This is a genomic window from Phycicoccus ginsengisoli (genome assembly GCF_054779295.1).
Genome location: NZ_BAAGYN010000011.1, coordinates 1 through 56,263 on the forward strand (window position 1 = coordinate 1; position 56,263 = coordinate 56,263).

The 56,263-nt window shown below is 70.1% G+C and carries 56 protein-coding genes and 2 pseudogenes (1 of these 58 cut by a window edge); 51 read left to right on the forward strand and 7 right to left on the reverse strand.

Going from position 1 to position 56,263, the window contains the following annotated elements; genetic code table 11:
• The 14 genes from ACYVDO_RS16730 to tuf form a co-directional block, all read left to right on the forward strand.
• Positions 1-695: MCE family protein (locus ACYVDO_RS16730; protein ID WP_460937981.1), on the forward strand; the 695-nt coding region annotated here is incomplete at its 5' end.
• Positions 692-1,738, forward strand: a complete 1,047-nt coding sequence (locus tag ACYVDO_RS16735; RefSeq protein ID WP_460937983.1) for an MCE family protein — start codon at positions 692-694, stop codon at positions 1,736-1,738. The genes ACYVDO_RS16730 and ACYVDO_RS16735, both read left to right, overlap by 4 nt.
• A complete protein-coding gene (locus ACYVDO_RS16740; protein WP_460937985.1) occupies positions 1,735-2,712 on the forward strand; it encodes an MCE family protein in 978 nt (325 codons plus the stop codon). The genes ACYVDO_RS16735 and ACYVDO_RS16740 overlap by 4 nt, the downstream gene beginning before the upstream one ends.
• Positions 2,712-3,974 (forward strand): MCE family protein, encoded by a 1,263-nt coding sequence (locus ACYVDO_RS16745; RefSeq protein ID WP_460937987.1) that lies wholly within the window; start codon positions 2,712-2,714, stop codon positions 3,972-3,974. Before ACYVDO_RS16740 ends, ACYVDO_RS16745 begins: the two co-directional genes overlap by 1 nt.
• Positions 3,971-5,164 (forward strand): MCE family protein, encoded by a 1,194-nt coding sequence (locus tag ACYVDO_RS16750; protein ID WP_460937989.1) that lies wholly within the window; start codon positions 3,971-3,973, stop codon positions 5,162-5,164. The genes ACYVDO_RS16745 and ACYVDO_RS16750 overlap by 4 nt, the downstream gene beginning before the upstream one ends.
• A complete protein-coding gene (locus tag ACYVDO_RS16755; protein ID WP_460937990.1) occupies positions 5,161-6,432 on the forward strand; it encodes an MCE family protein in 1,272 nt (423 codons plus the stop codon). The genes ACYVDO_RS16750 and ACYVDO_RS16755 overlap by 4 nt, the downstream gene beginning before the upstream one ends.
• Positions 6,429-7,019 carry a hypothetical protein gene (locus ACYVDO_RS16760; protein ID WP_460937992.1) on the forward strand — a complete coding sequence of 197 codons (591 nt, stop codon included), beginning with the start codon at positions 6,429-6,431 and terminating at the stop codon, positions 7,017-7,019. The genes ACYVDO_RS16755 and ACYVDO_RS16760 overlap by 4 nt, the downstream gene beginning before the upstream one ends.
• A 292-nt stretch (positions 7,020-7,311) precedes the next feature.
• On the forward strand, positions 7,312-7,773 hold the full coding sequence (locus ACYVDO_RS16765; protein WP_460937994.1) for a hypothetical protein: 462 nt from the start codon (positions 7,312-7,314) through the stop codon (positions 7,771-7,773).
• A gap of 393 nt (positions 7,774-8,166) precedes the next feature.
• Positions 8,167-11,643 carry a DNA-directed RNA polymerase subunit beta gene (rpoB, locus tag ACYVDO_RS16770; RefSeq protein WP_460937996.1) on the forward strand — a complete coding sequence of 1,159 codons (3,477 nt, stop codon included), beginning with the start codon at positions 8,167-8,169 and terminating at the stop codon, positions 11,641-11,643.
• A gap of 96 nt (positions 11,644-11,739) precedes the next feature.
• Complete coding sequence (locus ACYVDO_RS16775) at positions 11,740-15,618, forward strand: DNA-directed RNA polymerase subunit beta' (RefSeq protein ID WP_460937998.1); 3,879 nt, start codon at positions 11,740-11,742, stop codon at positions 15,616-15,618.
• Between the two features lie 565 nt (positions 15,619-16,183).
• The gene (rpsL, locus tag ACYVDO_RS16780) at positions 16,184-16,558 is read left to right on the forward strand and encodes a 30S ribosomal protein S12 (protein WP_310154129.1); all 375 of its coding nucleotides are present in this window, start codon (positions 16,184-16,186) and stop codon (positions 16,556-16,558) included.
• Positions 16,558-17,028 carry a 30S ribosomal protein S7 gene (gene rpsG / locus ACYVDO_RS16785; protein WP_460938000.1) on the forward strand — a complete coding sequence of 157 codons (471 nt, stop codon included), beginning with the start codon at positions 16,558-16,560 and terminating at the stop codon, positions 17,026-17,028. Before rpsL ends, rpsG begins: the two co-directional genes overlap by 1 nt.
• 117 nt (positions 17,029-17,145) lie before the next feature.
• Positions 17,146-19,263 carry an elongation factor G gene (fusA, locus tag ACYVDO_RS16790; protein WP_460938002.1) on the forward strand — a complete coding sequence of 706 codons (2,118 nt, stop codon included), beginning with the start codon at positions 17,146-17,148 and terminating at the stop codon, positions 19,261-19,263.
• 136 nt (positions 19,264-19,399) lie between these two features.
• Entirely contained in the window at positions 19,400-20,596 is a 1,197-nt protein-coding gene (gene tuf, locus ACYVDO_RS16795; RefSeq protein ID WP_460938004.1) for an elongation factor Tu, read from the forward strand.
• A gap of 118 nt (positions 20,597-20,714) precedes the next feature.
• Here the strand turns inward: tuf and ACYVDO_RS16800 are convergent, their stop codons facing one another.
• Entirely contained in the window at positions 20,715-22,007 is a 1,293-nt protein-coding gene (locus ACYVDO_RS16800) for a lactate 2-monooxygenase (RefSeq protein WP_460938006.1), read from the reverse strand.
• Between the two features lie 112 nt (positions 22,008-22,119).
• On the opposite strand from ACYVDO_RS16800, the gene ACYVDO_RS16805 reads away from it, so the two are divergent.
• The 33 genes and pseudogenes from ACYVDO_RS16805 to rplQ all read left to right on the forward strand — a co-directional run bounded on the left by ACYVDO_RS16805 (position 22,120) and on the right by rplQ (position 41,388).
• On the forward strand, positions 22,120-23,193 hold the full coding sequence (locus ACYVDO_RS16805; RefSeq protein ID WP_460938008.1) for a YihY/virulence factor BrkB family protein: 1,074 nt from the start codon (positions 22,120-22,122) through the stop codon (positions 23,191-23,193).
• 124 nt (positions 23,194-23,317) lie between these two features.
• Positions 23,318-23,890 (forward strand): hypothetical protein, encoded by a 573-nt coding sequence (locus ACYVDO_RS16810; protein ID WP_460938009.1) that lies wholly within the window; start codon positions 23,318-23,320, stop codon positions 23,888-23,890.
• Positions 23,891-24,344: 454 nt separating this feature from the next.
• Positions 24,345-24,653 carry a 30S ribosomal protein S10 gene (gene rpsJ / locus ACYVDO_RS16815; protein ID WP_009775966.1) on the forward strand — a complete coding sequence of 103 codons (309 nt, stop codon included), beginning with the start codon at positions 24,345-24,347 and terminating at the stop codon, positions 24,651-24,653.
• A gap of 10 nt (positions 24,654-24,663) precedes the next feature.
• Positions 24,664-25,320 (forward strand): 50S ribosomal protein L3, encoded by a 657-nt coding sequence (gene rplC / locus ACYVDO_RS16820; RefSeq protein ID WP_460938011.1) that lies wholly within the window; start codon positions 24,664-24,666, stop codon positions 25,318-25,320.
• A 7-nt stretch (positions 25,321-25,327) separates the two neighbouring features.
• Positions 25,328-26,011, forward strand: a pseudogene (rplD, locus tag ACYVDO_RS16825) (50S ribosomal protein L4); the annotation flags it as partial.
• Positions 26,012-26,094: 83 nt separating this feature from the next.
• Positions 26,095-26,400, forward strand: a complete 306-nt coding sequence (gene rplW, locus ACYVDO_RS16830) for a 50S ribosomal protein L23 (protein WP_460938013.1) — start codon at positions 26,095-26,097, stop codon at positions 26,398-26,400.
• Positions 26,401-26,435: 35 nt separating this feature from the next.
• The gene (rplB, locus tag ACYVDO_RS16835; RefSeq protein WP_460938015.1) at positions 26,436-27,272 is read left to right on the forward strand and encodes a 50S ribosomal protein L2; all 837 of its coding nucleotides are present in this window, start codon (positions 26,436-26,438) and stop codon (positions 27,270-27,272) included.
• A gap of 15 nt (positions 27,273-27,287) precedes the next feature.
• A complete protein-coding gene (rpsS, locus tag ACYVDO_RS16840) occupies positions 27,288-27,569 on the forward strand; it encodes a 30S ribosomal protein S19 (RefSeq protein ID WP_460938017.1) in 282 nt (93 codons plus the stop codon).
• Between the two features lie 32 nt (positions 27,570-27,601).
• On the forward strand, positions 27,602-27,970 hold the full coding sequence (gene rplV, locus ACYVDO_RS16845) for a 50S ribosomal protein L22 (protein ID WP_460938224.1): 369 nt from the start codon (positions 27,602-27,604) through the stop codon (positions 27,968-27,970).
• Positions 27,970-28,791 carry a 30S ribosomal protein S3 gene (gene rpsC / locus ACYVDO_RS16850; protein ID WP_460938019.1) on the forward strand — a complete coding sequence of 274 codons (822 nt, stop codon included), beginning with the start codon at positions 27,970-27,972 and terminating at the stop codon, positions 28,789-28,791. Before rplV ends, rpsC begins: the two co-directional genes overlap by 1 nt.
• 5 nt (positions 28,792-28,796) lie before the next feature.
• Positions 28,797-29,216 carry a 50S ribosomal protein L16 gene (rplP, locus tag ACYVDO_RS16855; protein WP_056883301.1) on the forward strand — a complete coding sequence of 140 codons (420 nt, stop codon included), beginning with the start codon at positions 28,797-28,799 and terminating at the stop codon, positions 29,214-29,216.
• Complete coding sequence (gene rpmC, locus ACYVDO_RS16860) at positions 29,216-29,464, forward strand: 50S ribosomal protein L29 (protein ID WP_310154220.1); 249 nt, start codon at positions 29,216-29,218, stop codon at positions 29,462-29,464. Before rplP ends, rpmC begins: the two co-directional genes overlap by 1 nt.
• A complete protein-coding gene (rpsQ, locus tag ACYVDO_RS16865) occupies positions 29,461-29,751 on the forward strand; it encodes a 30S ribosomal protein S17 (RefSeq protein ID WP_460938022.1) in 291 nt (96 codons plus the stop codon). Before rpmC ends, rpsQ begins: the two co-directional genes overlap by 4 nt.
• A 139-nt stretch (positions 29,752-29,890) precedes the next feature.
• Positions 29,891-30,259 (forward strand): 50S ribosomal protein L14, encoded by a 369-nt coding sequence (rplN, locus tag ACYVDO_RS16870; RefSeq protein ID WP_154684475.1) that lies wholly within the window; start codon positions 29,891-29,893, stop codon positions 30,257-30,259.
• Positions 30,260-30,262: 3 nt separating this feature from the next.
• Positions 30,263-30,613: a 50S ribosomal protein L24 gene (gene rplX, locus ACYVDO_RS16875; protein ID WP_460938024.1), complete on the forward strand. Its 351-nt coding sequence runs from the start codon at positions 30,263-30,265 to the stop codon at positions 30,611-30,613.
• Positions 30,614-30,618: 5 nt separating this feature from the next.
• Positions 30,619-31,188, forward strand: a complete 570-nt coding sequence (gene rplE, locus ACYVDO_RS16880; RefSeq protein ID WP_460938026.1) for a 50S ribosomal protein L5 — start codon at positions 30,619-30,621, stop codon at positions 31,186-31,188.
• A 1-nt stretch (position 31,189) separates the two neighbouring features.
• A complete protein-coding gene (locus ACYVDO_RS16885) occupies positions 31,190-31,375 on the forward strand; it encodes a type Z 30S ribosomal protein S14 (protein ID WP_035902511.1) in 186 nt (61 codons plus the stop codon).
• Between the two features lie 89 nt (positions 31,376-31,464).
• On the forward strand, positions 31,465-31,863 hold the full coding sequence (gene rpsH, locus ACYVDO_RS16890; RefSeq protein ID WP_310154238.1) for a 30S ribosomal protein S8: 399 nt from the start codon (positions 31,465-31,467) through the stop codon (positions 31,861-31,863).
• Positions 31,864-31,874: 11 nt separating this feature from the next.
• Complete coding sequence (gene rplF, locus ACYVDO_RS16895; protein WP_460938029.1) at positions 31,875-32,411, forward strand: 50S ribosomal protein L6; 537 nt, start codon at positions 31,875-31,877, stop codon at positions 32,409-32,411.
• Between the two features lie 3 nt (positions 32,412-32,414).
• Positions 32,415-32,789: a 50S ribosomal protein L18 gene (rplR, locus tag ACYVDO_RS16900; protein WP_460938031.1), complete on the forward strand. Its 375-nt coding sequence runs from the start codon at positions 32,415-32,417 to the stop codon at positions 32,787-32,789.
• A 40-nt stretch (positions 32,790-32,829) separates the two neighbouring features.
• A complete protein-coding gene (gene rpsE, locus ACYVDO_RS16905) occupies positions 32,830-33,480 on the forward strand; it encodes a 30S ribosomal protein S5 (protein WP_310154247.1) in 651 nt (216 codons plus the stop codon).
• Positions 33,480-33,662: a 50S ribosomal protein L30 gene (gene rpmD / locus ACYVDO_RS16910; protein ID WP_020143226.1), complete on the forward strand. Its 183-nt coding sequence runs from the start codon at positions 33,480-33,482 to the stop codon at positions 33,660-33,662. Before rpsE ends, rpmD begins: the two co-directional genes overlap by 1 nt.
• Before the next feature lie 2 nt (positions 33,663-33,664).
• Entirely contained in the window at positions 33,665-34,180 is a 516-nt protein-coding gene (gene rplO, locus ACYVDO_RS16915; protein WP_460938034.1) for a 50S ribosomal protein L15, read from the forward strand.
• Between the two features lie 235 nt (positions 34,181-34,415).
• Entirely contained in the window at positions 34,416-35,729 is a 1,314-nt protein-coding gene (gene secY, locus ACYVDO_RS16920; protein WP_325104821.1) for a preprotein translocase subunit SecY, read from the forward strand.
• Complete coding sequence (locus tag ACYVDO_RS16925) at positions 35,730-36,305, forward strand: adenylate kinase (RefSeq protein WP_325104820.1); 576 nt, start codon at positions 35,730-35,732, stop codon at positions 36,303-36,305.
• On the forward strand, positions 36,305-37,147 hold the full coding sequence (gene map, locus ACYVDO_RS16930) for a type I methionyl aminopeptidase (protein WP_460938037.1): 843 nt from the start codon (positions 36,305-36,307) through the stop codon (positions 37,145-37,147). Before ACYVDO_RS16925 ends, map begins: the two co-directional genes overlap by 1 nt.
• A gap of 204 nt (positions 37,148-37,351) precedes the next feature.
• The gene (infA, locus tag ACYVDO_RS16935; RefSeq protein ID WP_006946284.1) at positions 37,352-37,573 is read left to right on the forward strand and encodes a translation initiation factor IF-1; all 222 of its coding nucleotides are present in this window, start codon (positions 37,352-37,354) and stop codon (positions 37,571-37,573) included.
• A 59-nt stretch (positions 37,574-37,632) separates the two neighbouring features.
• On the forward strand, positions 37,633-37,746 hold the full coding sequence (gene rpmJ, locus ACYVDO_RS16940; protein ID WP_010148647.1) for a 50S ribosomal protein L36: 114 nt from the start codon (positions 37,633-37,635) through the stop codon (positions 37,744-37,746).
• A gap of 233 nt (positions 37,747-37,979) precedes the next feature.
• The gene (gene rpsM, locus ACYVDO_RS16945) at positions 37,980-38,357 is read left to right on the forward strand and encodes a 30S ribosomal protein S13 (RefSeq protein WP_460938039.1); all 378 of its coding nucleotides are present in this window, start codon (positions 37,980-37,982) and stop codon (positions 38,355-38,357) included.
• Positions 38,357-38,761: a 30S ribosomal protein S11 gene (rpsK, locus tag ACYVDO_RS16950; protein WP_310154356.1), complete on the forward strand. Its 405-nt coding sequence runs from the start codon at positions 38,357-38,359 to the stop codon at positions 38,759-38,761. The genes rpsM and rpsK overlap by 1 nt, the downstream gene beginning before the upstream one ends.
• A gap of 28 nt (positions 38,762-38,789) precedes the next feature.
• A complete protein-coding gene (gene rpsD, locus ACYVDO_RS16955; protein WP_460938042.1) occupies positions 38,790-39,398 on the forward strand; it encodes a 30S ribosomal protein S4 in 609 nt (202 codons plus the stop codon).
• Positions 39,399-39,550: 152 nt separating this feature from the next.
• Positions 39,551-40,585, forward strand: coding sequence for a DNA-directed RNA polymerase subunit alpha (locus tag ACYVDO_RS16960; protein ID WP_460938044.1), 1,035 nt, complete (start codon positions 39,551-39,553; stop codon positions 40,583-40,585).
• Positions 40,586-40,656: 71 nt separating this feature from the next.
• A complete protein-coding gene (gene rplQ / locus ACYVDO_RS16965; protein ID WP_460938046.1) occupies positions 40,657-41,388 on the forward strand; it encodes a 50S ribosomal protein L17, sunset domain variant in 732 nt (243 codons plus the stop codon).
• Between the two features lie 64 nt (positions 41,389-41,452).
• Here the strand turns inward: rplQ and ACYVDO_RS16970 are convergent, their stop codons facing one another.
• Positions 41,453-42,619 carry an MFS transporter gene (locus ACYVDO_RS16970; protein WP_460938048.1) on the reverse strand — a complete coding sequence of 389 codons (1,167 nt, stop codon included), beginning with the start codon at positions 42,617-42,619 and terminating at the stop codon, positions 41,453-41,455.
• 48 nt (positions 42,620-42,667) lie between these two features.
• On the opposite strand from ACYVDO_RS16970, the gene truA reads away from it, so the two are divergent.
• Positions 42,668-43,522, forward strand: a complete 855-nt coding sequence (gene truA, locus ACYVDO_RS16975; protein ID WP_460938050.1) for a tRNA pseudouridine(38-40) synthase TruA — start codon at positions 42,668-42,670, stop codon at positions 43,520-43,522.
• Between the two features lie 19 nt (positions 43,523-43,541).
• Here the strand turns inward: truA and ACYVDO_RS16980 are convergent, their stop codons facing one another.
• Positions 43,542-44,435, reverse strand: a complete 894-nt coding sequence (locus ACYVDO_RS16980; protein WP_460938052.1) for a hypothetical protein — start codon at positions 44,433-44,435, stop codon at positions 43,542-43,544.
• A 201-nt stretch (positions 44,436-44,636) separates the two neighbouring features.
• On the opposite strand from ACYVDO_RS16980, the pseudogene ACYVDO_RS16985 reads away from it, so the two are divergent.
• Positions 44,637-46,317, forward strand: a pseudogene (locus ACYVDO_RS16985) (ABC-F family ATP-binding cassette domain-containing protein).
• A 113-nt stretch (positions 46,318-46,430) separates the two neighbouring features.
• Entirely contained in the window at positions 46,431-52,241 is a 5,811-nt protein-coding gene (gene pulA, locus ACYVDO_RS16990; RefSeq protein WP_460938054.1) for a pullulanase-type alpha-1,6-glucosidase, read from the forward strand.
• A gap of 78 nt (positions 52,242-52,319) precedes the next feature.
• Here pulA and ACYVDO_RS16995 read toward each other — a convergent pair whose 3' ends face one another.
• Entirely contained in the window at positions 52,320-52,820 is a 501-nt protein-coding gene (locus ACYVDO_RS16995) for a MarR family winged helix-turn-helix transcriptional regulator (RefSeq protein WP_460938056.1), read from the reverse strand.
• 88 nt (positions 52,821-52,908) lie between these two features.
• On the opposite strand from ACYVDO_RS16995, the gene ACYVDO_RS17000 reads away from it, so the two are divergent.
• Positions 52,909-54,159, forward strand: coding sequence for an MFS transporter (locus tag ACYVDO_RS17000; protein ID WP_460938058.1), 1,251 nt, complete (start codon positions 52,909-52,911; stop codon positions 54,157-54,159).
• A gap of 11 nt (positions 54,160-54,170) precedes the next feature.
• Here ACYVDO_RS17000 and ACYVDO_RS17005 read toward each other — a convergent pair whose 3' ends face one another.
• The 3 genes in view from ACYVDO_RS17005 to ACYVDO_RS17015 are tightly spaced (at most 40 nt apart) and all read right to left on the reverse strand, a layout consistent with a single transcriptional unit that may run on beyond the window.
• Positions 54,171-54,665, reverse strand: coding sequence for a pyridoxamine 5'-phosphate oxidase family protein (locus ACYVDO_RS17005; protein WP_460938060.1), 495 nt, complete (start codon positions 54,663-54,665; stop codon positions 54,171-54,173).
• 40 nt (positions 54,666-54,705) lie between these two features.
• Positions 54,706-55,995, reverse strand: a complete 1,290-nt coding sequence (locus tag ACYVDO_RS17010) for an MFS transporter (protein ID WP_460938062.1) — start codon at positions 55,993-55,995, stop codon at positions 54,706-54,708.
• Positions 55,992-56,263, reverse strand: the 3' end of a protein-coding gene (locus ACYVDO_RS17015; protein ID WP_460938064.1) for a helix-turn-helix domain-containing protein. The gene runs 349 nt beyond the window's last position; the window shows 272 of its 621 coding nt (coding positions 350-621); its start codon lies off the right edge, out of view; it ends in the stop codon at positions 55,992-55,994. Before ACYVDO_RS17015 ends, ACYVDO_RS17010 begins: the two co-directional genes overlap by 4 nt.

The window sequence follows — 56,263 nt, forward strand, 5'->3', positions numbered from 1 at the left end:
GTGGGTTGGCGGACCTGGCGAGCACGTATGCGGTGGCGGCGCCGGACCTGGTGCGGGCGGCGACGAACCTGATCACGACGAACACGACGATCGTGACGAGGAAGGACCAGCTGGCGGGGTTCCTGGCCGGGACGGCGGGGTTCGCGAACACGACGGCGGACTTCCTGGACGCCAATGGTGACCGGATCATCCGGGTCGGACAGGTCGGCCGGCCCAGCCTCGAGCTGTTCGCGCGCTACTCCCCGGAGTACCCCTGCATGGCGGCTGCGCTCACGAACTGGATCCCGCGCATCGACCAGGCCTGGCGCGACGCGACCTTCCACATCACCGTCGAGACCACGCCGCAGCGTCCCGGGTACCGCCCAGGGGAGGAGCCCCGGTGGGGCGAGCACCGCGGCCCGAACTGCTACGGCCTGCCCGACCACTACGGCAGCCAGGCGAACCCGCGCAAGGGCATCCACTTCTCCGACGGCACCTCCGGGTCGGGCTCGAGCGCCGGCAGCGCACTGCCCGCCATGTTCACCGGGACCAGCGGCGTCGGCATACCGGACGCCGACGCCGGCCTCGCCGGCACCGAGCAGGAGCAGGCCCTCGTCTCCGCCCTCCTCGGCGCGCAGCGCACCAGCAGCTCCTCGGCCATCACGACGCTGCTCGCCGGACCCATGCTCCGCGGATCGGTGGTGAGCCAACAGTGAGCACCCGTGCCAGCCTGGTCAAGTTCATCGTCTTCGTCGTCGCCACCCTGCTCGCGACCGGCACCCTGGCGGCCACCATCGCCAACACCCAGTTCGGCGACAAGCTCACCTACCACGCGGTCTTCCAGGACGTCACCGGCCTCGCCGCCGGACAGGAGGTCCGCATCGCCGGCGTCCGGGTCGGCGAGGTCAAGGCGATCTCGCTCGACAAGGACCGGGTGCACGCCGACGTCGAGTTCCAGGTGCTCCGGACCAGCGTCCTCACGCAGGGCACCAAGGCGACGATCAAGTACCGCAACCTCGTCGGCGAGCGGTACATCGCGCTCACCCAGGAGGTCGGCGGCGCCACCCCCCTGCGCGACGGCGCGCGGATCCCGCTCGACCACACCCAGTCGGCCCTCGACCTCACGACGCTGTTCAACGGCTTCAAGCCGCTGTTCGCCGCGCTGTCGCCCAAGGACGTCAACGAGCTGTCGAGCAACATCATCAGCGTCCTGCAGGGCGAGGGCGGCAACATCAACTCGCTCCTGGCCAAGACCGCGTCCCTCACCTCGACCCTCGCCGACCGGGACGCCGTCATCGGCCGCACCATCACCAACCTCAACGCCGTGCTCGGCACCGTCGACGCCCACGACGCCGCCCTCAAGGAGCTCATCGACCAGCTCCAGCGGTTCGTCTCCGGGCTCGCCGCCGACCGCAAGACGATCGGGGCCTCGTTGACCAACATCAACTCGCTGACCGCCCAGACCGCCGACCTGCTCAAGGTCACCCGGCCCTCGATCAAGGACGACGTGGCGCAGCTGCAGGCCCTGGGGGCCGACCTCAACAAGCCGTCCAACACCGCGACGTTCGAGAAGTTCCTCTCGAACTCCCCGGGCAAGATCAACACGATCACCCGGACCGCGACCTACGGCTCCTGGTTCAACTTCTACCTCTGCGACTTCAGCGGCTCGATCGTCATCCCGTCGGCCGGCCCGGGGCTGCCCGCGGTCAAGGTCCCGCTGGAGAAGCCGGCCGGCACGTCCTTGAAGAGGTGCTCATGAGCATCCCCTTCCGCGAGCGCAACCCGGTGCCCATCGGCGCGGCCGGGCTCACCATCATCGCCGTCCTGCTCGTGCTGGCCTTCAACATCGACAGCCTCCCGCTGCTCGGGGGCGGCCGGCACTACAGCGCGGCGTTCAGCGAGGCCGGCGGGCTGCTCAAGGGCGACGACGTCCGGATCGCCGGGGTCAAGGTCGGCAAGGTCGAGAAGGTCGACCTCGCCGGTGACCACGTCGTCGTCGACTTCAAGGTCACCGAGCCGGCGTCGTTCGGGCCGCAGACGGGCGCGTCGGTGCGGATGAAGACGCTGCTGGGCCAGAAGTACCTCGCCCTCGAGCCCGGTGGCGGCGGCCAGATGAAGGCCGACTCCCAGATCCCGCTGGACCGCACGGTCTCCTCCTACGACATCGTCAACGCCTTCACCGACCTGGCCACGACGAGCGAGCAGATCGACACCGACCAGCTCGCCAAGTCCCTGACCACCCTCGCCACCGAGTTCAAGGACAGCCCGGCGGACGTCCGGGCCGCGCTCGACGGGCTCGGCCGCCTGTCGCGCACGATCGCCTCCCGCGACGCCGAGCTGAAGCAGCTGCTCGCCTCGGCCAACAGCGTCAGCGGCACCGTGGCCCAGCGCAACAAGGCCGTCGAGTCGATCATCAAGAACGCCGACCTGCTCATGGTGGAGCTCAGCGCGCGCAAGGACGCGATCCACACGCTCTTCACCAACACCTCGGCGATGGCCCAGCAGCTCACCGGGCTCGTCCGGGACAACCGGGCGCAGCTCAAGCCGGCCCTCGACCAGCTGACGAAGGTCCTCGCGACCCTGCAGAAGCACGAGCAGGACCTGAGCGACACGATCGCCGCGATGGCGCCGTTCACCCGGCTGTTCTCCAACGTCCTGGGCAACGGTCGTTGGTTCGACACCTACATCGAGAACCTCACGGCCCCGGTGGCCGTGCCGGGAGGTGGCAAGTGATGGCCCGCGTCCCTGCGCTCCCTCGACTGCCCCGGGTGGGCCTGGTCGGCAAGCTCGTCGCCGCTCTCGCGGTGGTGGCGCTGGCCGCCGGCGCCTACGCCTTCTGGCCACGGCACGACGTGGTCCACGTGACCGGCGAGTTCACCCGGGCCGTCGGCCTGTTCCCGGGCTCGGACGTCCGGATCCTCGGCGTCCAGGTCGGCAAGGTCACCGAGGTCACCCCCCTGGGGGACAAGGTCCGGGTCCGGTTCGAGTTCGACCGGAAGTACAAGGTGCCGGCCGACGCCCAGGCCGCCGTCGTGGCCCCCTCCCTGGTGAGCGACCGCTACGTCCAGCTGCTCCCGGCGTACCACGCGGGCCCGGTCCTGAAGGACGGCGCGCAGATCCCGCTCGAGCGCACCGCGGTCCCGGTGGAGCTCGACCGCATCTCCCAGAGCCTCGACGACCTGCTCGTCGCGCTGGGGCCGGACGGCGCCAACAAGAACGGCGCGTTCGCCGACGCGCTCAAGACCGGTGCCGCCAACCTCGACGGCCAGGGCCAGAACCTGCACGACACCAACCACGACCTGTCCAAGGCGCTCGAGACGCTGTCGGGTGGGCGCAACGACCTCTTCGGGACGGTGAAGAACCTGCAGACCTTCACGACCATGCTCGCCACCAACGACGGGCAGGTCCGGCGGCTCAACGCCGACCTGGCCACCGTCTCCCAGCAGCTCGACGGCGAGCGCGACGACCTGGCCGCCGCCCTGAAGAACCTCGCGGTGGCGCTGTCCGAGGTGAGCTCGTTCGTCCACGACAACCGCGCGGCGCTGACCACCAACCTCGGCCAGCTGGCGTCCGTCACCGGCACGGTCGCCAAGCAGCGCGACGCCCTCGCCGAGACCCTGACCAACGCCCCCGTCGCGATCAGCAACCTCCAGAACGCCTACCACCCGAAGACGGGCACGCTCGACACGCGGGCGAACGTCAACGAGAACTTCAAGCTGAACAACCTCGTCTGCAGCCTGGTCGAGGCGAGCAACAACCCCAGGGCCACGGCCATCTGCGACCAGGCGAAGAAGGCGCTCAAGCCGGTCGAGGACCTGCTGGGCCAGCTCTCCGGCGCCGGCGTGAAGCTGCCGGTCAACCTGCTGTCGGCGATCCCGCAGGACGGGTCCGCGACGGGCTCGGCCGGAACGCAGGCAGGCAGAGCCGACGGCGCCGCCGTGGTGGTGCGGGGCGCCGACCCGACGCTGGGCGGCCTGCTGGGAGGTTCGCGATGAGTGCCGCGTCCGGTCTGCCGAGGGGTCGCCGCCTCCTGACCGGCCTCGCCACCGGCGCGCTGGTGGTGTCCGTGAGCGGGTGCCAGGGCGCGTTCGACCTCCCACTCCCCGGCGGCGCCGCGCAGCACGGCAAGGTCATCCGGGTCACGGCGGAGTTCGCCGACGTCCTCGACCTCGTGCCGCAGTCGTCGGTCAAGGTCGACCAGGTGACCGTGGGCTCGGTGGAGAAGATCGAGCTCAACGGGTGGACGGCCCGCGTGACCCTGCGCATCCCCAGCTCCGTGGACCTGCCCGACAACGCCGTGGCCGAGCTGCGGCAGACCTCGCTGCTCGGCGAGAAGTACGTCGAGCTCGCCCCGCCCACCACGGTGGCCCCCGAGGGGCGGCTCCGTGACGGCGACAACATCCCGCTCGACCGGACCGGGCGCAACCCCGAGGTCGAGGAGGTCCTGTCCGCGATGTCGCTCCTGCTCAACGGCGGTGGGGTCGCCCAGCTCAAGACCATCGAGGTCGAGCTCAACAACGCGATGCGCGGCAACCAGTCGCAGATCCGGGACGTCATCAAGCAGCTCGACACCTTCGTCGGGGGCCTGGACCAGCAGAAGACCGAGATCGTGCGGGCCATCGACAACATCGACAAGCTGGCGGCCAAGCTCGAGGCCCAGAAGGACGACCTGGCCCGGGCCCTGGAGTCGATGCCCCAGGGGCTGAAGGTCCTGGCCGACCAGCGCCAGCAGCTCGTGCAGATGCTCCAGGCGCTCAGCCGCCTCGGCGACGTCGGCACCAGGGTCATCTCCCAGAGCAAGGCCGACACCGCGGCCAACCTCGAGGCACTCCGACCGATCCTCAGCCAGCTCACCAAGGCGGGCGACAACCTGCCGAAGTCGATGCAGCTGCTGCTCACGTACCCGTTCTCCGACGGCACCACGGCCGCGATGAAGGGCGACTACACCAACCTGTCGGCCGACCTCGACCTCAACCTCAAGAACCTCGCCGGCAACCTGTCCGCTGGTTCGGGCGCGCCCGGGGGGTCCGGCGGCTCGGGTGGTGGCGGTGGCGGCGGCCTGCCGATCCCCCCGCTCCCCAGCGTTCCCGGCATACCCAGCACACCGAACGTGCCCCTCCCGAAGTCCACGCCCACGGTCCCGACCTGCTCGATCCCGGTCCTGTGCACGGGAGGTGCCGGATGATCCGCCGCGGCGTCAAGGTGCAGCTGCTCGCCTTCATGCTCATCACCCTCCTCACCGTCTCCGTGCTGTCGGCGAAGTACGTCGGGCTCTACGACCGCGTCGTGGGCGGGCAGTACCGCGTCTCGGCCGACTTCGAGCAGTCGGGCGGCATCTTCGTCGGCTCGGAGGTCACCTACCGCGGCGTCACCGTCGGGCGGGTGGAGAAGCTACGGCTCTCCAGGGACGGCGTGCTCGTCGACGCGCGCATCGACCGCGGGGTGAAGATCCCCAAGGACACCCGGGTCGTCGTGGAGAACCGCTCGGCCGTGGGGGAGCAGTACCTCGACTTCCAGCCCCGGACAGCCGCCGGCCCCGACCTCTCGGACGGCGACACCATCCCGCGCAAGGACACCGGCTACCCACTGCGGGTCGACAACCTGCTGCTCCACCTGGACCACACGGTCAACTCGGTGGACAAGAAGGACCTGCAGGTGGTCGTCGACGAGCTGGGGAAGGGCTTCGCCGACGGCGGCACCGACCTGCAGCGGCTCATCGACAGCGGCGACCGGCTGACCCGATCGGCCACCGAGGCGCTGCCCCAGACGATCCGGCTGATCGACGACGGGCGGATCGTGCTCGACACCCAGCGGGACACCTCCGGGCAGATCAAGACCTTCTCCTCGGACTTCGCCGACCTCACCGCGACCCTCAAGTCCTCCGACGGCGACCTGCGGCTCGTGCTCGACCGCGGCGCCGTCGCCTCCAAGGAGCTCGAGGCGCTCATCCGGGACAACCAGGGCAACCTGGCCGCGCTCCTGGCCAACCTCATCACCATCGGGCAGGTCACGACCTCCCGGGTCGACGGCATCCAGCAGCTGCTCGTCACCTACCCGGACGTCGTCGCGGGCGGCTACACCGTGGTCCCCGGCGACGGCACGGCCCACTTCGGGCTGGCGCTCGCGCAGGACCCGCCGGTCTGCACGCAGGGGTACGGCGGCACGAAGCGGCGCCCGCCGACCGACACCTCCGACGCCAGGGCGAACACCTCGGCCCGGTGCACGGCCCCACGCGGGTCCGGCACGACGGTGCGCGGTGCCCAGAACGCGCCGGGGCCCTCCTCGGGCACCAACTCCTCGGTGCCGCTGGCTTTCGGCGACCAACCCGTATCCCCGGGCATGGCTGCGTCGTTGGGCATTCCGACGCCACAGGTCGCGGTGCCCCTGCCCCCCTCGGGAGGTGAGAGCAGCGATCCCTCGTGGCTGTGGATCATGAAGGAGGCTGCTCGATGACCACGATCACCACCCAGGCCGGGAGGGCGGTGACGGCGACCGAGCGCGATCACGCGCCCGAGCCGAGCACGGACACCCCACCCCGCACCCCGCCCAGGGCCCTGCGCGTCACGCCGAGGCACGTGTGGCTGCTCGCTGCCGTGGTCCTCGTTGCCGCCATCGTGCTCGGGGCCACCTCGGGCCGCGAGTGGTATGCCGCGCGGCAGACCAGCCAGGCGAAGGCCGCGGCCACCGCGGCCGCCCGCCAGCTGGCCATCAACTTCGTCACCGTCGACTACCAGAAGGTCGACGCCGACACCGCCCGGGTCAAGGCGGGCGCGACCGGGGACTTCCTCAAGAGCTACTCCGCCTCCGTGGACGAGCTCAAGAAGGTCCTCGTCGCGAACAAGACCGTCTCCACGGTCCAGCGCACCGAGGCGGCGCTCGTCTCCGGTGACCGCGACTCCGCCGTCGCCCTGGTAGGGGTCGTGGCACCGACGAAGAACACCGCCGTGCCCGGCGGCGAGACCAAGACGTACCGGATGCGCCTGAACCTGCGGAAGGTCGGCGAGACGTGGAAGGTGGAGAACCTTGAGTTCGTCGGCTGACACCAGGACCGCCCCCCGGCGCCGGATCGCGGGGGAGCGGGGCCGGACCCGGCCCGTCCCCACCGCGCCGGGCCAGGCAGGACCCGGCTCGCCCTCCCCGGGGCGGGCTCGTGCAGGCACACCGCGGACCGACCGGGGCCCGCAACCGGCGCCCGACCGCACCCCCCGTGAGCAGAGGAAGCCGTTCAGGGCCCCGTGGGCCGGCTGGCTGGCAGCGCGCCGGACGGCCCGGTCGGCCGGGACCCGGCGCCCGGTCGCTGCCCCACCGCCCGCCTCAGGTCGTCGGCGCTGGGTGGCGCCGGTCACCGCCCTGGTGGTGGCCCTCGCGGCCCTCGGCGTGGTCCTCGGGGTCACCCTGCAGGACGCCGCAGCGCAGGACCGGCTCGACCGGGCCGCGGCCAGCCAGGCGCGGACCTCCGTCGAGCAGCTGCTCAGCTACGACTACAAGACCATCGACCGGCAGGCTGCCCAGGTGGAGGGTCTGCTCACCGGGTCGTTCAAGGGCGAGTTCACCAGCGCCATGGACGACACGATCAAGCCGATGGCGGTGAAGAACCAGACCGTCGTGCAGGCCAGGGTCTCCGACGTGGGCGTGATGAGCTCCTCCCCGACGACGGTCAAGGTCCTCGCCTTCGTCAACCAGGCCCGCGTCGGCGCCGACCAGAAGCAGCCCGTGGTCGACCAGAACCGCGTCATCGCCACCATGACCAAGGTCGGCGACCGCTGGCTCGTGAGCCGGGTCGACGCCTTCTGAGCACCCGCGCGCACCGGTCCTGACCTGCGACGACGTCCCACCCGGGGCGTCGTCGCAGGCGTGTGGGGTCTCGGGCGCCGCGCCACGCCGCCCGCTCCCCTTGACGTCGAGGCATTCGCCCGTCATCCTCGTCTGCGTCGATCCGAACGCGGGGCTTGTGGCCCCGGCGAGACCCCCGTCGACGGCCGTTGCGAGAGCCGGCTGGACACGGTTGGACAGTCCTGCCCTCATGGGTCTATGCTCATCCTTTGCGCTGCCCTCTTTCGCCGACCCCGCCGACACCAGCCCTCCGCCGTGCCCTCCGGCACGGACCTGTAGCCGGTGCTCCCCGTGGCCGAGATGGCGGTCGGCGCGACATCGGTTACAACACAAGGCCCGTGGAAGGACCCCTCCTTGGCTGCCTCGCGCAACGCGACTCAGACTGTGTCCACCGCACGGACGGCTTCCGGCCGTCTGTCCTTCGCGAAGATCCGCGAACCCCTCGAGGTGCCAGACCTCCTCGCACTCCAGACCGAGAGCTTCGACTGGCTCCTCGGCAACGAGCGCTGGCAGGCCCGGGTCGCCGAGGCGAAGGCCGAGGGCCGGGGCGACGTCCCCGACCGCTCCGGCCTGGAGGAGATCTTCGAGGAGATCTCGCCCATCGAGGACTTCAGCGGCTCCATGTCGCTGTCGTTCCGTGACCACCGCTTCGAGGAGGTCAAGTACTCCATCGAGGAGTGCAAGGAGCGCGACCAGACGTACTCCGCCCCGCTGTTCGTCACGGCGGAGTTCATGAACACCACCACCGGTGAGATCAAGAGCCAGACGGTCTTCATGGGCGACTTCCCGCTCATGACCGAGCGCGGCACCTTCATCATCAACGGCACCGAGCGCGTCGTCGTCTCCCAGCTGGTCCGCAGCCCGGGCGTCTACTTCGAGCGCACCCCCGACAAGACCTCCGACAAGGACGTCTACACGTCCAAGGTCATCCCGAGCCGCGGTGCGTGGCTCGAGTTCGAGATCGACAAGCGCGACATGGTCGGCGTGCGCGTCGACCGCAAGCGCAAGCAGTCCGTCACGGTCCTGCTCAAGGCCCTGGGCATGACCGAGGCCGACATCCTCGAGGAGTTCGGCGACTACGAGTCGATGCGCCTCACCCTGGAGAAGGACCACACGGCCGGCCAGGACGACGCGCTGCTCGACATCTACCGCAAGTTGCGCCCGGGCGAGCCGCCGACCCGTGAGGCGGCCCAGACGCTCCTGGACAACCTCTACTTCAACACCAAGCGCTACGACCTGGCCAAGGTCGGTCGCTACAAGATCGACCGCAAGCTGGGCGTGCCCGGTGCGCTGTCGGAGTCGGTGCTGTCGGTCGACGACATCGTCGCGACGATCAAGTACCTCGTCGCCCTGCACGCCGGTGAGTCCACCCTCACGGGCAAGAACGGCGAGGAGGTCGTGGTCGAGGTCGACGACATCGACCACTTCGGCAACCGCCGCCTGCGCAACGTCGGCGAGCTGATCCAGAACCAGGTCCGCACCGGCCTGTCCCGCATGGAGCGCGTCGTCCGCGAGCGCATGACCACGCAGGACGTCGAGGCGATCACCCCGCAGACCCTGATCAACATCCGCCCCGTGGTGGCCTCGATCAAGGAGTTCTTCGGCACCTCGCAGCTCTCGCAGTTCATGGACCAGAACAACCCGCTCGCGGGACTGACGCACAAGCGGCGCCTGTCGGCCCTGGGCCCGGGTGGTCTGTCCCGTGACCGCGCCGGCATGGAGGTCCGCGACGTCCACCCGTCGCACTACGGCCGCATGTGCCCGATCGAGACCCCCGAGGGCCCGAACATCGGCCTCATCGGCTCGCTGGCCTCCTACGGCCGGATCAACGCGTTCGGCTTCATCGAGACGCCGTACCGCAAGGTCGTGAACGGTCGCGTCACCGACGAGATCCACTACCTGTCCGCCGACGAGGAGGACCGGCACGTCATCGCGCAGGCCAACGCCGTCATCGACGCCGAGGGCAACTTCACCGAGGAGCGCGTCCTCGTCCGCACCAAGGGCGGCGAGGTCGACTACATCCCCGGTGAGGACGTCGACTTCATGGACGTCTCGGCCCGCCAGATGGTGTCCGCCGCGACCGCGCTGATCCCGTTCCTCGAGCACGACGACGCCAACCGCGCCCTCATGGGCTCGAACATGCAGCGCCAGGCGGTGCCGCTGGTCAAGTCCGAGGCGCCGCTCGTCGGCACCGGCATGGAGTACCGCGCCGCGCTCGACTCGGGCGACGTCGTCCGGGCCGAGGCTGCCGGTGTGGTCACCGAGGTCTCCGCCGACCTCGTCACCGTCGCCGGTGACGACGGCTCGACCCGCACCTACCGGATCGCCAAGTTCGCGCGGTCCAACCAGGGCACCTCGTACAACCAGGTCGTCGTCGTCAACGAGGGCGACCGGGTCGAGGCCGGCGGCGTCATCGCCGACGGTCCCGCGACCGACGGTGGCGAGATGGCGCTCGGGCGCAACCTGCTCGTGGCGTTCATGCCGTGGGAGGGCCACAACTACGAGGACGCGATCATCCTCAGCCAGCGCCTGGTGCAGGACGACGTCCTCTCCTCGATCCACATCGAGGAGCACGAGGTCGACGCCCGCGACACCAAGCTCGGCCCCGAGGAGATCACCCGGGACATCCCGAACGTCTCCGAGGACGTCCTGGCCGACCTCGACGAGCGCGGCATCATCCGCATCGGCGCCGAGGTCCGCGACGGCGACCTGCTCGTCGGCAAGGTGACGCCCAAGGGCGAGACCGAGCTGACCCCGGAGGAGCGCCTGCTGCGCGCCATCTTCGGTGAGAAGGCCCGCGAGGTCCGCGACACCTCCCTCAAGGTGCCCCACGGCGAGACCGGCACCGTCATCGGCGTCAAGGTCTTCGACAAGGACGAGGGCGACGACCTGCCCCCCGGCGTGAACCAGCTGGTCCGCGTCTACGTGGCCAACAAGCGCAAGATCACCGACGGTGACAAGCTCGCGGGCCGCCACGGCAACAAGGGCGTCATCTCCAAGATCCTGCCGGTCGAGGACATGCCGTTCCTCGAGGACGGCACCCCGGTCGACGTGGTCCTGAACCCGCTCGGCGTCCCCGGCCGCATGAACGTCGGCCAGATCCTCGAGCTCCACCTCGGCTGGGCAGCCAGCCGCGGCTGGGAGATCGCGGAGAACCCGGACTGGGCCAGGCTCATCCCCGAGGACGCACGCCAGGCCCCGGCCGGCACCCGCGTCGCCTCGCCGGTGTTCGACGGTGTGCGCGAGGACGAGATCGTGGGTCTGCTCGACTCGACGCTCAAGACGCGCGACGACGTCCGCCTCATCGACGGCTCGGGCAAGGCCCGGCTCTTCGACGGCCGCTCCGGCGAGCCGTTCCCGGAGCCGGTGTCGGTCGGCTACATGTACATCCTCAAGCTGCACCACCTCGTGGACGACAAGATCCACGCCCGCAGCACCGGCCCGTACTCCATGATCACCCAGCAGCCGCTCGGTGGTAAGGCGCAGTTCGGTGGCCAGCGCTTCGGTGAGATGGAGGTGTGGGCGCTCGAGGCGTACGGCGCCGCCTACGCCCTCCAGGAGCTGCTGACGATCAAGTCCGACGACGTGACCGGCCGCGTGAAGGTCTACGAGGCCATCGTCAAGGGCGACAACATCCCCGAGCCCGGCATCCCCGAGTCCTTCAAGGTGCTCATCAAGGAGATGCAGTCCCTCTGCCTCAATGTCGAGGTCCTCAACAGCGAGGGCACCGCCATCGAGATGAAGGAGTCGGACGAGGACGTCTTCCGCGCGGCGGAGGAGCTCGGTATCGACCTGTCCCGGCGCGAGCCCAGTTCGGTCGAAGAGGTCTGATGCGTGCCGCGTGGTCCCCGGCAGGGGGCCGCGCGGCACACCTCCCCTCACGACCAACCCACAGTTTTCAGCTAGAGACACGGAAGAAGGAACCACGTGCTCGACGTCAACTTCTTTGACGAACTGCGCATCGGCCTGGCCACGGCGGAGGACATCCGCCAGTGGAGCCACGGTGAGGTGAAGAAGCCGGAGACCATCAACTACCGCACCCTGAAGCCGGAGAAGGAGGGCCTGTTCTGCGAGCGCATCTTCGGCCCCACCCGGGACTGGGAGTGCAACTGCGGCAAGTACAAGCGCGTCCGCTTCAAGGGCATCATCTGTGAGCGCTGCGGCGTCGAGGTCACTCGCGCCAAGGTGCGCCGTGAGCGGATGGGCCACATCGAGCTCGCCGCCCCCGTCACCCACATCTGGTACTTCAAGGGCGTCCCGTCGCGCCTCGGGTACCTCCTCGACCTGGCCCCGAAGGACCTCGAGAAGGTCATCTACTTCGCGGCCTACATGATCACGTCGGTCGACGACGAGCAGCGCCACAAGGACCTGCCCTCGCTCGAGGCCCAGATCGAGGTCGAGAAGAAGGAGTTCGAGAACAAGCGCGACTCCGACATCGACTCCCGTGCCAAGCGGCTCGAGGCCGACCTGGCCGAGCTCGAGGCCGAGGGTGCCAAGGCCGACGCCCGCCGCAAGGTGCGCGAGTCCGCCGAGCGCGAGATGAACCAGATCCGCAAGCGCGCGGACCAGCAGATCGAGCGCCTCGAGCAGGTCTGGGACCGGTTCAAGAACCTCAAGGTCCAGGACCTCGAGGGCGACGAGATCCTCTACCGCGAGATGCGCGACCGGTTCGGCCTCTACTTCGAGGGGGGCATGGGCGCGGCGGCGATCCAGAAGCGCCTGCAGACCTTCGACCTCGAGGCCGAGGCCGAGCTGCTGCGCGAGATCATCGCCACCGGCAAGGGCCAGAAGAAGACCCGTGCGCTCAAGCGGCTCAAGGTCGTCACCGCCTTCCAGGCCACGACCAACAAGCCCGACGGCATGGTCCTGGACGCCGTCCCGGTCATCCCCCCGGACCTGCGCCCGATGGTGCAGCTCGACGGTGGCCGCTTCGCGACCTCTGACCTCAACGACCTGTACCGCCGTGTCATCAACCGCAACAACCGCCTCAAGCGACTGCTCGACCTCGGCGCGCCCGAGATCATCGTCAACAACGAGAAGCGGATGCTGCAGGAGGCTGTCGACAGCCTCTTCGACAACGGCCGTCGTGGCCGCCCGGTGACGGGCCCCGGCAACCGTCCGCTGAAGTCGCTGTCCGACATGCTCAAGGGCAAGCAGGGCCGGTTCCGCCAGAACCTGCTCGGCAAGCGCGTCGACTACTCCGGCCGCTCGGTCATCGTCGTCGGCCCGCAGCTCAAGCTGCACCAGTGCGGCCTGCCCAAGCAGATGGCGCTCGAGCTGTTCAAGCCGTTCGTGATGAAGCGCCTGGTCGACCTCGACCACGCGCAGAACATCAAGTCGGCCAAGCGCATGGTCGAGCGGGCCCGCCCGGTCGTGTGGGACGTGCTCGAGGAGGTCATCACCGAGCACCCCGTGCTGCTGAACCGTGCACCCACCCTGCACCGCCTCGGCATCCAGGCCTTCGAGCCGCAGCTGGTCGAGGGCAAGGCCATCCAGATCCACCCGCTCGTCTGCACCGCCTTCAACGCGGACTTCGACGGTGACCAGATGGCCGTGCACGTCCCGCTGTCCGCGGAGGCGCAGGCCGAGGCCCGCATCCTCATGCTGTCCTCGAACAACATCCTCAAGCCGGCCGACGGCCGACCGGTGACCATGCCCACCCAGGACATGATCATCGGCCTGTACCACCTCACCTCCGAGGTGGAGAACGGGAAGGGCTCGGGCCGCGCGTTCTCGAGCGTGTCCGAGGCCCGGATGGCGTTCGACGCCGGCGAGCTCGAGCTCGGCAGCATCGTCAAGATCCGGCTCCTCGACGTCGTCCCGGTGCCCGGCACCGAGCTGCCCGAGGGTGTCGAGCCCGACGAGCAGGGCCAGGTCGCCTCGCTGGTCGTCGAGACCACGCTGGGCCGGGCGCTGTTCAACCAGACGCTGCCGGTGGACTACCCGTTCGTGAACGCGGTCGTCGACAAGAAGCGGCTGTCCTCGATCGTCAACGACCTCGCCGAGCGCTACACCAAGGTGCAGGTCGCGGCGAGCCTGGACGCGCTCAAGGACTACGGCTTCCACTGGGCGACCCGCTCGGGCACCACGGTGGCCATCTCCGACGTCGTCACCCCGCCGCGCAAGATCGAGATCCTCGAGGGCTACGAGACCAAGGCGACCAAGGTCCAGACCCAGTACGAGCGCGGCCTGATCACCGACGACGAGCGTCGCCAGGAGCTCATCGAGATCTGGACCCAGGCGACGAACGAGGTCGCCAAGGAGATGGAGGCCAACCTCCCGAAGACCAACACCATCTACAAGATGGTGTCCTCGGGTGCGCGTGGTAACTGGATGCAGCTGCGGCAGATCGCCGGTATGCGTGGCCTGGTGTCGAACCCGAAGGGTGACATCATCCCGCGCCCGATCCGCGCGAACTTCCGCGAGGGCCTGTCCGTGCTCGAGTTCTTCATCTCCACGCACGGCTCCCGCAAGGGTCTGGCCGACACCGCGCTGCGGACCGCCGACTCCGGCTACCTCACCCGTCGCCTCGTCGACGTGTCGCAGGACGTCATCATCCGTGAGGACGACTGCGGCACCGACCGCGGCCTGACCATGCCGATCGCCCGCAAGACCGCGGACGGCGCCCTGGTCGAGCACGACGACGTGGAGACCTCGGTCTACGCCCGGACGCTCGCGGCCGACGTGGTCAAGGACGGCTCGACCCTGGCCGAGGCCGGCATCGACCTCGGTGACGTGGTCATCGACGCCCTCGTCGCCGCCGGCGTCGAGGAGGTCAAGGTCCGCTCGGTGCTCACCTGTGAGTCCCACGTCGGCACCTGCGCCGCCTGCTACGGCCGCTCGCTGGCCACCGGCAAGCTCGTCGACATCGGCGAGGCCGTCGGCATCATCGCGGCCCAGTCGATCGGTGAGCCCGGTACCCAGCTGACGATGCGCACCTTCCACACCGGTGGTGTGGCCGGTGACGACATCACGCAGGGTCTGCCCCGTGTGGTCGAGCTGTTCGAGGCGCGCACCCCCAAGGGTGTCGCCCCGATCGCCGAGGCGTCGGGTCGCGTGTCCATCGAGGACACCGACAAGACGCGCCGGATCATGCTCACCCCGGACGACGGCTCGGAGGAGCACGCCTACCCGGTCAGCAAGCGCGCGCGCCTGCTGGTCCAGGACGGCGAGCACGTCGAGGTCGGCGCCCAGCTGACGCAGGGGTCGATCGACCCCAAGCAGGTGCTGCGCATCCTCGGGCCGCGTGCGGTCCAGATGCACCTCGTCGACGAGGTCCAGCACGTGTACCGCCAGCAGGGTGTGTCGATCCACGACAAGCACATCGAGGTCATCGTGCGGCAGATGCTGCGCCGGATCACGATCATCGAGTCCGGTGACGCCGACCTGCTCCCCGGTGAGCTGGCCGAGCGCGGCCGGTTCGAGACCGAGAACCGTCGCGTCGTCTCCGAGGGCGGTCGCCCGGCCTCGGGTCGTCCCGAGCTGATGGGCATCACCAAGGCCTCGCTGGCCACGGACTCCTGGCTGTCGGCCGCCTCCTTCCAGGAGACGACCCGCGTCCTCACCGAGGCCGCGATGAACGCCAAGTCGGACCCGCTCCTGGGCCTGAAGGAGAACGTCATCCTCGGCAAGCTGATCCCGGCCGGCACGGGTCTCCCGCGCTACCGGAACATCAAGGTCGAGCCGACCGAGGAGGCCAAGGCCGCGATGTACTCGATGCCGAACTACGAGTACGACTACCCGGTGTTCGGCCCCGGCTCCGGCGAGGCCATCCGCCTCGACGACGCCGAGCTCGGTCTCGACTGAGGTTCCGCACCGCCGCTGAGGGCGGGTGTGCCGGGTGGTCACCACCCGGCACACCCGCCCTCGCGTCTTGGGCACACCGCCGACCCCACTTGTTGCCACCAGATGGTCACCGGGGTCCCGGCGAAGGCTTGTGGTGACCACGAGGTGGCAACAAGTGGGAAACGCGAGGGGCGCGTGCCGCTGCGGTGCGGCATACGCGCGGCGCCCGCGGTGTTGGACCGGGGGAGTGCCGTGCGGGGGACCGCAGCCGGGGCGCCGCCGAACGGATTTGGTCGGCTCCTGCGCAGACGGTATCTTTGAACACTGTGTCTGAGGTGTGCCTCGGACGCGACCGCCGGAGCCGGCGCCGACCGTGCAAGCACGTGGGGCCGCCGGGACGGCACCACCTCTCGCCGGGCAACCTCCGAACGATCCACCAGGGTCTGCCGTGGGAAGTGCAGGGGAGAGCGCCACGTCCGACACACCCGAGTGCGGGGGTCGGGCACGGCGACCACACCAAGGAGTGTCCGAGGTGCGTCGCGAGACGCCCGGAGGCACAGACAATCGACAACGTACGGAGAACAGGTTGCCCACGATCAACCAGCTGGTGCGCAAGGGCCGGCAGGACAAGGTCACCAAGACCAAGACCCCTGCCCTCAAGGGCTCGCCGCAGCGCCGCGGTGTCTGCACCCGCGTCTACACCACCACGCCCAAGAAGCCGAACTCCGCCCTGCGCAAGGTCGCCCGTGTGCGCCTCACCAGCGGCATCGAGGTCACGGCCTACATCCCGGGCGTCGGCCACAACCTGCAGGAGCACTCCATCGTGCTCGTGCGCGGCGGCCGTGTGAAGGACCTGCCGGGTGTGCGCTACAAGATCATCCGCGGCTCGCTCGACACCCAGGGTGTCAAGAACCGCAAGCAGGCCCGTTCCCGTTACGGCGCGAAGATGGAGAAGAAGTAATGCCTCGCAAGGGACCCGCGCCCAAGCGCCCCCTCGTCGTCGACCCGGTCTACCAGTCGCCGCTGGTGACCGCGCTGGTCAACAAGATCCTCCTCGACGGCAAGAAGTCGATCGCCGAGACCATCGTCTACGGCGCCCTCGAGGGCTGCCGTGAGAAGACCGGCAGCGACCCCGTCGTGACCCTCAAGCGCGCGCTGGACAACATCCGGCCGACCCTGGAGGTCAAGTCCCGCCGCGTCGGCGGTGCGACCTACCAGGTGCCGATCGAGGTCAAGCCGAACCGCGCCACGACCCTGGCCCTGCGCTGGATGGTCGGCTACTCGCGCCAGCGTCGCGAGAAGACGATGACCGAGCGCCTCATGAACGAGATCCTCGACGCGTCCAACGGCCTCGGTGCCGCGGTGAAGCGTCGCGAGGACACCCACAAGATGGCCGAGTCCAACAAGGCCTTCGCGCACTACCGCTGGTGACGGCGGCCGGTGTGCCGTGTGCGACCAGCACGCGGCACACCGGACCTGCGCGGCCGGCACGTCCTGCCGACCGCGCCCCAGAAACTTCCGCAACGCAACGAGCGAGATGAGAAACGAGTGGCACTCGACGTCCTGACGGACCTCAACAAGGTCCGCAACATCGGCATCATGGCGCACATCGACGCCGGCAAGACGACGACGACGGAGCGCATCCTCTTCTACACCGGTGTCAACCACAAGATCGGTGAGACGCACGACGGCGCGTCGACGACCGACTGGATGGAGCAGGAGAAGGAGCGCGGCATCACGATCACGTCTGCCGCCGTGACCTCCTTCTGGGAGGGCACCCAGATCAACATCATCGACACCCCCGGCCACGTGGACTTCACGGTCGAGGTGGAGCGCTCGCTGCGCGTGCTCGACGGTGCCGTCGCGGTGTTCGACGGCAAGGAGGGCGTCGAGCCCCAGTCCGAGACCGTCTGGCGCCAGGCCGACAAGTACGACGTCCCGCGCATCGCGTTCGTCAACAAGATGGACAAGCTCGGTGCCGACTTCTACTTCACCGTGCAGACCATCAAGGACCGCCTCGGTGCGGAGCCGCTGGTCATGCAGCTGCCGATCGGTGCCGAGAACGACTTCATCGGCGTGATCGACCTGCTCTACATGCGCGCGCTGGTGTGGCCGGGCGACGCCAAGGGTGACGTCACCATGGGCGCCAAGTACGAGATCCAGGAGATCCCGGCGGACCTGCAGGCCAAGGCCGAGGAGTATCGCAACCACATCGTCGAGCGCGTCGCCGAGTCCGACGACGAGCTGATGGAGAAGTACCTCGGTGGCGAGGAGCTGTCCGTCGACGAGCTCAAGGCGGGCATCCGCAAGCTCACGGTGACCTCCGAGCTGTACCCGATCTTCTGTGGCTCCGCGTTCAAGAACCGCGGTGTCCAGCCGATGCTCGACGCGGTCGTCGACTACCTGCCCTCGCCCCTCGACGTGCCCGCCATGCGCGGCCACAAGCCGGGCGACGAGTCCGTCGAGATGACCCGCGAGCCGAGCAAGGACGCGCCGTTCTCCGCGCTGGCCTTCAAGGTCGCCGCGCACCCGTTCTTCGGGACGCTCACCTTCATCCGGGTCTACTCCGGCCGCGTCGCCGCGGGCTCGCAGGTCGTCAACTCGACCAAGGGCAAGAAGGAGCGCATCGGCAAGCTCTTCCAGATGCACGCCAACAAGGAGAACCCGGTCGACGAGGCGCTGGCGGGCCACATCTACGCCGCCATCGGCCTCAAGGACACCACGACCGGTGACACCCTGTGCGACCCGCAGGACCAGATCGTCCTCGAGTCGATGACGTTCCCGGAGCCGGTCATCCAGGTGGCCATCGAGCCCAAGACCAAGGGTGACCAGGAGAAGCTGTCGACGGCCATCCAGAAGCTCTCCGCCGAGGACCCGACCTTCCAGGTCCACCTCGACGAGGAGACCGGCCAGACGATCATCGCCGGCATGGGCGAGCTCCACCTGGACATCCTCGTGGACCGCATGAAGCGCGAGTTCAAGGTCGAGGCCAACGTCGGCAAGCCGCAGGTGGCCTACCGCGAGACGATCCGCCGCACGGTGGAGAAGCTCGACTACACCCACAAGAAGCAGACGGGTGGCTCCGGCCAGTTCGCGAAGGTCCAGATCAGCCTCGCGCCCCTGGACACCACCGAGTCCGGCGAGCTCTACGAGTTCGAGAACAAGGTCACCGGTGGCCGCGTGCCGCGCGAGTACATCCCGTCGGTCGACGCCGGCATCCAGGACGCCATGCAGTACGGCGTGCTGGCGGGCTACCCGCTCGTCGGCATCCGGGCGACCCTGCTCGACGGCGCCTACCACGACGTCGACTCCTCCGAGATGGCGTTCAAGATCGCCGGCTCCATGGCGCTCAAGGAGGCCGTCCGCAAGGCCGACCCCGTGCTCCTCGAGCCGATGATGGCCGTCGAGGTGCGCACGCCCGAGGACTACATGGGCGACGTCATCGGTGACATCAACTCCCGTCGTGGCCAGATCCAGGGCATGGAGGACATCAGCGGTGCCAAGGTCGTCCGCGGCCTCGTCCCGCTGTCGGAGATGTTCGGCTACGTCGGCGACCTGCGCTCCAAGACGCAGGGCCGGGCGAGCTTCTCGATGGAGTTTGACTCCTACGCCGAGGTCCCCAAGGCTGTGGCCGAGGAGATCATCAAGAAGACCCGTGGTGAGTGACCGGTAGCATTGCCGGTCGCGCACCCCGGTGTGTCTGACCACCCCAGCACCACCCCCAGCACCACCCACCAGATCCGCGCCACGTCCGACCAGGTCGTACGGCGTATCACCCAGAGAGTCCTGAGGAGGACATCAAGTGGCGAAGGCAAAGTTCGAGCGGACTAAGCCGCACGTCAACATCGGCACCATCGGTCACATCGACCACGGTAAGACGACGCTGACGGCTGCGATTTCCAAGGTCCTGCACGACAAGTACCCGGACCTGAACCCGCAGTTCGCGTTCGAGGACATCGACAAGGCGCCCGAGGAGAAGCAGCGCGGTATCACCATCTCCATCGCGCACATCGAGTACCAGACGGAGTCGCGCCACTACGCGCACGTCGACTGCCCCGGCCACGCGGACTACGTGAAGAACATGATCACGGGTGCGGCCCAGATGGACGGCGCGATCCTCGTGGTCGCCGCCACCGACGGCCCCATGCCGCAGACGAAGGAGCACGTCCTCCTGGCCCGCCAGGTCGGTGTCCCCTACATCGTCGTGGCGCTCAACAAGGCCGACATGGTCGACGACGAGGAGATCCTCGAGCTCGTCGAGATGGAGGTCCGCGAGCTGCTGTCCGACTACGAGTTCCCCGGTGACGACCTGCCGGTCGTCAAGGTCTCGGCGCTCAAGGCGCTCGAGGGCGACCCCGAGTGGGGCCAGTCGGTCCTGGACCTGATGGACGCCGTCGACACCGCGATCCCGGAGCCGGAGCGCGAGGTCGACAAGCCGTTCCTCATGCCCGTCGAGGACGTCTTCACGATCACCGGTCGTGGCACCGTCGTCACCGGCCGCATCGAGCGCGGCATCCTCAAGGTGAACGAGGAGGTCGAGATCGTGGGCATCCACCCGGGCGCCCCGGCCAAGACCACCGTCACCGGCATCGAGATGTTCCGCAAGCTGCTCGACGAGGGCCGTGCGGGCGAGAACGTCGGCCTGCTGCTTCGTGGCACCAAGCGCGAGGACGTCGAGCGCGGGCAGGTCATCTGCAAGCCGGGCTCGATCACCCCGCACACGGAGTTCGAGGCCAACGTCTACATCCTGTCCAAGGACGAGGGTGGCCGTCACACGCCGTTCTACGACAACTACCGTCCGCAGTTCTACTTCCGGACGACCGACGTGACCGGTGTCGTGCACCTCCCCGAGGGCACCGAGATGGTCATGCCGGGCGACAACACCGAGATGAGCGTCGAGCTCATCCAGCCCATCGCCATGGAGGAGGGCCTGCGCTTCGCCATCCGCGAGGGCGGCCGCACCGTCGGCGCCGGGCGCGTCACCAAGATCACCAAGTGATCTGACACCTCGGCTCGTCACAGGGGCCCCGCAGCTTCGGCTGCGGGGCCCCTGTGCGTCTGCCGGTATGCCGTCGAGCGCCCTCTGGGGGCCGGTGCCGGTGTGCCGTCGAGCGGCCTCAGGGCGCCGGCACGAGCAGGTCGGGGGAGACGTCGCGGACCGAGCCCAGACCCGACAGGCCGAGGGTCAGGTCCAGCTCGGCGACGACGTTGGCGACGACGTCGCGGACCCCCTCGGCCCCGGCCAGCGCCAGCCCGTAGACGTAGGGCCGTCCCAGCATCACCGCGGTGGCACCCAGCGCCATCGCCTTGACGACGTCGGACCCCGTCCGCACGCCGCTGTCGAGCAGGACGGGCAGCTCGGGCCCGACCGCCTGCCGGACCGCGGGCAGTGCGTCGAGCGAGGCGACGGCGCCGTCGACCTGTCGGCCGCCGTGGTTGCTCACGACGATGCCGTCCATCCCGGCCTCGACCGCCCGCCGCGCGTCGTCGGGGTGCAGCACCCCCTTGACGAGCACCGGCAGGGACGTGCGCTGCTTGACCGTGGCGAGCGTCTGCCAGGTCAGCCCGGGGTTGGAGTAGATGTCGAGGAACGTCTCCACGGCGGCCCGCGGCTCGGGCGCGCGCAGGTTCGCGCGGGTGCCCCCCGGGTGCTCGCGGCTGATGGACAGCAGCGACCGCAGGGCACCCAGGGTGACCTGCACGTCGGGCTTCTCCCCGCTCGCGGCCACGGCGGCCACCCGGTCGCGGACGATCTCCCGGAACCGGGGGTCCGAGGTGTACTGCGCGATCCCGATGCCCTGGCTGAACGGCAGGCTCCCGAGGTTGAGGTCCTGCGGTCGCCAGCCGAGCATCGTCGTGTCGAGGGTGACCACCACCGCCTCGGCGCCGCTGGCCTCGGCCCGGCGCAGGAGGCTGTCGACGAGGGCGTCGTCGGTCGACCAGTAGAGCTGGAACCACCGCGGGGACCCGCCCATGACCGCGGCGACGTCCTCCATGGCTGAGCACCCCTGGTTCGACAGGACGTACGGCACGCCCGTCGCGGCGGCAGCGCGGCCGATGTGCAGGTCGCTGTCGCGGTGTGCCAGGGCGGCGGCACCGATGGGGGCCAGCAGCAGGGGAGTGGGCAGGGTGCGCCCGAGCAGGTCGACCGACAGGTCCCGCTCGGTGTGGCCGGCGCCCATCCGGGGCACGATCCGCCACCGGTCGAAGGCCTCCCGGTTGGCGCGCATCGTGGCACCCTCGCCGGCGCCACCCGCGACGTAGGCCCAGGCGCGCGGGGACAGCTGGGCCCGCGCCCGGGCCTCGAGCTCACCGAAGTCGGTGGGGACGTCCGGGCGCCGGCCGAGGGCGCCGGCGCGGTAGATGAGCGACTGGCGGGCGCGGCCCGGTCCCGTGGGAGGTGACGTCATGGGCCGATTCTGTCGCTCCCCGTCGGGTCGCGAGCCGGTCCGGCCGGGTTTGAGCCGGGCGGGAACGGGCAGGACGTGGGGGCAGGACCCAAGGCAACCCGAGAGGAGCACGATGGCAGACGAGGGCACGAGCACGCGGCGGAGCGCCACCGCGCCACCGCCGGAGCACGACGAGAAGGTCGACTCGCCCCCGCAGCTCGACAGGCCGGCCTGGACCTACACCGCCAGGAAGGCCTGGGCCGAGTTCGGGCGCGACCAGTGCACCGACCTCGCCGCGGCCCTGACCTACTACGCCGTGCTCGCCGTCTTCCCGGGCCTGCTGGCGCTGGTCTCGCTCCTCGGTGTCTTCGGGCAGGGGAAGTCGACCACCGCCACGATGCTCGACCTGCTCCGCCAGCTCGGCGCCGGCGGTGCAGCGGACCAGCTGCGCGGCCCCATCGACCAGATGACCTCCTCCCACGCGGCCGGACTGGGCCTGGTCGTGGGGGTCCTCGGCGCCCTCTGGTCGGCGTCCGGGTACGTCGGGGCCTTCGGCCGCGCGATGAACCGGGTGTACCAGATCGACGAGGGCCGCCCGTTCTGGAAGCTGCGCCCCCTCCAGCTGCTCGTCACCCTGCTCGGTGTCGTCCTCGTCGCGCTGGTCCTCGTCGGCCTGGTGGTGACCGGCCCCGTGGCCCGCACGGTCGGCGACACCATCGGGCTGGGCAGCACGGCTGTGACGGTGTGGAACGTCGCGAAGTGGCCGGTCATGCTCGCCGTGGTCGTCCTGCTGGTGGCCCTCCTCTACTACGCCACGCCGAACGTCCGCCAGCCCCGGTTCCGCTGGATCAGCGTCGGCGCGACGATCGCCATCCTCGTCTGGGTCCTCGCCTCCGCCCTGTTCGGCTTCTACGTCGCCAACTTCGGCAGCTACAACAGGACGTACGGGTCGCTGGCGGGGGTCATCGTCTTCCTGCTGTGGATCTGGATCACGAACCTGGCCCTGCTGTTCGGGGCCGAGGTGGACTCCGAGCTGGAGCGGGCCCGCGAGCTGCAGTCCGGCATCGTGGCCGAGGAGACCCTCCAGCTCCCGCCCCGCGACACCCGGGTCTCGAGGAAGAAGGAGGAGAAGCTCGCCGCCCAGGTGGCCGAGGGGCGCGAGCTGCGGGAACGCGCGTCGGCCGAGCCGGAGGGCGGTCGCGGCTGAGGGCAGGTGTGGTGACAGGTTCCTGACAGGTCGGGCACGGCTGCGCGGCAGCCACGGACCCCAGCATGGTTCCAGGTGCTCCCGCAGAACCGGGCACCGGGCAGCCACACGAGAGGAAGTACCCATGGCCCCCGTCAGCAGGTCAGTCACAGTCGCCGCGGTCGGCGCCGTCGTCGCCGTCGCCGCAGGGATCGGTGCCAACCAGGCCTTCGCCAGCGCGACACCGACGCCGACCACCGGCACGGCGGCCACCGCCCCGGCTGCACCCCGCCCCGACGGTGACGGGGACGGTCGCGGTCCCGGTGGCCACCACGGAAGGCCCGGCATGGGCATGGACACCGCCGCGCTCGCCAAGGCCCTCGGGGTGAGCGAGGCCAAGCTGTCCGCCGCGCTGCGGTCGGCGCGGGAGGCGACCCGGCCGTCCACACCACCGGCGCAGGGGACCAGGCCGTCCGACGCCGACCGCGCAGCACGGGAGAAGGCCATGGCGGCCGCCCTCGCGAAGGCGCTCGGCGTGAGCGAGGCCAAGGTGCAGGCCGCACTCGGCTCGGTGCGGGCCCAGCGGGAGGCGGAGCACCGCTCGGAGCTGGTCACCCGGCTCGACGCCGCGGTCAAGGCCGGCACGCTGAGCGCCGCCGACAAGGCATCGGTGCTCAAGGCCTTCGACGCCGGCGTCCTCGGCGGCCCGCGACCCTGACGAGCACGCGTCGGGACTGGCGCGACGGTGCCGCTCCAGGCCCCCGGGCGACCGCCCGGGGGCCTTCGCCGTGCCCGGGAGCGGCACGGCACACGCCTCGGCGACGCCGGCACGACGCGCCACGGGAACGGGGATGCCGGGTGCTCCTGCGGCGATTTGGTAGGTCGCGGGGGGCTCTGGCACACTGGACCGGTTGCTTGACGCGCGTCGCCGACCCATGTCGGTGCCGCCACCCCCGGTGACACACCTCGAACCGGCTCCACGACGTGGGCAGGGGCGACACTCCGGGGAAGCGCAAGCCCCGGCTCCGCCGGATGTCTGACACAGCCGCACGACCGCGTGGAAACGCATGTCGTCGGACCGTGGAACGGGTGCGACACACCCGACCGCGGGGGTCGGAGGTCCGTGAGCCGGCCACATGCAAGCTGTACGGCGAGAGAGAGACGTAACGGAGATGGCGGGACAGAAGATCCGCATCCGACTGAAGTCGTATGACCACGAGGTCATCGACAACTCGGCGCGCAAGATTGTCGACACGGTGACCCGTGCCGGTGCGACGGTGGTCGGCCCTGTGCCGCTGCCCACGGAGAAGAACGTCTTCGTGGTCATCCGTTCGCCCCACAAGTACAAGGACAGCCGCGAGCACTTCGAGATGCGCACCCACAAGCGCCTCATCGACATCATCGACCCGACGCCCAAGGCCGTCGACTCGCTGATGCGCCTCGACCTGCCGGCTGACGTCAACATCGAGATCAAGCTCTGAGGCTGACGACATGACCACCACTGCTACCAAGACCGTGAAGGGCGTCCTGGGCACCAAGCTCGGCATGACCCAGGTGTGGGACGCCGAGAACCGGCTCGTCCCCGTCACCGTCATCCAGGCCGGTCCCTGCGTCGTGACCCAGGTCCGCGCCGCCGACACCGACGGCTACGCCGCCGTGCAGATCGGCTTCGGCGCGATCGACCCGCGCAAGGTGACCAAGCCGCTCACCGGCCACTTCGAGAAGGCCGGCGTGACGCCGCGTCGCCACCTCGTCGAGCTCCGCACCGCCGACGCCGCCGAGTACACCCTCGGCCAGGAGGTCACGGTCGAGAGCTTCGAGGCGGGCCAGGACATCGACGTCACCGGCACCACCAAGGGCAAGGGCTTCGCCGGTGTGATGAAGCGCCACGGCTTCAAGGGCGTCAGCTCCTCGCACGGTGCGCACAAGAACCACCGCAAGCCGGGCTCGATCGGTGGCTGCGCCACCCCGGGCCGCGTCTTCAAGGGCATGCGCATGGCCGGCCGCATGGGCGGCGTGCGCCAGACCACCCAGAACCTGACGATCCACGCCGTGGACGCCGAGAAGGGCCTGCTGCTCGTCAAGGGTGCCGTCCCCGGCCCCCGCGGTGGCACCGTCCTCGTGCGCACGGCCGCGAAGGGAGCCTGAGCCCATCATGGCAACCCAGACTGCCAAGACCGTTTCCGTGGACCTGCCCGCCGAGATCTTCGACGTCCAGGTCAACGTGCCGCTGATCCACCAGGTCGTCGTCGCGCAGATGGCTGCCGCCCGCCAGGGCACGCACGCCACCAAGACGCGTGGCGAGGTCCGCGGTGGTGGGCGCAAGCCGTACCGCCAGAAGGGCACCGGCCGCGCCCGCCAGGGCTCGACCCGCGCGCCGCAGTTCGCCGGCGGTGGCGTCGTCCACGGCCCGCAGCCGCGCGACTACGCCCAGCGCACCCCCAAGAAGATGAAGGCCGCCGCCCTGCGTGGCGCCCTCTCCGACCGGGCCCGGCACGACCGCGTCCACGTGGTCGAGTCGCTGGTGACTGCTGACGCCCCGTCCACCAAGGACGCCGTCGCCCTGCTCGCCGGCCTCACCACGCGTGCCAACCTGCTCGTCGTGCTCGACCGCAGCGACATCGTGTCGCTGAAGTCGGTGCGCAACGTCGAGGGCGTGCACGTGATCGTGGCCGACCAGCTCAACACCTACGACGTGCTGTGCGCCGACGACGTGGTCTTCACCAAGGCCGCCCTCGACGCGTTCGTCAACGGGGCCCAGCCGGTCGGCGGCGTCGAGGCCGAGGTCGTCGAGACCGAGGTCGCCGTCGAGGCGGCCCCCGCGGAGCCGGCTGCGAAGAAGGCCCCCGCGAAGAAGGCCGCTGCCAAGAAGGCCACCGCCACCAAGGCCGTCGAGGCCGAGGCGGCTGAGGAGGAGACGAAGTGAGCACCCTCGCTGCAGGCAAGGACCCGCGCGACATCCTGATCGCGCCCGTGGTGTCGGAGAAGTCGTACTCGCTGCTCGACCAGGGCAAGTACACCTTCATCGTCGACCCGCGTGCGAACAAGACCGAGATCAAGATCGCTGTCGAGCGCGTCTTCAACGTCAAGGTCGACTCCGTCCACACCCTCAACCGCATCGGCAAGACCCGCCGCACGCGGTTCGGCATCGGCAAGCGCAAGGACACCAAGCGTGCGATCGTCACCCTCCGCGAGGGCTCGATCGACATCTTCGGTGCCGGCGCCTGACGGACACGCTGAAGAGACGTAAGGAACTTCGAAACATGGGTATCCGCAAGTACAAGCCGACGACGCCCGGGCGTCGTGGCTCCAGCGTCGCCGACTTCGTCGAGGTCACTCGCTCCACGCCGGAGAAGTCGCTGGTCCGCCCCCTGAGCAAGTCGGGCGGCCGCAACAGCAACGGCCGGATCACGACCCGCCACATCGGTGGTGGCCACAAGCGTGCCTACCGCGTCATCGACTTCCGTCGCCATGACAAGGACGGCGTGCCGGCCAAGGTCGCTCACATCGAGTACGACCCCAACCGCACCGCCCGCATCGCGCTGCTGCACTACGCCGACGGCGAGAAGCGCTACATCCTGGCCCCCCGCGGCCTCGAGCAGGGCATGGCGATCGAGAACGGCGCCGGCGCCGACATCAAGCCTGGCAACAGCCTGCCGCTGCGCAACATCCCGACCGGTACGGTCATCCACGCCGTCGAGCTCAAGCCCGGTGGCGGCGCGAAGATCGCCCGCTCGGCCGGTGTCCGCGTGCAGCTCGTCGCCAAGGACGGCCCGTACGCCCAGCTGCGCATGCCGTCCGGTGAGATCCGCAACGTCGACCTGCGCTGCCGCGCGACGGTCGGCGAGGTGGGCAACGCCGAGCAGTCCAACATCAACTGGGGCAAGGCCGGCCGCATGCGCTGGAAGGGCAAGCGCCCGACGGTCCGCGGTGTCGCCATGAACCCGGTGGACCACCCGCACGGTGGTGGCGAGGGCAAGACCTCCGGTGGTCGCCACCCGGTCAGCCCGTGGGGTCAGGCCGAGGGCCGCACCCGCCGCCCCGGCAAGCCGAGCGACAAGATGATCGTCCGTCGCCGCCGTACTGGCAAGAAGCGCTGATAGGAGCCTGGAAACATGCCTCGCAGTCTGAAGAAGGGCCCCTTCATCGACGACCACCTGCAGAAGAAGGTGGACGCCCAGAACGAAGCGGGTTCGAAGAACGTCATCAAGACCTGGTCGCGTCGGTCGGTCGTCTCGCCCGACATGCTCGGCCACACCTTCGCCGTGCACGACGGCCGCAAGCACGTCCCGGTGTTCGTCACCGAGTCGATGGTCGGCCACAAGCTCGGTGAGTTCGCGCCGACCCGCACGTTCAAGGGTCACGTGAAGGAAGACAAGAAGGGGCGTCGTCGCTGATGGCCGCCTCCACTGAGAACAAGGACAACGTGATGGAAGCCAAGGCCGTCGCGCGCCACGTGCGCGTCACGCCGATGAAGGCCCGCCGCATGGTCGACCTCATCCGTGGCCAGCAGGTCACCGAGGCCGTCGCGGTGCTCACCTTCGCTCCGCAGTCCGCGTCCGACCCGGTCAAGAAGGTGCTCGAGAGCGCCGTCGCCAACGCCCGGGTCAAGGCGGACAAGCTGTCGGAGGCGTTCGACGAGCGCAACCTCGTCGTGAGCGCGGCGTTCGTGGACGAGGGCCCGACGATGAAGCGGTTCCGCCCGCGGGCCCAGGGCCGCGCGGCCCGCATCAACAAGCGCACCAGCCACATCACCGTGGTCGTCACGCCGAAGACCACCAAGGGAGGCACCCGCTAATGGGCCAGAAGGTCAACCCGCACGGCTTCCGCCTCGGCATCACCACCGAGCACAAGAGCCGCTGGTTCGCTGACTCCACCAAGGAGGGCCAGCGCTACCGCGACTACGTCAAGGAAGACGTCGCGATCCGCAAGCTCATGTCCGAGGGCATGGAGCGGGCCGGCATCTCCCGCGTCGAGATCGAGCGCACCCGTGACCGCGTCCGCGTGGACATCCACACGGCGCGCCCGGGCATCGTCATCGGTCGCCGTGGCGCCGAGGCCGACCGCATTCGCGGCGAGCTCGAGAAGCTCACGGGCAAGCAGGTGCAGCTGAACATCCTCGAGGTCAAGAACCCCGAGATCGACGCGCAGCTGGTCGCCCAGGGCATCGCCGAGCAGCTCTCGGCCCGTGTGTCCTTCCGTCGTGCGATGCGCAAGGGCATGCAGTCCGCCACCCGCGCCGGGGCCAAGGGCATCCGGGTCCAGGTGTCGGGTCGCCTCGGCGGCGCCGAGATGTCCCGCACCGAGTTCTACCGCGAGGGTCGCGTGCCGCTGCACACCCTCCGCGCGAACATCGACTACGGCTTCTACGAGGCCCGCACCACCTTCGGCCGCATCGGCGTGAAGGTCTGGATCTACAAGGGCGACGTCACCGCTCGTGAGCTGGCGCAGCAGCAGGCTGCCGCCCCGCGTCCGAGCCGTGGCCCGCGTCGCGACGGCGCCGACCGTCCTGCCCGCGCCCGTCGCGAGCGGACCGACGCCCCGGCCGCCACCGAGACGACCGCCGCCGAGGCGACCGCCCCCGAGGCGACCGCTCCGGCTGCCACTGAGGAGGCCTGACCGCCATGCTGATTCCTCGTCGAGTCAAGCACCGCAAGCAGCACCACCCGGGTCGCTCGGGCGCTGCCAAGGGCGGCACCAAGATCGCGTTCGGCGACTACGGCATCCAGGCCCTCGAGCCCGCCTACGTCACCAACCGCCAGATCGAGTCCGCTCGTATCGCCATGACCCGGTACATGAAGCGTGGTGGGAAGGTGTGGATCAACATCTACCCGGACCGCCCGCTGACCAAGAAGCCGGCCGAGACCCGCATGGGTTCCGGCAAGGGCTCCCCCGAGTGGTGGATCGCCAACATCAAGCCCGGCCGCGTCATGTTCGAGGTCTCGGGTGTCTCCGAGGAGGTGGCCCGCGAGGCCATGCGTCTGGCGATGCACAAGCTCCCGATGAAGTGCCGCTTCGTTCGGCGTGAGGGTGGTGACATCTGATGGCAGTCGGATCCAAGGACCTGACGTCGGAGAACCTGCGTGGTCTCGACGACGACCGCCTGGTCGACGAGCTGCGCAAGGCCAAGGAGGAGCTGTTCAACCTCCGCTTCCAGTCGGCCACCGGCCAGCTGGACAACCACGGCCGGCTGCGCGCGGTCCGCAAGGACATCGCCCGCATCTACACCGAGCTGCGTGAGCGCGAGCTCGGGATCGGACAGGCTCCGGCCACGACGGAGGAGTCGGCATGAGTGAGAACGTGAAGGATGGGGCCGTGACGGCGACCGACCGCAACTACCGCAAGACCCGCCAGGGTTACGTGGTCAGCGACAAGATGGACAAGACCGTCGTGGTCGAGGTCGAGGACCGCGTCAAGCACGCGCTCTACGGCAAGGTCATCCGTCGCTCGAGCAAGGTCAAGGCGCACGACGAGCAGAACGCCGCCGGCATCGGTGACCGCGTCCTGATCATGGAGACGCGACCGCTGTCGGCCACCAAGCGCTGGCGTGTCGTCGAGATCCTCGAGAAGGCCAAGTAAGCACCTGCGGGCTCGCCCGCATCCCCGGCCCGCGCGGCCGCCCCTCCCCGGAAGGGCGGCTGCGGGACCGGACCAAGACCACCACAGTTCGGCCAGGCTCGCCCGAGGGTGAGAACCAGCTCGACGACAGGAGTGAGAAGTGATCCAGCAGGAGTCGCGACTGCGCGTCGCCGACAACACCGGTGCCAAGGAGATCCTGTGCATCCGTGTTCTCGGTGGCTCGGGTCGTCGTTACGCCGGCATCGGTGACGTGATCGTCGCCGCCGTCAAGGACGCCATCCCGGGCGGCAACGTCAAGAAGGGCGACGTCGTCAAGGCGGTCATCGTGCGCACCACCAAGGAGCGCCGGCGTCCGGACGGCAGCTACATCAAGTTCGACGAGAACGCCGCCGTCATCCTCAAGGGCGACGGCGACCCGCGTGGCACCCGCATCTTCGGCCCCGTGGGCCGCGAGCTGCGTGAGAAGAAGTTCATGAAGATCATCTCGCTGGCGCCGGAGGTGCTCTGAGCCATGGCTGCAAAGATGAAGATCAAGAAGGGCGACCTCGTCCAGGTCCTCACGGGCAAGGACAAGGCCAAGCAGGGCAAGGTCATCGCGGTGTACCCCGAGACCCAGCGCGTGCTGGTCGAGGGCGTCAACCGGGTGACCCGCCACACCAAGGCCGGCCAGTCGGCCCGCGGCACCCGCACCGGTGGCCTGGTCGTCCAGGAGGCCGCGATCCACGTGAGCAACGTGGCCATCGTCGACCCGTCCGACAAGAAGCCGACCCGGGTCAAGACCCGCGTCGAGACCGTCGAGCGTGGCGGCCGTGAGAAGGCGAGCCGCACCCGTGTCGCGGTGCGCTCGGGCAAGGACCTGTGAGGAACATGACTGACACCATCGCCGAGAAGTCGGCCCCGCGCCTGAAGACGCGATACTCCGACGAGATCAAGGGCCAGCTGCTCGAGCAGTTCGGCTACGCGAACGTCATGCAGGTGCCCGGCGTCGTCAAGGTCGTCGTCAACATGGGTGTCGGCGACGCCGCCAAGGACGCCAAGCTCATCGAGGGCGCCATCCGCGACCTGTCCGCCATCACCGGCCAGAAGCCGCTGGTGACCAAGGCCCGCAAGTCGATCGCGCAGTTCAAGCTGCGCGAGGGCATGCCGATCGGTGCGCACACCACGCTGCGCGGCGACCGCATGTGGGAGTTCCTGGACCGGCTCGTGTCCGTCGCGCTGCCCCGCATCCGCGACTTCCGCGGCCTGTCGCCGAAGCAGTTCGACGGCAAGGGCAACTACACCTTCGGCCTGACCGAGCAGTCGATGTTCCACGAGATCGACCAGGACCGGATCGACCGCGTGCGTGGCATGGACATCACCGTGGTGACCACGGCCACCAACGACGACGAGGGCCGCGCCCTGCTCAAGGCGCTCGGCTTCCCCTTCAAGGAGAACTGACATGGCGAAGACCGCCCTGGTCAACAAGGCCAACAAGAAGCCGAAGTTCAAGGTCCGCGGCTACACGCGCTGCCAGCGCTGCGGCCGTCCGCACTCGGTCTACCGCAAGTTCGGCCTGTGCCGGATCTGCCTGCGGGAGATGGCCCACCGCGGCGAGCTCCCCGGCGTGACCAAGAGCTCCTGGTAAGACCCCACCCATCCACGAATTTCTTCTACATCGAAGGTCGCTGCGCGACAGGCGCAGTGAAACCGCGGTGAGAGAGGGCGGAGAAGCCCATGACCATGACTGACCCGATTGCGGACATGCTGACCCGCGTCCGGAACGCCAACTCGGCGCACCACGACGCAGTCTCCATGCCGTTTTCCAAGCTCAAGTCCCACATCGCCGAGATCCTCCAGGCCGAGGGCTACATCGCCGGCTGGAAGGTCGAGGACGCCGAGGTCGGCAAGACGCTGACCATCGAGCTGAAGTACGGCCCCAACCGCGAGCGTTCCATCGCCGGCGTGCGCCGTGTCTCCAAGCCCGGTCTGCGCGTCTACGCCAAGTCGACGAACCTGCCCAAGGTGCTCGGCGGCCTCGGTGTGGCCATCATTTCCACCTCGTCTGGCCTCCTCACGGACCGCCAGGCCGCGACCAAGGGTGTGGGCGGGGAAGTCCTCGCCTACGTCTGGTAAGGGGATTCGACATGTCGCGAATCGGACGACTTCCGGTCGCCATCCCGAGCGGTGTCGACATCACCATCGACGGCCAGTCCGTCACGGTGAAGGGCCCCAAGGGTGAGCTCAGCCACGTCGTGGCCGAGCCCATCACCGTCGAGCAGGCCGACGGCACCGTCGAGGTGAAGCGCCCCAACGACGAGCGCCAGTCCCGTGCCCTGCACGGCCTGACCCGGTCGCTCATCAACAACATGGTCCTCGGTGTCACCGAGGGCTATGAGAAGAAGATGGAGATCCACGGCACGGGCTACCGCGTGGCCAACAAGGGCGGCAGCCTGGAGTTCGCGCTCGGCTACAGCCACCCCATCACCGTGGAGGCCCCCGAGGGCATCTCCTTCGCCGTCGAGAACCCCACCCGCTTCGCGGTCCAGGGCATCGACAAGCAGCTGGTTGGCGAGGTTGCCGCGAACATCCGCAAGCTCCGCAAGCCCGACCCGTACAAGGGCAAGGGCGTGCGGTACGCGGGCGAGCACATCCGTCGCAAGGTCGGAAAGGCTGGTAAGTAAGCCATGGCAATGACCGTCAAGCGAGCCAAGGGCAAGTCCGCCGCGCGCGGACGTCGTCACCTGCGCCTGCGCAAGAAGGTGACCGGGACCACCGTCCGTCCGCGCCTGGTCGTGTCGCGTTCGTCGCGCCACGTCTTCGTGCAGATCGTCGACGACACGGTCGGCAAGACCGTCGCGTCGGCGTCCACGATGGAGGCGGACCTGCGCACCTTCGAGGGCGACAAGACCGCGAAGGCGCGCAAGGTCGGCGAGCTGCTCGCCGAGCGCGCCAAGAGCGCCGGCGTCGAGGCCGTCGTCTTCGACCGGGGTGGCAACCGCTACCACGGCCGGGTCGCCGCGATCGCCGAGGGCGCCCGCGAGGGTGGGCTGGCCCTGTGACCGCCATGAACACCGCAACCGTTGAGATGAGGAACATCTGATGCCCGGACCCCAGCGTCGAGGCACCGGCGCCGCCGGCGGCGACAACCGCGGCGAGCGCGGCGACCGCCGCGGCGGTCGTGACAACCGTCGTGACGGCGGTCGCGACCAGGCCGAGAAGAGCCAGTACGTCGAGCGCGTGGTGACCATCAACCGCGTGGCCAAGGTCGTCAAGGGTGGCCGCCGCTTCAGCTTCACCGCCCTCGTGGTGGTGGGTGACGGCGACGGCACCGTGGGCGTCGGCTACGGCAAGGCCAAGGAGGTCCCCGCGGCGATCGCCAAGGGTGTCGAGGAGGCCAAGAAGCAGTTCTTCAAGGTCCCGCGCATCCAGGGCACCATCCCGCACCCCGTCCAGGGTGAGGCCGCCGCGGGCGTCGTCATGCTCCGTCCCGCCGCCCCCGGTACCGGTGTCATCGCCGGTGGCCCGGTGCGTGCGGTGCTGGAGTGCGCCGGCATCCACGACGTGCTCTCCAAGTCCCTGGGCTCGGACAACGCCATCAACATCGTCCACGCGACGGTCGAGGCCCTGCGTGGCCTCGAGCGTCCCGAGGCCGTGGCCGCCCGTCGTGGCCTGCCGGTCGACCAGGTCGCGCCGGCTGCCATGCTGCGCGCCCAGGCCGCCGGCCGCGAGGCCGCGAAGGCTGGTGCCTGATGGCTCGTCTGAAGGTGACCCAGACCCGTTCCGAGATCGGTGGCAAGCAGAACCAGCGCGACACCCTGCGCAGCCTCGGTCTGAAGCGCATTGGCGACGTCGTCGTCAAGGAGGACCGTCCCGAGATCCGCGGGATGGTCAAGACGGTGACCCACCTGGTCTCCGTCGAGGAGGTTGACTGACCATGGCCGAGAAGAAGGCCACTGCGAAGAAGCCCGCCGCCAAGGCTGCGGCTCCCGAGGCCAAGGCCTCGGAGGGCTCGGCCCTCAAGCTGCACCACCTGCGTCCGGCCCCCGGTGCCAAGACCGCCAAGACCCGCGTGGGTCGCGGTGAGGGCTCCAAGGGCAAGACCGCCGGTCGTGGCACCAAGGGCTCCAAGGCCCGCTACCAGGTGCCCGAGCGGTTCGAGGGTGGCGCCATGCCGCTGCACATGCGGCTGCCGAAGCTGCGCGGCTTCAAGAACCCGTTCAAGGTGGAGTACCAGGTCGTCAACCTCGACCGCCTCTCCGCCCTCTACCCCCAGGGTGGTGACGTGACCGTCGCCGACCTCGTGGCCAAGGGTGCCGTCCGTGACGGCTACCCGGTCAAGGTGCTCGGCACCGGCGAGATCGACGTCAAGGTCGCCGTGACCGTCGACGCGGTCTCGGCCAGCGCCAAGGAGAAGATCGAGGCCGCCGGCGGCTCGGTCGCCTCGGCCTGACCACCCTGCACCACGACGTATGCCGCGGGCTCACGACTCGGTGAGCCCGCGGCATACGTGTCTGGCGCCTCGTGCGCCGCGGCACGGACCGCTCGCCGCGTGCAGCCGGCGCCCCTGCGTGCGGGCCACGCCCCTCGAAACGCCTGCCCGTACGGCGCTGCGAGACTCCCGGGGTATCGTTCTCGGGATTGCCTGACCGTTCCCGCGGGAGATACCCGCGCCACCAGGAGGACCTGTGCTCACCGCCTTCACCCGCGCGTTCAAGACGCCGGACCTGCGCAGGAAGCTGCTGTTCACGCTCTTCATCATCGTGATCTTCCGGTTGGGCTCGCACGTGCCCGTCCCGGGCGTGAGCTACTCGGCCGTGCAGGCCTGCATCAAGAGCGCGCCGAAGAACTCCGGCGTGCTGGGCCTGGCAAACCTCTTCAGCGGCGGCGCGCTGCTCCAGCTGTCGATCTTTGCGCTCGGGATCATGCCGTACATCACGGCCAGCATCATCGTGCAGCTGCTCACCGTGGTCATCCCGCGGTTCGAGGCCCTCAAGAAGGAGGGCCAGCAGGGCCAGACCAAGATGACGCAGTACACGCGGTACCTCACCATCGGCCTGGCGGTGCTGCAGTCCTCGACGCTCATCACGTTCGCGCAGAACCCCTCGGCCCTGTTCGGGCCGGACTGCACCAAGATCCTGCCCAACGAGTCGATCCCGACCCTGGTCATCATGGTCCTCACCATGACCGCCGGCACCGGCGTCGTCATGTGGCTCGGTGAGCTCGTCACCGACAAGGGCATCGGCAACGGCATGTCGCTGCTGATCTTCACCTCCATCGCCAGCTCGTTCCCCGGCTCGCTGTGGGCGATCCAGCAGCAGGACGGCCGCTGGGACGTCTTCGTCGGCGTCATCCTGCTGGGCTTCCTCATCATCGCCCTGGTGGTCTTCGTCGAGCAGAGCCAGCGGCGGATCCCGGTCCAGTACGCCAAGCGGCAGGTGGGCCGCCAGATGTACGGCGGCACCTCGACCTACATCCCGCTCAAGGTCAACATGGCCGGCGTCATCCCCGTGATCTTCGCCTCCTCGCTGCTCGCACTGCCCTCGCTGGTGGCACAGTTCAACCGGTCGGCCACCGGTGACCAGGCCGGCTGGGTGACGTGGGTCGAGCAGCACCTCGTGCGGGGTGACCACCCGATCTACATGGCGACGTACATCGCGCTGATCCTGTTCTTCACGTTCTTCTACGTGTCGATCACGTTCAACCCGGTCGAGGTCGCCGACAACATGAAGCGCTACGGCGGCTTCATCCCAGGTATCCGCGCCGGGCGACCCACGGCCGAGTACCTCGACTACGTGCTCACCCGCATCACGGTCCCCGGGGCCATCTACCTCGGCCTCATCTCGCTGATCCCGCTCATCGCGCTGGTGCTCGTCAACGCCAACCAGAACTTCCCGTTCGGTGGCACCTCCATCCTCATCATCGTCGGTGTGGGGCTGGAGACCGTGAAGCAGATCGAGTCCCAGCTGCAGCAGCGTCACTACGAAGGGTTCCTCCGGTAAATGCGCCTCATCATCCTCGGCCCGCCCGGTGCCGGTAAGGGCACGCAGGCCGCGAAGATCGCCGCCGAGTTCGGCATCCCGGCCGTCTCGACGGGTGACATCTTCCGCGCCAACATCAAGAACGAGACCCCCCTGGGCCTGCAGGTCAAGGAGGTGCTCGCCTCCGGTGGCTACGTCACCGACGAGATCACCAACGCGATCGTGCGCGACCGCCTGTTCGAGGCCGACGCCGAGCAGGGCTTCCTGCTCGACGGGTACCCGCGCACCGCTGCCCAGGTCGACGCCCTCGACGCGATCCTCGCCGAGCACGACCACCGCCTCGAGGCCGTGCTCGAGCTCACCGTCGACGAGGACGCCGTGGTCCAGCGGCTGCTCAAGCGCGCCGAGGAGCAGGGGCGCGACGACGACACCGAGGAGGTCATCCGCGAGCGGCAGGCGATCTACCGTCGCGAGACGGCACCCCTGACGGAGGTCTACTCCGGCCGCGGCCTGCTGGTGCAGGTCGACGGCATGGGCACGGTGGACGAGGTGTTCGAGCGGATCAGCGCGGCGCTGCGAGGGGCTGCGTCGTCCTGATGTTCGGCAGGTCCCGACTCGACACCAAGACCCCCGACCAGCTCCTGCGGATGCGCAGGGCCGGCCTGGTGGTCGGCCAGACCCTCCAGCTCATGGCCCAGACGGTGCGTCCGGGCATGACCACCCGCCAGCTCGACGAGCTGGCGGAGGAGCACATCCGCGGCTGCGGCGCGACGCCGTCCTTCCTGGGTTACCACGGCTTCACCGGCAGCCTGTGCACCTCGGTCAACGAGGAGGTCGTGCACGGCATCCCCGGCGGTCGGGTGCTCGAGCAGGGCGACCTCATCTCGATCGACTGCGGTGCCATCGTGGACGGGTGGCACGGTGACGCCGCGCTGTCCCTGGTCGTCGGCGGGCGCGACGCCGCCCGGCCCGAGGACCTCGAGCTCATCGACGCCACCGAGGACTCGATGTGGGCCGGCATCGCCGCCCTGGCGGTGGGCGAGTCGCTGTATGCCGTCGGCGCCGCCGTCGAGGACAGCCTCGTCGAGGCGGGCGAGCGGTCGGGGCGCGAGTACGGCATCGTCGAGGACTACGTCGGCCACGGCATCGGCACCGAGATGCACCAGGACCCGCAGGTCCCCAACTACCGCGTGCGCGACCGGGGCCCCACGGTGCGGTCCGGGCTGACCGTCGCCATCGAGCCGATGGTCACCCTCGGCAGCGCCGACACCCGCGTCCTCGAGGACGACTGGACCGTCGTGACGACCGACGGGTCCCGGGCGGCGCACTGGGAGAACTCCGTGGCCGTCACCGACGACGGCCTCTGGGTGCTCACCGCCCTGGACGGGGGCCAGGAGCGGCTCGAGGCCGCCGGCGTCCCCTTCGCCCCCCTCGGCTGACTGCCCTTTCCCACTGTTGCCAGTAGGTGGTCACGGGGCGGCCGTTTCGAGTGGGCGGTGGGCATCTGGTGGCAACAAGTGGGGTCCGAGCACGATTTCGTGCTCAGCGGGGGTCTGGCGTAGACTGATGCGTCGGTGCGCGACCTGCGCGCCGTATTCGTGTGTCCGCCGTCCGGGTGGACACGACAGCAGATTGTGGAGGCTATGGCCAAGAAGGACGGTGTCATCGAGATCGAGGGCACGATCGTCGAGGCTCTCCCGAACGCCATGTTCCGGGTGGAGCTGACCAACGGTCACAAGGTTCTCGCGCACATCTCGGGGAAGATGCGTCAGCACTACATCCGGATCCTCCCCGAGGACCGCGTGGTGGTGGAGCTCAGCCCGTACGACCTGACCCGTGGCCGGATCGTCTTCCGCTACCGCTGAACAGCAACACCTGGCGGCCCACCCGGGTCGACAGTGCCAGATCGACTGAAGCAGAGGCTATGAAGGTCCAGCCGAGCGTCAAGAAGATCTGCGACAAGTGCAAGGTGATCCGCCGTCACGGCCGGGTCATGGTGATCTGCGAGAACCTGCGCCACAAGCAGCGCCAGGGCTGAGCAGCTCCACCACCGGGACCGCCCGCGGACCCGGACCCCGCACGACCTCGCAGCTTCGCGAGACGCACAAGTGAAGAACTGCAGTACCCGGCCCCTGTGCGCGGTGTTCCCACACCGACCAGGACGTCACCCCCGGCCCGGAGGCCGGGGACCGGTGCCCCGAGGCAGACCTCGGGACCCAGCCCGGACCGGTACTGCTCCAGACCTCCGGGACAACCAAAGGAATCCACAAGATGGCACGTCTTGTCGGTGTGGACCTGCCGCGCGAGAAGCGCGTCGAGGTCGCTCTCACCTACATCTTCGGGGTCGGTCGCACGACCGCCCAGGCGGCCCTGGCCACCACGGGGGTCAACCCCGACACCCGCGTCCGTGAGCTCACGGACGAGGACCTGGTCAAGCTCCGCGACTACATCGAGGCGAACGTCAAGCACGAGGGTGACCTCCGACGCGAGATCGCCGCTGACATCCGCCGCAAGGTCGAGATCGGCTCCTACGAGGGCCTTCGTCACCGCCGCGGTCTCCCGGTGCGCGGTCAGCGCACGAAGACGAACGCTCGCACCCGCAAGGGCCCGAAGCGCACCGTCGCCGGCAAGAAGAAGGTTGGTAAGTAATGCCCCCCAAGAGCCGTACCGCGGGCGCCAAGAAGGTGCGCCGCAAGGAGAAGAAGAACGTCGCCGTGGGCCAGGCCCACATCAAGAGCACGTTCAACAACACCATCATCTCGATCACGGACCCGACCGGTGCGGTGATCTCGTGGGCCTCTGCCGGCCAGGTCGGCTTCAAGGGCTCGCGCAAGTCCACCCCGTACGCCGCGCAGATGGCCGCGGAGGCCGCCGCCCGCCGCGCCATGGAGCACGGCATGCGCAAGGTCGACGTCTTCGTCAAGGGCCCGGGCTCCGGTCGTGAGACCGCCATCCGGTCCCTGACCGCCGCCGGCCTCGAGGTCGGCGCGATCAGCGACGTCACCCCCTCGCCGCACAACGGTGTCCGCCCGCCCAAGCGCCGGCGCGTCTGAGCTACGGGACAGGAGAGAGTAGAGAACCATGGCCCGTTACACCGGACCCATCACCAAGAAGTCTCGTCGCCTCAAGGTCGACCTCGTCGGCGGTGACAAGAACTTCGAGCTCCGTCCCTTCCCGCCCGGCCAGCACGGCCGTCGCCGGATGCAGGAGAAGGAGTACCTCACCCAGCTGCAGGAGAAGCAGAAGGCCCGCTTCACCTACGGCGTCATGGAGAAGCAGTTCCGCGGTTACTACGAGGAGGCCTCGCGCCGCTCGGGCAAGACCGGTGAGAACCTGCTGCAGATCCTCGAGTCCCGCCTGGACAACGTGGTCTACCGCGCCGGCCTGGCCCGCACCCGTCGTGCGGCCCGCCAGCTGGTGACCCACGGCCACTTCGAGGTCAACGGCGTGCGCGTGGACGTCCCGTCCTACCGCGTCGAGCAGTACGACATCATCACCGTCCGCGCCAAGTCCGTGGAGACCTTCCCGTTCGAGCTGGCCCGCCAGACCTACGGCGACCGCCCGACCCCGGCCTGGCTCCAGGTCGTCCCGGGCTCGCTGCAGATCCTGGTGCACCAGCTGCCCGTCCGTGAGCAGATCGACACGATCCTCACCGAGCAGCTGATCGTCGAGCTCTACTCGAAGAACTGACCCACCACGTGCGTATGCCGCGTGCCCACCTCGCGCACGCGGCATACGGCGGGGTCTGGCCCGGACCACGGACAGAGGTGGACCGGCCGGCCGGCTGAGAACCGGCGACTTCATCGGCGTCATATAGCGGTCGCCGAAGGAAAGGAAACAGCGTGCTCATCGCACAGCGCCCCACGCTCAGCGAAGACGTCGTTGCGGACAACCGCAGCCGCTTCGTCATCGAGCCCCTCGAGCCCGGCTTCGGCTACACGCTCGGCAACTCCCTGCGTCGCACCCTGCTCTCGAGCATCCCGGGCGCCTCGGTCACCAGCATCCGCATCGACGGCGTGCTGCACGAGTTCTCCACGATCCCCGGGGTCAAGGAGGACGTCACCGAGATCATCCTCAACATCAAGCAGCTCGTGGTCTCCTCGGAGCACGACGAGCCGGTCGTGATGTACCTGCGCAAGCAGGGCGCCGGCGCGGTCACCGCCGCCGACATCGCCCCGCCGGCGGGCGTCGAGGTGCACAACCCCGACCTGCACATCGCCACGCTGAACGGCAAGGGCAAGATCGAGATGGAGCTGACTGTCGAGCGCGGTCGCGGCTACGTCTCGGCGCAGCAGAACAAGTCCGGTGACCAGGAGATCGGCCGCATCCCGGTCGACTCGATCTACAGCCCGGTGCTGGCCGTGACCTACAAGGTCGAGGCCACCCGCGTGGAGCAGCGCACCGACTTCGACAAGCTGATCGTCGACATCGAGACCAAGAACTCGATGGCCCCGCGTGACGCGATGGCCTCCGCCGGCAAGACGCTGGTCGAGCTGTTCGGCCTGGCCCGCGAGCTCAACGTCGAGGCCGAGGGCATCGACATGGGCCCGTCGCCGACCGACGCCGCCCTGGCCGCCGACCTGGCGCTGCCGATCGAGGACCTCGACCTGACGGTCCGGTCGTACAACTGCCTCAAGCGCGAGGGCATCCACACCGTGGGTGAGCTCGTGGGTCGCAGCGAGGCCGACCTGCTCGACATCCGCAACTTCGGTGCGAAGTCGATCGACGAGGTCAAGGCCAAGCTCGCCGGCATGGGCCTGGCGCTCAAGGACAGCCCGCCCGGGTTCGACCCCTCCGCGATCGCCGACAACTACGGCGACTACGACGACGACTTCTCCGACGACGGCCGCGCGCTGGCCGAGGACGAGCAGCTCTGACCAACCGCCGCTGACCGCCGGGACCGGCCCTGCCGGGCCCGGTCGGTCACACACCAAGGAGAACCTACGAAATGCCTACCCCCACCAAGGGTCCCCGTCTCGGCGGCGGTCCGGCGCACGAGCGGCTGATCCTGGCCAACCTGGCCACGTCGCTGTTCGAGCACGACTCGATCACCACCACCGAGGCCAAGGCCAAGCGCCTGCGCCCGCTGGCCGAGCGGCTGGTGACCTTCGCCAAGCGCGGTGACCTGCACGCCCGTCGCCGGGTCCTGTCCGTCATCTCCGACAAGGGTGTCGTGCACCGTCTCTTCACCGAGATCGCGCCCGACATGGCCGAGCGCCAGGGCGGCTACACCCGCATCACCAAGATCGGCGCCCGCAAGGGCGACAACGCCCCCATGGCCGTGATCGAGCTCGTCCGCGAGCCCGTGGCCAAGAAGGCGACGGTCAAGGAGGCGGAGGCCGCCACCAAGCGCGCCGCCAAGCAGGCCGAGGCCAAGGACGCTGCCGCCGAGACCAAGGCGGCCGAGGACGAGGCGAAGGTCGAGGAGACCGAGGCCACGACCACCGAGGCGACCGAGTCCGAGGCGACCGAGACCGAGGCCATCGAGGTCCCGGCCGGCGCCGTCGTCGCGAACGAGGACGGCTCCTCGCCCGATGAGGCCTACACGGTCAAGGGCAACCGCGACTCGGGCAAGTACCACGAGCCCGACGGCCAGTGGTTCGAGCAGACCCACGCCGAGTTCTGGTTCAAGTCCGCCAAGGACGCCGAGGCCGCAGGCTTCACCAAGGCCGGCGCCTGACGCCAGCAGCACGACAGCCGAACGGGCCGTCCACCCCTGCGGGGGTGGGCGGCCCGTTCCGCGTTCAGGCGTCGCGGAACGCGCCGGCGAGCGGCAGGATCAGCAGCACCAGCACCATCGGCACGGCGAAGCCGATCCGCAACGAGCCCGCGCCCACCGCGCCGGTCAGCACCGCGCCGAGCAGGCCGCCGACGTAGTTGAACTGGTTGAACCGGGCGATGACGGCGTCCACCCGTGCCCGCCGCGCCTCGGGGTCCACGCCGCCCCCGGCGACGGCCGCCGCGGCGGAGAAGCTCAGTGGCGCGATGACCGCGACCGACCCGCCGAGCACCGTGAACCCCAGCACGGCGACGGGCCAAATCGGGGAGAAGACGATGACCGCGAGGGCGACGGCCGCGACGACCGCCCCCGACCGCAGGAGGGGGACCGGCCCCCACCGGTCGACCGCCGCGTCGCCGCCGAGCCGGGAGGCGCCGCTCGCGACGAGGTAGGGCAGCGTGGCCAGGGGGAGCAGCCAGTTCGGTGCGTCGTGGGCCGAGCGGAGGAAGACCGGGCCCCACGTCGTGGCGGCGGTGTCGACCATGTAGAAGAGCACCATCGCCGCCCCCAGCACCAGGATCCGCCGCCACGGGACGGAGGCGGAGGCTGCGGCCGGGGCCACCGGCGTGACGTCGTGGGGCAGGAACGGTGCGGCAGCAGCGAGGGCGCCCAGCACCGCGAGCGGCAGCAGGCCCACCGTGAGACCGGCACCGCTGACGGCGATGGCCACGAGTGTGGCCGCGATGCCGCCCAGGGTCCACGCGCCGTGGAACGTCGGCAGGATGGTGCGGCCGTAGCGGTGCTCGAGCGCGACCGCCTGCATGTTCGTCGTGGCGTCGATGGACCCGAGCGCGAGACCGTATGCCGCCAGGCCCGCCACGAAGACCGGCTCGACGGGGGCGAGGGCCACCACGGCGAGGCCGAGGCCGGCGAGGACCAGGGCGCCGCGCAGCACCGTGGCGCTGCCGGCGCGCTTGGCCCCGAGCTCCGCCAGCACCGAGCCCAGCCCGGCGAGCAGGACGACCATGAGCAGCAGGCCCGAGACCACGAGCTCGCTCAGCCCCCACTGGTCCTGGAACCGCGGGAGCCGGGTGGTGAGCGAGATGAAGAGCAGCCCCTGGGCGCCGAAGGCGGCCGCCACGGCCCGACGGTGCGTGGACAGCGGGGTGCGGTCGAGGTCCGTGCCGGTCACCGCCCCACTGTGGCAGAGGGTGCCCGGACCGTCGGTAGGCTCGCCACCATGTCGACCGCGTCGCCGCCCCTGCGCGTGCGCCTCGACGTCTCCTACGACGGGACGGACTTCTCCGGGTGGGCGGCGCAGCCCGGGCTGCGAACCGTCGAGGGCGAGCTCTCGGCCGCGCTGGGCACCCTGCTGCGCGCGACCGCACCCGTCCGGCTCGTCGTCGCCGGCCGCACCGACGCGGGCGTGCACGCGCGCGGCCAGGTCGTGCACCTCGACCCCGACCCCCAGGCCTGGGCGGCCCTGCCGGGGCGGTCGGACCGCTCACCCGAGGCCTCCGCACTGACCCGGCTGCGCGGCATCCTGCCGCCGGACGTCGTGGTGCGGGCCGTGGGCGTGGCCCCGGCCGGCTTCGACGCCCGGTTCTCGGCCCTGCGCCGCCGCTACCGGTACCGGCTGTGCGACCGGCCGGAGGCGGTCGACCCGCTGCGGCGCCGGGACACGGTGGCGACCAGGCGCCCGCTCGACGAGCGCCTGCTGGACGAGGCCGCCCGGTCGCTGGTCGGGCTGCGCGACTTCGCCGCCTTCTGCAAGCGCCGCGAGGGGGCGACGACGGTCCGGACACTGCTGGACTACCGGTGGGAGCGCGGAGCCGACGGTGTCCTGGAGGCCCGGGTCGTCGCCGACGCCTTCTGCCACTCGATGGTCCGCTCGCTCGTCGGCGCCGTGGTCCCGGTGGGGGAGGGGCGCCGCCCGGTGGGGTGGCCGGCCGAGGTGCTGCGCGCCGCACGGCGCGACCCCGGAGTCGTCGTCATGCCGCCGCACGGCCTCTCGCTCGAGGAGGTCGTCTATCCCGAGGACGGGCAGCTCGCGACGCGCGCGCAGGAGGCCCGGTCGGTGCGGACGCTGGAGTGAGCGCCCGGCCGTCAGTGTGTCAGGGCGCCATCGCGGCGTAGCCCGCCGCGCTGTGGATCGCCAGCCCCGCGAAGGACGGCGAGGAGGCGTAGGCCGCGACGACCTGGTCGAGCTGCACCTGCATCTGCGCGAGCGTGGAGCCGTGGAACGTCTGCTTCACCTCGACGGGGTCGGTGCCGAGGTCGTCGGTCTCCTGGCCGATCCGCACCGGCACCCCGAGAGCCGTGCCGGCGGCGACCGCCTTCGCGGACAGGGCGATCGTGCCGTCGGGGCCCGCGGCCGTGTTGCGGTAGGCCATCACGGTGACGCCCTTGGTGCGGCGCATGACCTCGCGGTCGAGGGTCGACGTGCCGGCCGGGACCTCGTCGAGCCAGAACGGGATGTCCGCCTCGATCGGGACCGTGCCCGCGGCCTTGACCAGCGTGTCGAGGGTGGAGAGGTACGTGCGGACGACCGTCGCGCGCTTCGTCTGCCAGGCCGCGGTGGCGTACGGCTCGATGTCGACGTGGACCCCGCTGAACAGGTGGGTCGCGATGGCCGGCCTGAGCCAGTTGTCGACCACCCAGGTGGGGTTGTCCACCCAGCCCGGGTCGCCGCCCAGGGCGTCGATGCGCAGGCCTCGCTGGCGGGCCAGGGTGCTGAGCTGGGTGAGCTGCGCCAGCTGGGGTGAGCTGCCCACGGTGGGCGGCACCGCGGCATACAGCTGACCGATGCCACGGTCGACGGCGAGGTCGACCACGGCTTGCGGGTTGCTGGTGTCCCAGACCCACATCGCCCGTGCGGCGCCGGGTGGGACCTGCTCGACGACCGCCTCGGCCCGCAGCGCGGCGGTGGCCCCCACGGCCGTGATCGCGAGCAGAGCCACGACCGCGACCCTAACCAGGGCGTGGCTCAGGCGCAGGCTGCGGGTCACGCTGGAATTCCTCCTTCGGCGCACGTGGCCGGTTGCGTCCGTTGGCGGCTTTTTCGTTGCGGACTGCATCCAGTGTCCGGTGCAGTGGAGGGTGCCTCGCGACAACTTGGACAACCCTTTACCTGCTTCTCCTCCGTTCGGCGGAACAGGGCCCGCGAAAAGGGGGTGACGGGCCGCCCCCCGTGCCGGACCATGGCTTTCGTGGGCCACCTCGACATCAACTCCGTCGGCTTCGTCCTGCCCGACGGCAGGCCGCTGCTCGCGGAGGTGTCCCTGCGGGTGGGGGAGGGCGCCAAGGTGGCGCTCATCGGCCCCAACGGCACGGGCAAGACGACGCTGGGGCGGATCGTCGCCGGAGACCTCGTGGCCCACCAGGGCACGGTGACCCGGTCCGGCGGGCTGGGCGTGATGCGCCAGTTCATCGGCTCGGTCCGCGACGAGTCGACGGTCCGTGACCTGCTGGTCTCCGTGGCGCCCGAGCCGGTGCGCCGGGCCGCCGCGGAGATCGACCGCACCGAGCTGCTCATGATGGAGCGCGACAGCGAGGCCGACCAGCTGGCCTACGCGCAGGCGCTCGTCGACTGGGCCGACGCCGGCGGGTACGAGTACGAGACCCTCTGGGACGTCTGCACCGTCGCCGCGCTGGGCATCCCGTTCGAGCAGTCCCAGTGGCGCAGGGTGGCGACGCTGTCCGGGGGCGAGCAGAAGAGGGTCGTCCTCGAGGCCCTGCTGCGCGGCCCCGAGGAGGTCCTCCTGCTCGACGAGCCGGACAACTACCTCGACGTGCCGGCCAAGCGGTGGCTCGAGGAGCAGCTCGTCTCCTCGCCCAAGACGGTCCTTTTCGTCAGCCACGACCGCGAGCTGCTCGACCGCGTGGCCACCCGGATCGCGACCCTGGAGCCGGGCGCGGCCGGGTCGACGCTGTGGGTGCACCCAGGGCGGTTCTCGACGTACCACCGGGCGCGCGAGGACCGGAACGCCAAGCTCGAGGAGCTGCGCCGGCGCTGGGACGAGGAGCAGGCCAAGCTCAAGGCGCTGGTGGTGATGTACCGGCAGAAGGCGGCCTACAACTCCGACATGGCGCCCAAGCTGCAGGCGGCCGAGACGCGGCTGCGCCGGTTCGAGGAGGCCGGACCGCCCGAGGCCGTGCCGCAGCGCCAGAACGTGCGGATGCGGCTCACCGGCGGCCGGACCGCCAAGCGCGCCGTCATCGCCGAGGGCCTGGAGCTCACCGGCCTGATGCGGCCGTTCGACCTCGAGGTCTGGTATGGCGAGCGGGTCGCCGTCCTGGGCAGCAACGGGTCGGGCAAGTCCCACTTCCTGCGGCTCGTGGCGGCCGGCGGCTCCGACCCGGACGTCGAGCACCAGCCCGTCGGTGACGTCCGTCCTGCTCCGGTCGCGCACACGGGCCGGCTCCGGCTCGGGTCCCGGGTCCGCCCCGGGTGGTTCGCCCAGACCCACGACCAGCCGGCGCTCGCGGGCCGGACGCTGCTGGAGATCCTGCACCGCGGGGACGAGCACCGCGCCGGGCGGCCGCGTGAGGAGGCCGCCAGGGTGCTCGACCGGTACGGGCTGGCCCGGGCCTCGGAGCAGACGTTCGACTCGCTGTCCGGAGGCCAGCAGGCGCGGTTCCAGATCCTGCTGCTCGAGCTCTCGGGCGCGACCTGCCTGCTGCTCGACGAGCCGACCGACAACCTCGACCTGCACTCCGCCGAGGCGCTCGAGGAGGGGCTCGCGGCCTTCGAGGGCACCGTCCTCGCGGTCACGCACGACCGCTGGTTCGCGCGCGGGTTCGACCGGTTCCTCGTCTTCGGCCAGGACGGCCGGGTGTACGAGTCGGACGGCCCCGTGGGACGAGGGCAGGGTGGCGCGGGCCCGCTGACCTGCGAAGGTCAAGACTTCGCAATTTCTTGCGGAAATTTGCACACCGGCTCTGGCGGGTCCGATCTGCCCGGTCCTAGGGTGCAGCGTCCCCCTCGCAGCAAAGGAGCTGTCATGGCCGGTCGCCGCCGCCTCCTCGCCGCCCTCCCCGGTGCGGCAGTCGTCATCTCGGGAGCGGCGGTCCCCCTCGCCGCGGCCCTGCCCGCCTCCGCCGCGGACGCGGCCCCCCGCACCGCCACGCTGGCGGGGTCGCTGCAGTCCGAGCTGGGGTGCTCGGCCGACTGGCAGGCCGAGTGCACGGCCACCGACCTCACCCAGGTCGGCGGCGGCTCGACGTACACCCGCACCTTCACCGTTCCGGCGGGGTCGTACGAGCTCAAGGTCGTCATCGACCACTCGTGGTCGGAGAACTACGGTGCCGGCGGCGCCAAGGACGGGGCGAACATCCCGCTGGTCCTCAAGGGCCCGGCCAAGCTCGAGTTCTCCTACGACGACACCACGCACCAGCTCGGCATCCGGCCGCTCGACCTCGCGGGCGGGGTGAGCGCGCAGGACAGGGCGATGGCCGCCGACTCGCTGCGCGCCGGGCTGACCAGGGAGCGCTACTACTTCGTCATGACCGACCGGTTCGCCAACGGCGACCCGTCGAACGACCGCGGCGGCCTCACCGGTGACAAGTCGGTCACCGGGTTCGACCCGACCAACAGCGGCTACTACCACGGCGGCGACCTCAAGGGCATCGAGTCCAGGCTCGACTACATCAAGGGCCTCGGCACCACGGCGATCTGGCTCACGCCGTCGTTCAAGAACCGCCCCGTGCAGGGGACCCCGCCCAACGACAGCGCCGGGTACCACGGGTACTGGATCACCGACTTCACCCAGGTCGACCCGCACCTCGGCACCAACGCCGACCTCAAGGCGCTCATCGCCAAGGCCCACGCCAAGGGCATGAAGGTCTTCTTCGACATCATCACCAACCACACCGCGGACGTCATCAACTACAAGGAGGGCCAGTACTCCTACCGGGACAAGACGGCGTACCCGTACAAGGACGCCGGTGGCAAGGTCTTCGACGACAAGGCGTATGCCGGCAAGCCCGGCTTCCCGGCCATGGACCCGGCCACGTCTTTCCCCTACACGCCGTACTTCAACACCCCCGCCGACTCGACGGTCAAGGTGCCCTCGTGGCTCAACGACGTGACGAACTACCACAACCGCGGTGACTCGACCTTCGCCGGCGAGTCGGCCGAGTACGGCGACTTCGTCGGGCTCGACGACCTCTTCACCGAGAAGCTGAACGTCCAGCAGGGCATGGAGGACATCTACAAGTCGTGGGTCGACTTCGGGGTGGACGGCTTCCGGATCGACACCGTCAAGCACGTCAACATGGAGTTCTGGCAGAGCTTCGGCCCGGCGATGCTGCAGCAGGCGCGGCACGACGGGAACAACGACTTCTTCATGTTCGGCGAGGTGTACGACGCCCGACCGTCGTTCATGAGCCAGTACACGACCACGGGCAGGCTGCCCGCGACCCTCGACTTCGGGTTCCAGCAGCAGGCGGTCAACTGGGTGCAGGGCAAGGCCGGCACCGACCTGCGCGACCTGTACGCCGACGACGACTACTACACCGACACCGACTCCAACGCCTACGAGCTGCCGACCTTCCTCGGCAACCACGACATGGGCCGGGTCGCGATGATGCTCAAGGGCGCGAGTGCCGACAAGGCCGACCTGCTGCGCCGGGTCGAGCTCGCTGACTCCCTGATGTACCTCACCCGGGGCCAGCCGATCACCTACTACGGCGACGAGCAGGGCTTCATGGGCTCCGGCGGTGACAAGGCCGCCCGGCAGGACATGTTCGCGACGAAGACCGAGTCGTACGCCACGGAGCAGGTGCTCGGTGACACGAGCGGCTCCAAGGACCGCTACAACACCACGGCGCCGCTGTACCGTCACATCGAGGACCTCGCTGCCGTCCGAGCCGCCTACCCCGCACTCGCCGACGGCGCGCAGGTCCACCGGTACGCCAGCAGCTCGTCCGGCATCTTCGCCTTCTCGCGCATCGACAAGGCCAAGCGCACCGAGTACGTCGTGGCCCTCAACAACGCCTCGACCGCCAAGTCGGCGACCTTCGCGACCTACGGCCACAACCAGGGCTTCGCACCGGTCTACGGCACGAGGTCGTCGGTGCGCTCTGCCAAGGACGGTCGCCTGACCGTCACGCTGCCGGCGCAGTCGGTCTCGGTCTGGAAGGCCATGACGCCGATGGACCAGCCGAAGTCCGCTCCCGCGGTGTACCTCACGTCCCCCGGCGCCGGTGACGTCGTGGGCGGTCGGGCCGAGATCGGTGCGGCCATCCCGGACAACACCTTCGCGCAGGTGAGCTTCGCCTACCGCCCCGTCGGCACCACCGCGTGGACGCCGCTCGGCACCGACGACAACGCCCCCTACCGCGTCTTCCACGACGTGACCGGGCTGGCCAAGGGCACCCTGCTCGAGTACCGCGCCATCGCCAAGGACACGGCAGGCCACGTGTCGGCCACGTCCTCCTACGGCATCGTCGGCGACCCGAAGGCCAGCGGTGGCGGGGGCGGGGGCGTCGGTCCCGTGACCCAGCCGGACGCCGTGAGCGTCCCGGGCGACCACAACAGCGAGATGGGCTGCCCCGGCGACTGGGCTCCCGACTGCCCGCAGGCCCAGCTCGCCCTCGGCGCCAAGGACCAGGTCTGGAAGGGCACCTACACCGACCTGCCCGCGAGCCGGCCGTTCGCCTACAAGGCGGCCATCAACAGGAAGTGGGACGAGAACTACGGAGCGGGCGCCCGGCCGAACGGTGACAACATCTCCTACACCACGCCTGCCACCGGCCCGGTCTCCTTCTACTACGACCACGCCACCCACTGGGTGACCTCGGACGCGCAGGGCCCGATCATCACGGCGCCGGGCAGCTTCCAGAGCAAGATCAGCGGGTGCGCCGACTGGTCGCCCGACTGCATGAAGCCGTGGCTGGAGGACCCTGACGGCGACGGCACCTACACCTTCTCGACGACCCAGATCCCCGCGGGCACCTACCAGTTCAAGGTGGCCGAGGGCCTCAGCTGGGACGTCAACTACGGGGCCGGCGGCGCCCCGGGCGGCGCCAACGTCAGCCTCACGGTCCCGAACGACGGCATGCTCGTGACGATCTCGTACAAGCGCTCCACCCACGAGATCACCACCACCGTCGCGCGGGCCGGGACAGCTCCGGACATCACCAAGCAGCGCGCCGTCTGGGTCAGCCGCGACCTCGTCGCCTGGCCGGCCTCGATGGTGCCCGACGGTGCCGAGCCGGACCTGCTGAAGTGGGACCTCGCGTGGGCCCGTGACGGCGGCCTGGCGGTCGACGCCGAGGCGGTCACCGGCGGCTCGTCCGCACCGCTGACGTACGACTCCCGCGGCCTGCCCGCGTCCGTCGTCGCAGCGCACCCCGAGCTCAAGGGCTACCTCGCACTGCGGCTCGACACGAAGACGGCCAAGCAGGTGCCCGAGATCCTGCGCGGCCAGGTCGCCGTCGGGATGTTCGACACGGTGCACCGCCTGCTCGACGCGACCGGCGTGCAGACGGCCTACGTCCTCGACGACGTGTATGCCGCGGACGCCGGCAAGGGCGCCTACGGCGTCACCTTCCGCGGCAGCCGGCCGAGCTACCGCGTCTGGGCGCCGACGGCGCACCGGGTCGACCTGCTGACGTGGGCCCCGGGCTCGCCGGCTGACGCGTCGGTGAGCGCGGCGACGCGGACGCCGATGAAGCGCTCCGACGACGGTTCGTGGTCGGCCACGGCCGGGGCGAAGAACGCGCGGTACCTCTACGACGTCACCGTCTGGGTGCCCACCGAGGGCAAGGTCGAGACGACCCCCGTGACCGACCCGTACTCGGTGGCGCTCACGCTCGACTCGACCAGGTCGGTCGCCGTCGACCTGGCCGACCCGGCATACCGCCCGGCAGCCTGGGCCGCCACGAAGTCGCCGCCGCTCAAGCAGGACGTGGACTCCACCATCTACGAGCTGCAGGTGCGCGACTTCTCGGTCGGTGACTCCACGGTCAGCGCGGAGAACAGGGGCTCGTACCTCGCGTTCGCGGAGAACGGCAACGGCACCAAGCACCTCAAGGCGCTCGCCGCGGCCGGGCTCAACACCGTGCACCTGCTGCCCACCTTCGACATCGCGTCGATCCCCGAGGACCCGGCGAAGCAGCAGCGTCCCGAGGACCAGCCGGGCTGCGCCGACTTCCGCTCGGCCGCGCCCGACAGCGACAAGCAGCAGGCCTGCGTCGACGCCGCGCGCGCCAAGGACGCCTTCAACTGGGGCTACGACCCGTGGCACTGGATGGCACCCGAGGGCTCGTACACCTCGACGGCCGCCAAGGCCGACGGCGGGTCGCGGGTCGCGGAGTTCCGGACCATGGTCGGCGCCCTGCACCGTGACGGCCTGCGGGTCGTCCTCGACCAGGTCTACAACCACACCCCGGCCTCGGGGCAGGCGCCGACCAGCGTCCTGGACAAGGTCGTGCCCGGTTACTACCAGCGGCTCAACGCCAGCGGTGCGGTCGAGACCTCGACCTGCTGCCAGAACGTCGCCACCGAGCACGCGATGGCGCAGAAGGTCATGGTCGACTCGGTGGTGCTGTGGGCCAAGCAGTACAAGGTCGACGGCTTCCGCTTCGACCTGATGGGCCACGCCTCCAAGGCGAACATGCTCGCCGTCCGGGCGGCGCTGGACCGGCTGACCCTGGCCAGGGACGGTGTCGACGGCAAGAGCATCTACCTCTACGGCGAGGGCTGGAACTTCGGCGAGGTGGCGAACAACGCGCGGTTCGAGCAGGCCACCCAGGGCCAGCTCGGCGGCACGCACATCGGCACGTTCTCGGACCGCCTGCGTGACGCCGTGCGCGGTGGTGGGCCCTTCGACGAGGACCCGCGCACCCAGGGCTTCGGCAGCGGGGAGGCGACCGACCCCAACGGGGACTCGGGCGCCAACCAGCACGCCGACTCCCGGCTCAAGCACGACACCGACCTGGTGGAGCTCGGGCTCGCGGGCAACCTGCGCTCGTTCTCGTTCCGGCTCAACGGGTCCGGGCAGGTCGCCCAGGGCAAGGACGTCGACTACAACGGCTCGCCGGCCGGGTACGCCGACCAGCCCGACGAGGTCATCTCCTACGTCGACGCGCACGACAACGAGACACTGTTCGACAGCCTGACCTACAAGCTGCCGGTGGCGACGACCATGGCGGACCGGGTGCGCATGAACACCCTGTCGCTGGCCACCACCGCGCTGTCGCAGACCCCGTCGTTCTGGCACGCCGGGGCCGACCTCCTTCGCAGCAAGTCGCTGGACCGCAACAGCTACGACAGCGGCGACTGGTTCAACACCCTCGACTGGACCGGCGCCGACAACGGCTTCGGCCACGGCCTGCCGCTCAAGGGCGACAACGAGTCGAAGTGGCAGTACCAGAAGCCGCTGCTCGCCAACCCGGCGCTCAAGCCCACTGCGGCCCAGGTGCAGGGTGCGAGCGCAGCGGCGCAGGACCTGCTGCGGCTGCGGTTCTCGACGCCGCTGTTCCGCCTCGGCACGGCCGACGCGATCGACGCCAAGGTGTCCTTCCCGGCCAGCGGCACCGCCGACGCCCACCCCGGCGTCATCGCGATGCGGGTGGACGACACGAAGGGTACGGAGGCCGACCCGTCGCTGCGCGGGCTGGTCGTGGTCTTCAACGCCTCGCCCGACGCGGTGGCGCAGAAGGTGCCCGGCCTCGCCGGTGCCTCGCTCGCGCTGTCGCCGGTGCAGGCCGTCGGGTCCGACCCGGTCGTGAAGACGGCCACGTGGGACGCCACGAGCGGTACGGCGACCGTGCCGCCTCGGACCGTGGCGGTGTTCGTCCAGCGCTGAGCTCCCCGGTCGGGGGGCCAGGGGAAAGGGTGTGCGGCGCGACGACGGGTCGCGCCGCACACCCGTGTCAGGGGCGGGTCAGCGCTGCAGGCCGAGGACGACCTTGCGCAGCAGGGCGTTGAGCTCGACCTTCTCCTGCTGGCTCAGCACCTCGAGCGTCTTCTTCTCGCTGACCAGCGCGAGCTCGAGGGCCCGCTTCCAGATCTCCCGGCCGGCGGCGGTGGGCCGCACGATGATCCGGCGCCGGTCCAGCGGGTCGCTCTCTCGGGTGACGTACTCGAGCTCGACCAGCCGGTCGAGCCGGGAGGTCATGGCCGCGCGGGTGACGTGACAGGCCTCGGCCAGCTGGGCCGGGGTCGCCTCGTTGGGCTCGGGCTGGATCAGCAGGGTGTGCAGGGTGTCGTACTCCGACTGGCCCACGCCCAGCTCCTCGAAGGCCGCCGTGTTGGCCCCCTTGACGTGGCGGTTGAGCGCGCCGATCCGCACCATGATCCCCTCGACCTCGGGGTCGAAGCCGCGGAACGTGGTCCGCCAGCGGTCGACGTGCTGGTCCACCCAGTCGCGCTCCTGCTCGCTCACCCGCCCAGTGTGCCAGTGGCCGGGTCGGATCTGCATACCGTCTGAGAATTAGATTGCAGATAGTCAGACGTCTAACTATTATTCCGCCATGAGCACGCCTCCCGCCTCCGGGTTCCGCCTCCTCGCCACGGGTCAGGGGCTGTCGTGGTTCGGTGACGCCTTCGGGCCGATCGCCCTCGCGGTCGCGGTCGTGGCCGGCGGTGGCAGCGCGAGCCGGCTGGGCCTGGTCCTGGCGGTGACGATGGCCGCCCGGCTGGCGTGCACCCTGCTCGGCGGCGTCCTCGCCGACCGGCTGGCACCGGGCCGGATCATGGTGGTGAGCGACCTCGTCCGGGCAGCGAGCACGCTCGGCACGGCCGCCTACTTCGCGACCGGCCAGGACAGCGCGCTGCTCCTCTGCGCCCTCGCGGCCGTGACCGGGGGAGCGGCGGCGTTCTTCGGCCCCGCCTTCGTCTCGCTGCGACCGCTGCTCGTCACCGTGGAGCGACGCCACGCCGCCAACGCGACCCTGAACGTTCTCCAGAACGCCGCCTTCATCGCGGGCCCGGCCACCGCCGGGGTCTTCGTCGCCTGGGCCGGTGCGCCGTGGGCCTTCGCCGTCAACGCCGTGTCGTTCCTCTGCTCGGCGGCCACGGTCGCCGCGATCAGCGTCGACGCCCCGCGCGCGCAGCGCACCGGGATGGTCGCCGAGCTGCGCGAGGGCTGGCACGAGGTGACGGGCCGTAGCTGGCTGCTCGCCGGCCTGCTGGCTGCCACGGCGTACCACGCGGCCTTCGGCGCCGTCACCGTGCTCATCGACGTCATCGCCGTGCGTGACCTCGGCGGTCCCACCGCGCTGGGCTGGATCTCGGCCGGCGCGGGCGTGGGAGGGCTGCTCGGTGGCCTGCTGGCCCTGCGGCTGCACCCGTCGCGTCCGCTGCTCGTGGGCTGGCCGTGCGTGGCCCTCATGGCGCTGTATGCCGCGGCCTTCGCCCGGCCGGGGACGCTGCCCGTCGTCATCGGGGCCGCCGTGCTGGCCTTCGGCGGGCTCATGTACTTCTCGGTCTGCTGGGACACCGCCCTTCAGGACGGCGTGCCGCACGCAGTCCTGGCGCGGGTGTCGTCGTGGGACATCCTCGCCTCGTTCGTGGCCATCCCCGCCGGCAACGCGCTCGCCGGCCCGCTGGCCCACGCGTTCGGCACCGGCCGGGTCATCACGACGGCCGCGGTCGTGATGGCTGTCGCGTCCTTCGCCCCCCTGCTGGTGCGCAGCTCGCGGGAGCTGCGGCGCGGCGCAGGGGCTCCGTCCGTGGCGTCCGTGCCCGCCCTGCAGGAGCCGGTCGAGGCGGCCCGGGGGTGACCGGACAGGCGTCAGGCCTGCTCGGCGGCCTTGGCGTCGAGCAGGTCCTGCACGGCCTGGGGCAGCGTCGTCTCGAAGTCGTGCAGCGTGGCCCAGGTCGGCGTGACGCGGATCTGCACCATCGAGTCGTACAGCGCGCGCACTCCTGCCTCCCACTGCTCGAGCTGGTCGGCCGGGACCGTCTTGGGTGCTGCCTCGACGTAGCCGTCCGGGACGCCCTCGACGGTGCTGAGGGTGGCGGTCCCGCGCACGAGGAGCACGCGCGGCGGCATACCGGCCGTGTCGATGGTGAGGGCCACGCGCGGGTCGGCGGCGAGGGCCCTCACCTTGACGGACCCGGGCACCGTCCAGATGTCGAGCTCCGCGCCGTTCCACAGGAACCCGATGGGCACCACCCTCGGCGCGCCGTCGAGGCCGGTGTAGGCGAGCCGGGCCAGGTGCGGCCCGGTGAGCAGCTCCTGGGCGATGGGGCGGGCGAGGACGGCGGCGACCTGGTCGGCGTTCATGCGATCTCCTTCGGTGGATGGTGCGCGGGCGGGTGCCCGGTCATGCCTGGGACGGAACCGACCCCACCGGCTCGACATCCGCTGCGCGGTGGCGCTCGCGTCGCCAGACGGGGAGGAAGCAGACGACCCCCAGGGTGCTGACGGCGCCGGCCACGACCATGGCCGTGGCGATGGAGGTTCGGGCCGCGAGCAGCCCCAGCGCCGGTCCCGCCACGGCGCCGCCGGCCTGCATCGCCAGGGAGCTCATCGACAGGATGGTCGCGCGGTTGCGTGAGCTCGCCTCGCGGTGGAGCAGGCCGGCGTACGCGGGGCTCGCCGCGCCGTGCAGGGTGTACGTGCCGAGGTAGGCGACGACCAGGGCGAGCGGACCGAACGCCAGGCCCATGCAGAGGGCGCCCAGGCCGTTGAGGACCCGGCCGAGGACCGCCGCGCGGATCAGCCCGAGCCGGTCCGCGGCCCGTCCCCCGAGCCAGGACCCCACCGAGAACAGCGCCCAGCCCCCGGCCGCGGCGGGGCCCATCCAGGCGCCCGCCCGAGCCTCCGAGCCGAGCAGCTCGGACAGCCGAAGGGGCATGAACGTCTCGTAGGCGGTCATCCCCGTCACCCAGAAGACCTCGACGAGGACCAGGCCCAGGAGCGCCCGGTTGCGCGTGAGCAGGCGCAGCCCCTCGCCCACGACCGAGGGTGTCTCGCGCACCGACGAGGCGAGTCGGGCCCGCAGGCGCGCGTCGCTGCGCGGCACCTCCCGCAGCAGCACGGCCGTGGCGACGAGGTGGACGACGCACAGCGTCACGAAGACCTGGACGGGCAGCAGCAGGGCGCTGGAGTCCCGGAACGGGTGCCAGGCGACGAGGCCGCCGGACACCAGGGCGCCGCCTCCCAGGCCGACGCCGACGAGGACGCCCTGGGCCGACATGGCGCGGTGGACGTCGGCGCCCGGCTCGCGGTCGTGGACGGTGTCGACGTACCACGCCTCGAGCGGGCCGGAGTCCAGGGCGCGGTAGACGCCCATCAGGCCGGCGGCCAGGGCGAACTGCCAGAACGAGTGGGCGAACAGGAAGGAGACCCCGGCGAGGACGTTGACCACACCCGCCACGAGCAGCAGCGGCTTGCGCCCCAGGACGTCGGCGACGCCGCTCGTGGGCAGCTCGAGCAGGAAGACCATGATCCCCTGCGCGGTCATGTAGAGGGTGATCTGCTCGACCGAGAGGCCGCGCTCGCGGGCGATGAGCGCGAACAGGCCGACGACGAAACCGACCGGCAGCCAGCGGGTCGTCGACAGGACCAGGAAGACCCGCTTGGCACCACGGGGGGAGAGCGTGGTGGTCATGGCCGGTCCTCGCGGGCGCGCGGTGTCCGGTCGAGGTCCAGGGGGTAGATCGCGCTGTAGACGGCCAACCGGCGGGCGTTGGGGTTGCCCTGGCCGACCCGGCGGTAGCGGTTCAGCAGCTCGTCGAGCTCGGCCTTGAGCTGCTCGACCTGCTCGGCCGTGGCGACGACGAACGAGTCGCTCATGCCCGCGGCGTCCCGCCAGGCCATCGGCCAGTCGGCCTCGACGTCCAGCCACCGTTCGAACTGCTGGGCGAAGTGGCGGGCGT

What these genes read in the sequence shown, in the direction of transcription:
- ACYVDO_RS16740 (WP_460937985.1), top strand. Translation starts at nt 1,735, where the DNA reads ATGAGCATCCCCTTCCGCGAGCGCAACCCGGTGCCCATCGGCGCGGCC.
- ACYVDO_RS16745 (WP_460937987.1), top strand. Translation starts at nt 2,712, where the DNA reads ATGGCCCGCGTCCCTGCGCTCCCTCGACTGCCCCGGGTGGGCCTGGTC.
- ACYVDO_RS16750 (WP_460937989.1), top strand. Translation starts at nt 3,971, where the DNA reads ATGAGTGCCGCGTCCGGTCTGCCGAGGGGTCGCCGCCTCCTGACCGGC.
- ACYVDO_RS16755 (WP_460937990.1), top strand. Translation starts at nt 5,161, where the DNA reads ATGATCCGCCGCGGCGTCAAGGTGCAGCTGCTCGCCTTCATGCTCATC.
- ACYVDO_RS16760 (WP_460937992.1), top strand. Translation starts at nt 6,429, where the DNA reads ATGACCACGATCACCACCCAGGCCGGGAGGGCGGTGACGGCGACCGAG.
- rpsG (WP_460938000.1), top strand. Translation starts at nt 16,558, where the DNA reads ATGCCTCGCAAGGGACCCGCGCCCAAGCGCCCCCTCGTCGTCGACCCG.
- ACYVDO_RS16800 (WP_460938006.1), bottom strand. Translation starts at nt 22,007, where the DNA reads ATGACGTCACCTCCCACGGGACCGGGCCGCGCCCGCCAGTCGCTCATC.
- ACYVDO_RS16805 (WP_460938008.1), top strand. Translation starts at nt 22,120, where the DNA reads ATGGCAGACGAGGGCACGAGCACGCGGCGGAGCGCCACCGCGCCACCG.
- ACYVDO_RS16810 (WP_460938009.1), top strand. Translation starts at nt 23,318, where the DNA reads ATGGCCCCCGTCAGCAGGTCAGTCACAGTCGCCGCGGTCGGCGCCGTC.
- rpsJ (WP_009775966.1), top strand. Translation starts at nt 24,345, where the DNA reads ATGGCGGGACAGAAGATCCGCATCCGACTGAAGTCGTATGACCACGAG.
- rplC (WP_460938011.1), top strand. Translation starts at nt 24,664, where the DNA reads ATGACCACCACTGCTACCAAGACCGTGAAGGGCGTCCTGGGCACCAAG.
- rplB (WP_460938015.1), top strand. Translation starts at nt 26,436, where the DNA reads ATGGGTATCCGCAAGTACAAGCCGACGACGCCCGGGCGTCGTGGCTCC.
- rpsS (WP_460938017.1), top strand. Translation starts at nt 27,288, where the DNA reads ATGCCTCGCAGTCTGAAGAAGGGCCCCTTCATCGACGACCACCTGCAG.
- rplV (WP_460938224.1), top strand. Translation starts at nt 27,602, where the DNA reads ATGGAAGCCAAGGCCGTCGCGCGCCACGTGCGCGTCACGCCGATGAAG.
- rpsC (WP_460938019.1), top strand. Translation starts at nt 27,970, where the DNA reads ATGGGCCAGAAGGTCAACCCGCACGGCTTCCGCCTCGGCATCACCACC.
- rplP (WP_056883301.1), top strand. Translation starts at nt 28,797, where the DNA reads ATGCTGATTCCTCGTCGAGTCAAGCACCGCAAGCAGCACCACCCGGGT.
- rpmC (WP_310154220.1), top strand. Translation starts at nt 29,216, where the DNA reads ATGGCAGTCGGATCCAAGGACCTGACGTCGGAGAACCTGCGTGGTCTC.
- rpsQ (WP_460938022.1), top strand. Translation starts at nt 29,461, where the DNA reads ATGAGTGAGAACGTGAAGGATGGGGCCGTGACGGCGACCGACCGCAAC.
- rplX (WP_460938024.1), top strand. Translation starts at nt 30,263, where the DNA reads ATGGCTGCAAAGATGAAGATCAAGAAGGGCGACCTCGTCCAGGTCCTC.
- rplE (WP_460938026.1), top strand. Translation starts at nt 30,619, where the DNA reads ATGACTGACACCATCGCCGAGAAGTCGGCCCCGCGCCTGAAGACGCGA.
- ACYVDO_RS16885 (WP_035902511.1), top strand. Translation starts at nt 31,190, where the DNA reads ATGGCGAAGACCGCCCTGGTCAACAAGGCCAACAAGAAGCCGAAGTTC.
- rpsH (WP_310154238.1), top strand. Translation starts at nt 31,465, where the DNA reads ATGACCATGACTGACCCGATTGCGGACATGCTGACCCGCGTCCGGAAC.
- rplF (WP_460938029.1), top strand. Translation starts at nt 31,875, where the DNA reads ATGTCGCGAATCGGACGACTTCCGGTCGCCATCCCGAGCGGTGTCGAC.
- rplR (WP_460938031.1), top strand. Translation starts at nt 32,415, where the DNA reads ATGGCAATGACCGTCAAGCGAGCCAAGGGCAAGTCCGCCGCGCGCGGA.
- rpsE (WP_310154247.1), top strand. Translation starts at nt 32,830, where the DNA reads ATGCCCGGACCCCAGCGTCGAGGCACCGGCGCCGCCGGCGGCGACAAC.
- rpmD (WP_020143226.1), top strand. Translation starts at nt 33,480, where the DNA reads ATGGCTCGTCTGAAGGTGACCCAGACCCGTTCCGAGATCGGTGGCAAG.
- rplO (WP_460938034.1), top strand. Translation starts at nt 33,665, where the DNA reads ATGGCCGAGAAGAAGGCCACTGCGAAGAAGCCCGCCGCCAAGGCTGCG.
- ACYVDO_RS16925 (WP_325104820.1), top strand. Translation starts at nt 35,730, where the DNA reads ATGCGCCTCATCATCCTCGGCCCGCCCGGTGCCGGTAAGGGCACGCAG.
- map (WP_460938037.1), top strand. Translation starts at nt 36,305, where the DNA reads ATGTTCGGCAGGTCCCGACTCGACACCAAGACCCCCGACCAGCTCCTG.
- infA (WP_006946284.1), top strand. Translation starts at nt 37,352, where the DNA reads ATGGCCAAGAAGGACGGTGTCATCGAGATCGAGGGCACGATCGTCGAG.
- rpmJ (WP_010148647.1), top strand. Translation starts at nt 37,633, where the DNA reads ATGAAGGTCCAGCCGAGCGTCAAGAAGATCTGCGACAAGTGCAAGGTG.
- rpsM (WP_460938039.1), top strand. Translation starts at nt 37,980, where the DNA reads ATGGCACGTCTTGTCGGTGTGGACCTGCCGCGCGAGAAGCGCGTCGAG.
- rpsK (WP_310154356.1), top strand. Translation starts at nt 38,357, where the DNA reads ATGCCCCCCAAGAGCCGTACCGCGGGCGCCAAGAAGGTGCGCCGCAAG.
- rpsD (WP_460938042.1), top strand. Translation starts at nt 38,790, where the DNA reads ATGGCCCGTTACACCGGACCCATCACCAAGAAGTCTCGTCGCCTCAAG.
- rplQ (WP_460938046.1), top strand. Translation starts at nt 40,657, where the DNA reads ATGCCTACCCCCACCAAGGGTCCCCGTCTCGGCGGCGGTCCGGCGCAC.
- truA (WP_460938050.1), top strand. Translation starts at nt 42,668, where the DNA reads ATGTCGACCGCGTCGCCGCCCCTGCGCGTGCGCCTCGACGTCTCCTAC.
- pulA (WP_460938054.1), top strand. Translation starts at nt 46,431, where the DNA reads ATGGCCGGTCGCCGCCGCCTCCTCGCCGCCCTCCCCGGTGCGGCAGTC.
- ACYVDO_RS17000 (WP_460938058.1), top strand. Translation starts at nt 52,909, where the DNA reads ATGAGCACGCCTCCCGCCTCCGGGTTCCGCCTCCTCGCCACGGGTCAG.
- ACYVDO_RS17005 (WP_460938060.1), bottom strand. Translation starts at nt 54,665, where the DNA reads ATGAACGCCGACCAGGTCGCCGCCGTCCTCGCCCGCCCCATCGCCCAG.
- ACYVDO_RS17010 (WP_460938062.1), bottom strand. Translation starts at nt 55,995, where the DNA reads ATGACCACCACGCTCTCCCCCCGTGGTGCCAAGCGGGTCTTCCTGGTC.